Source organism: Azospirillum sp. TSO22-1, assembly GCF_003116015.1.
GTDB lineage: Bacteria > Pseudomonadota > Alphaproteobacteria > Azospirillales > Azospirillaceae > Azospirillum.
Genome location: NZ_LGQZ01000027.1, coordinates 57,672 through 113,824, shown reverse-complemented (window position 1 = coordinate 113,824; position 56,153 = coordinate 57,672). Strand labels below are relative to the sequence as shown.

General features: G+C 71.1%; 52 protein-coding genes and 1 tRNA gene (2 of these 53 cut by a window edge). 26 read left to right on the top strand and 27 right to left on the bottom strand.

Annotated elements, in window-relative coordinates; genetic code table 11:
* The 12 genes from TSO221_RS07985 to TSO221_RS07930 all read right to left on the bottom strand — a co-directional run.
* Positions 1–61 carry the 5' portion of a hypothetical protein gene (locus TSO221_RS07985; RefSeq protein ID WP_109117955.1) on the bottom strand. 575 nt of this gene lie to the left of the window's left edge, so only the first 61 of its 636 coding nucleotides appear in the window; its start codon is at positions 59–61; its stop codon lies beyond the left edge, outside the window.
* Between the two features lie 136 nt (positions 62–197).
* Positions 198–407, bottom strand: coding sequence for a hypothetical protein (locus TSO221_RS07980; RefSeq protein ID WP_109117954.1), 210 nt, complete (start codon positions 405–407; stop codon positions 198–200).
* Between the two features lie 131 nt (positions 408–538).
* The gene (gene adh, locus TSO221_RS07975; protein ID WP_109117953.1) at positions 539–2,059 is read right to left on the bottom strand and encodes an aldehyde dehydrogenase; all 1,521 of its coding nucleotides are present in this window, start codon (positions 2,057–2,059) and stop codon (positions 539–541) included.
* A gap of 169 nt (positions 2,060–2,228) precedes the next feature.
* On the bottom strand, positions 2,229–2,963 hold the full coding sequence (locus tag TSO221_RS07970; RefSeq protein WP_109117952.1) for a protein phosphatase CheZ: 735 nt from the start codon (positions 2,961–2,963) through the stop codon (positions 2,229–2,231).
* A gap of 145 nt (positions 2,964–3,108) precedes the next feature.
* Positions 3,109–4,305 (bottom strand): protein phosphatase CheZ, encoded by a 1,197-nt coding sequence (locus TSO221_RS36800; RefSeq protein WP_109117951.1) that lies wholly within the window; start codon positions 4,303–4,305, stop codon positions 3,109–3,111.
* Positions 4,306–4,332: 27 nt separating this feature from the next.
* A complete protein-coding gene (locus tag TSO221_RS07960; protein ID WP_109117950.1) occupies positions 4,333–4,698 on the bottom strand; it encodes a chemotaxis response regulator CheY in 366 nt (121 codons plus the stop codon).
* A gap of 186 nt (positions 4,699–4,884) precedes the next feature.
* Positions 4,885–6,912 (bottom strand): aminopeptidase P family protein, encoded by a 2,028-nt coding sequence (locus tag TSO221_RS07955; RefSeq protein ID WP_109117949.1) that lies wholly within the window; start codon positions 6,910–6,912, stop codon positions 4,885–4,887.
* 98 nt (positions 6,913–7,010) lie between these two features.
* Positions 7,011–7,277 carry a Txe/YoeB family addiction module toxin gene (locus TSO221_RS07950; protein ID WP_109117948.1) on the bottom strand — a complete coding sequence of 89 codons (267 nt, stop codon included), beginning with the start codon at positions 7,275–7,277 and terminating at the stop codon, positions 7,011–7,013.
* Entirely contained in the window at positions 7,274–7,543 is a 270-nt protein-coding gene (locus tag TSO221_RS07945) for a type II toxin-antitoxin system prevent-host-death family antitoxin (RefSeq protein ID WP_109117947.1), read from the bottom strand. The genes TSO221_RS07950 and TSO221_RS07945 overlap by 4 nt, the downstream gene beginning before the upstream one ends.
* Before the next feature lie 69 nt (positions 7,544–7,612).
* The gene (locus tag TSO221_RS07940; protein WP_109117946.1) at positions 7,613–8,500 is read right to left on the bottom strand and encodes a 50S ribosomal protein L11 methyltransferase; all 888 of its coding nucleotides are present in this window, start codon (positions 8,498–8,500) and stop codon (positions 7,613–7,615) included.
* 94 nt (positions 8,501–8,594) lie between these two features.
* Positions 8,595–13,253: a heme utilization protein gene (locus tag TSO221_RS07935; protein ID WP_109117945.1), complete on the bottom strand. Its 4,659-nt coding sequence runs from the start codon at positions 13,251–13,253 to the stop codon at positions 8,595–8,597.
* 318 nt (positions 13,254–13,571) lie between these two features.
* Positions 13,572–13,646 (bottom strand) — tRNA-Val (locus TSO221_RS07930).
* 207 nt (positions 13,647–13,853) lie between these two features.
* On the opposite strand from TSO221_RS07930, the gene TSO221_RS07925 reads away from it, so the two are divergent.
* The 3 genes from TSO221_RS07925 (at position 13,854) to TSO221_RS07915 (ending at position 17,499) form a co-directional block, all read left to right on the top strand.
* Positions 13,854–14,741, top strand: a complete 888-nt coding sequence (locus TSO221_RS07925; protein WP_109117944.1) for an N-formylglutamate amidohydrolase — start codon at positions 13,854–13,856, stop codon at positions 14,739–14,741.
* Between the two features lie 392 nt (positions 14,742–15,133).
* Positions 15,134–16,543 (top strand): alpha,alpha-trehalose-phosphate synthase (UDP-forming), encoded by a 1,410-nt coding sequence (gene otsA, locus TSO221_RS07920; protein WP_109117943.1) that lies wholly within the window; start codon positions 15,134–15,136, stop codon positions 16,541–16,543.
* Positions 16,540–17,499 (top strand): glucokinase, encoded by a 960-nt coding sequence (locus tag TSO221_RS07915; RefSeq protein ID WP_109117942.1) that lies wholly within the window; start codon positions 16,540–16,542, stop codon positions 17,497–17,499. The genes otsA and TSO221_RS07915 overlap by 4 nt, the downstream gene beginning before the upstream one ends.
* Positions 17,500–17,848: 349 nt before the next feature.
* Here TSO221_RS07915 and TSO221_RS07905 read toward each other — a convergent pair whose 3' ends face one another.
* The gene (locus TSO221_RS07905; protein WP_109117940.1) at positions 17,849–18,445 is read right to left on the bottom strand and encodes a uracil-DNA glycosylase; all 597 of its coding nucleotides are present in this window, start codon (positions 18,443–18,445) and stop codon (positions 17,849–17,851) included.
* Between the two features lie 160 nt (positions 18,446–18,605).
* On the opposite strand from TSO221_RS07905, the gene TSO221_RS07900 reads away from it, so the two are divergent.
* The 4 genes from TSO221_RS07900 (at position 18,606) to TSO221_RS07885 (ending at position 20,931) form a co-directional block, all read left to right on the top strand.
* The gene (locus tag TSO221_RS07900) at positions 18,606–19,061 is read left to right on the top strand and encodes a 4a-hydroxytetrahydrobiopterin dehydratase (protein WP_109117939.1); all 456 of its coding nucleotides are present in this window, start codon (positions 18,606–18,608) and stop codon (positions 19,059–19,061) included.
* Positions 19,062–19,136: 75 nt separating this feature from the next.
* Positions 19,137–19,979: a MaoC family dehydratase N-terminal domain-containing protein gene (locus TSO221_RS07895; RefSeq protein ID WP_199229410.1), complete on the top strand. Its 843-nt coding sequence runs from the start codon at positions 19,137–19,139 to the stop codon at positions 19,977–19,979.
* A gap of 58 nt (positions 19,980–20,037) precedes the next feature.
* On the top strand, positions 20,038–20,232 hold the full coding sequence (locus TSO221_RS07890) for a hypothetical protein (protein ID WP_109117937.1): 195 nt from the start codon (positions 20,038–20,040) through the stop codon (positions 20,230–20,232).
* A gap of 120 nt (positions 20,233–20,352) precedes the next feature.
* Complete coding sequence (locus tag TSO221_RS07885; RefSeq protein WP_109117936.1) at positions 20,353–20,931, top strand: YqaA family protein; 579 nt, start codon at positions 20,353–20,355, stop codon at positions 20,929–20,931.
* Positions 20,932–20,937: 6 nt separating this feature from the next.
* Here the strand turns inward: TSO221_RS07885 and TSO221_RS07880 are convergent, their stop codons facing one another.
* Together TSO221_RS07880 and TSO221_RS07875 are read right to left on the bottom strand one after the other, a co-directional pair.
* Entirely contained in the window at positions 20,938–21,360 is a 423-nt protein-coding gene (locus tag TSO221_RS07880) for a type II toxin-antitoxin system VapC family toxin (protein ID WP_109117935.1), read from the bottom strand.
* Positions 21,357–21,596 (bottom strand): plasmid stabilization protein, encoded by a 240-nt coding sequence (locus TSO221_RS07875; protein WP_146208739.1) that lies wholly within the window; start codon positions 21,594–21,596, stop codon positions 21,357–21,359. Before TSO221_RS07875 ends, TSO221_RS07880 begins: the two co-directional genes overlap by 4 nt.
* A 126-nt stretch (positions 21,597–21,722) precedes the next feature.
* Here TSO221_RS07875 and TSO221_RS07870 point away from each other — a divergent pair, with 126 nt between their 5' ends.
* The 3 genes from TSO221_RS07870 to TSO221_RS07860 all read left to right on the top strand — a co-directional run bounded on the left by TSO221_RS07870 (position 21,723) and on the right by TSO221_RS07860 (position 26,688).
* Entirely contained in the window at positions 21,723–22,694 is a 972-nt protein-coding gene (locus TSO221_RS07870; RefSeq protein WP_109117933.1) for an SDR family oxidoreductase, read from the top strand.
* Positions 22,695–22,735: 41 nt separating this feature from the next.
* A complete protein-coding gene (locus tag TSO221_RS07865) occupies positions 22,736–23,608 on the top strand; it encodes an RNA methyltransferase (RefSeq protein ID WP_109117932.1) in 873 nt (290 codons plus the stop codon).
* 131 nt (positions 23,609–23,739) lie between these two features.
* The gene (locus TSO221_RS07860; protein WP_109117931.1) at positions 23,740–26,688 is read left to right on the top strand and encodes a diguanylate cyclase; all 2,949 of its coding nucleotides are present in this window, start codon (positions 23,740–23,742) and stop codon (positions 26,686–26,688) included.
* Between the two features lie 6 nt (positions 26,689–26,694).
* On the opposite strand, the gene TSO221_RS07855 is transcribed toward TSO221_RS07860, so the two are convergent.
* Complete coding sequence (locus TSO221_RS07855) at positions 26,695–27,138, bottom strand: hypothetical protein (RefSeq protein ID WP_109117930.1); 444 nt, start codon at positions 27,136–27,138, stop codon at positions 26,695–26,697.
* Positions 27,139–27,173: 35 nt separating this feature from the next.
* Complete coding sequence (locus TSO221_RS07850; RefSeq protein WP_199229409.1) at positions 27,174–28,253, bottom strand: hypothetical protein; 1,080 nt, start codon at positions 28,251–28,253, stop codon at positions 27,174–27,176.
* Positions 28,254–28,314: 61 nt separating this feature from the next.
* Between TSO221_RS07850 and msrA the strand changes: the two genes are divergently transcribed.
* The 5 genes from msrA (at position 28,315) to TSO221_RS07825 (ending at position 34,210) form a co-directional block, all read left to right on the top strand.
* On the top strand, positions 28,315–28,956 hold the full coding sequence (gene msrA / locus TSO221_RS07845) for a peptide-methionine (S)-S-oxide reductase MsrA (RefSeq protein ID WP_109117929.1): 642 nt from the start codon (positions 28,315–28,317) through the stop codon (positions 28,954–28,956).
* A 231-nt stretch (positions 28,957–29,187) separates the two neighbouring features.
* Entirely contained in the window at positions 29,188–29,682 is a 495-nt protein-coding gene (locus tag TSO221_RS07840) for a PAS domain-containing protein (RefSeq protein WP_109117928.1), read from the top strand.
* Positions 29,679–31,661, top strand: coding sequence for a DNA translocase FtsK (locus TSO221_RS07835; RefSeq protein ID WP_109117927.1), 1,983 nt, complete (start codon positions 29,679–29,681; stop codon positions 31,659–31,661). The genes TSO221_RS07840 and TSO221_RS07835 overlap by 4 nt, the downstream gene beginning before the upstream one ends.
* A 62-nt stretch (positions 31,662–31,723) precedes the next feature.
* Complete coding sequence (locus TSO221_RS07830) at positions 31,724–32,212, top strand: DinB family protein (RefSeq protein ID WP_109117926.1); 489 nt, start codon at positions 31,724–31,726, stop codon at positions 32,210–32,212.
* A 231-nt stretch (positions 32,213–32,443) separates the two neighbouring features.
* Positions 32,444–34,210: a di-heme-cytochrome C peroxidase gene (locus TSO221_RS07825; RefSeq protein WP_199229408.1), complete on the top strand. Its 1,767-nt coding sequence runs from the start codon at positions 32,444–32,446 to the stop codon at positions 34,208–34,210.
* 67 nt (positions 34,211–34,277) lie between these two features.
* Here the strand turns inward: TSO221_RS07825 and TSO221_RS07820 are convergent, their stop codons facing one another.
* Complete coding sequence (locus TSO221_RS07820) at positions 34,278–34,640, bottom strand: hypothetical protein (RefSeq protein WP_109117925.1); 363 nt, start codon at positions 34,638–34,640, stop codon at positions 34,278–34,280.
* Positions 34,641–34,645: 5 nt separating this feature from the next.
* Positions 34,646–35,452, bottom strand: coding sequence for a hypothetical protein (locus tag TSO221_RS07815; protein ID WP_109117924.1), 807 nt, complete (start codon positions 35,450–35,452; stop codon positions 34,646–34,648).
* Between the two features lie 251 nt (positions 35,453–35,703).
* Here TSO221_RS07815 and carB point away from each other — a divergent pair, with 251 nt between their 5' ends.
* From carB to TSO221_RS07800, 3 genes are all read left to right on the top strand, one after another.
* A complete protein-coding gene (gene carB / locus TSO221_RS07810; protein ID WP_109118050.1) occupies positions 35,704–38,955 on the top strand; it encodes a carbamoyl-phosphate synthase large subunit in 3,252 nt (1,083 codons plus the stop codon).
* An 83-nt stretch (positions 38,956–39,038) separates the two neighbouring features.
* Entirely contained in the window at positions 39,039–39,512 is a 474-nt protein-coding gene (gene greA / locus TSO221_RS07805; RefSeq protein WP_109117923.1) for a transcription elongation factor GreA, read from the top strand.
* Positions 39,513–39,533: 21 nt separating this feature from the next.
* The gene (locus TSO221_RS07800) at positions 39,534–40,118 is read left to right on the top strand and encodes a hypothetical protein (protein WP_109117922.1); all 585 of its coding nucleotides are present in this window, start codon (positions 39,534–39,536) and stop codon (positions 40,116–40,118) included.
* A 147-nt stretch (positions 40,119–40,265) separates the two neighbouring features.
* Here the strand turns inward: TSO221_RS07800 and TSO221_RS07795 are convergent, their stop codons facing one another.
* From TSO221_RS07795 to TSO221_RS07785, 3 genes are all read right to left on the bottom strand, one after another.
* Positions 40,266–40,499, bottom strand: a complete 234-nt coding sequence (locus TSO221_RS07795) for a zinc ribbon domain-containing protein (RefSeq protein WP_109117921.1) — start codon at positions 40,497–40,499, stop codon at positions 40,266–40,268.
* A 2-nt stretch (positions 40,500–40,501) separates the two neighbouring features.
* Entirely contained in the window at positions 40,502–41,386 is an 885-nt protein-coding gene (locus TSO221_RS07790) for a dienelactone hydrolase family protein (RefSeq protein ID WP_109117920.1), read from the bottom strand.
* A gap of 162 nt (positions 41,387–41,548) precedes the next feature.
* Positions 41,549–42,109 (bottom strand): Lrp/AsnC family transcriptional regulator, encoded by a 561-nt coding sequence (locus tag TSO221_RS07785; protein ID WP_109117919.1) that lies wholly within the window; start codon positions 42,107–42,109, stop codon positions 41,549–41,551.
* Between the two features lie 178 nt (positions 42,110–42,287).
* Between TSO221_RS07785 and TSO221_RS07780 the strand changes: the two genes are divergently transcribed.
* The 5 genes from TSO221_RS07780 (at position 42,288) to trxB (ending at position 47,724) form a co-directional block, all read left to right on the top strand.
* On the top strand, positions 42,288–43,256 hold the full coding sequence (locus tag TSO221_RS07780) for a mitochondrial fission ELM1 family protein (RefSeq protein ID WP_109117918.1): 969 nt from the start codon (positions 42,288–42,290) through the stop codon (positions 43,254–43,256).
* A gap of 23 nt (positions 43,257–43,279) precedes the next feature.
* Positions 43,280–43,939, top strand: a complete 660-nt coding sequence (locus TSO221_RS07775; protein WP_109117917.1) for a 2OG-Fe(II) oxygenase — start codon at positions 43,280–43,282, stop codon at positions 43,937–43,939.
* Between the two features lie 31 nt (positions 43,940–43,970).
* On the top strand, positions 43,971–44,582 hold the full coding sequence (locus TSO221_RS07770) for a 2OG-Fe(II) oxygenase (protein WP_247877959.1): 612 nt from the start codon (positions 43,971–43,973) through the stop codon (positions 44,580–44,582).
* Positions 44,583–44,789: 207 nt separating this feature from the next.
* A complete protein-coding gene (locus TSO221_RS07765) occupies positions 44,790–46,697 on the top strand; it encodes a hypothetical protein (RefSeq protein ID WP_109117915.1) in 1,908 nt (635 codons plus the stop codon).
* 22 nt (positions 46,698–46,719) lie between these two features.
* Positions 46,720–47,724: a thioredoxin-disulfide reductase gene (trxB, locus tag TSO221_RS07760; RefSeq protein WP_109117914.1), complete on the top strand. Its 1,005-nt coding sequence runs from the start codon at positions 46,720–46,722 to the stop codon at positions 47,722–47,724.
* Positions 47,725–47,863: 139 nt separating this feature from the next.
* Here trxB and TSO221_RS07755 read toward each other — a convergent pair whose 3' ends face one another.
* The 3 genes from TSO221_RS07755 to TSO221_RS07745 form a co-directional block, all read right to left on the bottom strand.
* The gene (locus tag TSO221_RS07755) at positions 47,864–48,334 is read right to left on the bottom strand and encodes a Dps family protein (RefSeq protein ID WP_109117913.1); all 471 of its coding nucleotides are present in this window, start codon (positions 48,332–48,334) and stop codon (positions 47,864–47,866) included.
* Between the two features lie 102 nt (positions 48,335–48,436).
* Positions 48,437–50,149 carry a methyl-accepting chemotaxis protein gene (locus TSO221_RS07750; protein ID WP_109117912.1) on the bottom strand — a complete coding sequence of 571 codons (1,713 nt, stop codon included), beginning with the start codon at positions 50,147–50,149 and terminating at the stop codon, positions 48,437–48,439.
* Positions 50,150–50,218: 69 nt separating this feature from the next.
* Positions 50,219–50,683: a cache domain-containing protein gene (locus TSO221_RS07745; protein WP_109117911.1), complete on the bottom strand. Its 465-nt coding sequence runs from the start codon at positions 50,681–50,683 to the stop codon at positions 50,219–50,221.
* A 358-nt stretch (positions 50,684–51,041) separates the two neighbouring features.
* Here TSO221_RS07745 and TSO221_RS07740 point away from each other — a divergent pair, with 358 nt between their 5' ends.
* From TSO221_RS07740 to TSO221_RS07730, 3 genes are all read left to right on the top strand, one after another.
* A complete protein-coding gene (locus TSO221_RS07740) occupies positions 51,042–51,968 on the top strand; it encodes a 2-dehydropantoate 2-reductase (RefSeq protein ID WP_109117910.1) in 927 nt (308 codons plus the stop codon).
* 116 nt (positions 51,969–52,084) lie between these two features.
* Positions 52,085–54,124: an elongation factor G gene (locus tag TSO221_RS07735; RefSeq protein ID WP_109117909.1), complete on the top strand. Its 2,040-nt coding sequence runs from the start codon at positions 52,085–52,087 to the stop codon at positions 54,122–54,124.
* Positions 54,125–54,278: 154 nt separating this feature from the next.
* On the top strand, positions 54,279–54,872 hold the full coding sequence (locus TSO221_RS07730; protein ID WP_109117908.1) for a class I SAM-dependent methyltransferase: 594 nt from the start codon (positions 54,279–54,281) through the stop codon (positions 54,870–54,872).
* A gap of 224 nt (positions 54,873–55,096) precedes the next feature.
* On the opposite strand, the gene aqpZ is transcribed toward TSO221_RS07730, so the two are convergent.
* Positions 55,097–55,837, bottom strand: coding sequence for an aquaporin Z (gene aqpZ / locus TSO221_RS07725; protein WP_109117907.1), 741 nt, complete (start codon positions 55,835–55,837; stop codon positions 55,097–55,099).
* Positions 55,838–55,994: 157 nt separating this feature from the next.
* Positions 55,995–56,153, bottom strand: partial view of a globin-coupled sensor protein gene (locus TSO221_RS07720; protein WP_109117906.1) — the final stretch only. Its footprint extends 1,197 nt past the window's final position; 159 of the gene's 1,356 nt are visible here — the last part of the coding sequence; the start codon falls outside the window, past its right edge — the gene reads right to left on this strand; the stop codon is at positions 55,995–55,997.

The window sequence follows — 56,153 nt, the reverse complement described above, 5'->3', positions numbered from 1 at the left end:
GCGCGAACGCCGGCATCGCCAGCGCGCCCATCACCAGAAACACCAGGAGCCGTCCCGTCATCACCCTGCCCGTCCGCCGTTGTCCGTGCATGGGACTTTAGTGCCGTTCACGCCGGGGCGGGACTGCGTTTGGCGGGAAGCCGCCCCATGGCGGATGCAGACGTGACCGTCCGGCCCCCCGCCCGGGCGCGACGGACTCAACCCCGCGCGCGATCGTACAGCGCGACGTAGCCGCCGATCATCACCGCCAGCCCGACCAGCGTCTCCAGGCCGCGCAGCGGCGGCAGGTACACGCTGAGGAACGACGCCGCGGCGCCGGCCAGCAGCATCAGCCAGGCGAGCGTGTCGCGTTGCAGCGTGGAGCGGCGGGGCGGCTTCGGACGCCGCAGCTGGTGGATGTTCGACATGGGCCCGGGATCCTGGTGGCGGATCCCATGTATGGGGCCGTCGCGCGGCCCGCGCAAGGGCGCACGAAAGCGGCCGGGAACCGCAAGGCTCCCGGCCGGAGTTGCCTGACGTCAGGAGGGGAACGTCGGTATCAGAAGAAGCCCAGCGCCTTCGGGCTGTAGCTGACCAGCAGGTTCTTGGTCTGCTGGTAGTGGTCGAGCATCATCTTGTGCGTCTCGCGCCCGATGCCCGACTGCTTGTAGCCGCCGAACGCCGCGTGCGCCGGGTAGAGGTGGTAGCAGTTGGTCCACACGCGGCCGGCGTGGATGCCGCGGCCCATGCGGAAGGCACGGTTGCCGTCGCGGCTCCACACGCCGGCGCCCAGGCCGAAGCTGGTGTCGTTGGCGATGGCCAGCGCCTCCTCCTCGGTCTTGAAGGTGGTGACCGAGACCACGGGGCCGAAGATCTCCTCCTGGAAGACGCGCATCTTGTTGTTGCCTTCCAGCACCGTCGGCGTGACGTAGTAGCCGCTCTCCAGCTCGCCGCCGAGGTGCGCCCGCCCGCCGCCGGTGAGCACCTTGGCGCCCTCCTGCCTGCCGACCTCGATGTAGCCAAGGATCTTCTCCAGCTGCTCGCCGGAGGCCTGGGCGCCGATCATGGTGCCGGCGTCCAGCGGATGGCCCTGCTTGACCGCCTGCACGCGGGCGACGGCCTTCTCGATGAAGCGGTCGTAGATCGACTCCTGCACCAGCACGCGGCTCGGGCAGGTGCACACCTCGCCCTGGTTGAGGGCGAACATGGCGAAGCCCTCCAGCGCCTTGTCGAAGAAGTCGTCCTCCTCGGCCAGCACGTCGGCGAAGAAGATGTTCGGCGACTTGCCGCCCAGCTCCAGCGTCACCGGGATCAGGTTCTCCGACGCGTACTGCATGATCAGCCGGCCGGTCGAGGTCTCGCCGGTGAAGGCCACCTTGGAGATGCGCTTGGAGGTGGCGAGCGGCTTGCCCGCCTCGAGGCCGAAGCCGTTGACCACGTTCAGCACGCCCGGCGGCAGCAGATCGGCGATCAGATCCATCAGCACCAGGATGCCCATCGGCGTCTGCTCGGCCGGCTTCAGCACCACGCAGTTGCCGGCGGCCAGCGCCGGGGCGAGCTTCCACGCCGCCATCAGGATCGGGAAGTTCCAGGGGATGATCTGGCCGACGACGCCCAGCGGCTCGTGCAGGTGGTAGGCGAAGGTCGTCTGGTCGATCTCGGCGATCGAGCCTTCTTGGGCGCGGATGCAGGCGGCGAAGTAGCGGAAATGGTCGATGGCCAGCGGGATGTCGGCGGCGCGCGTCTCGCGGATCGGCTTGCCGTTGTCCAGCGTCTCGGCCAGCGCCAGCACCTCCAGGCGCTCTTCCATACGGTCGGCGATCCGGTTGAGGATCAGCGCGCGCTCGGCCGGCGAGGTGCGGCCCCAGGCGTCCTTGGCCTTGTGCGCGGCGTCCAGCGCCAGCTCGACGTCCTCGGCGGACGAGCGGGCCACCTCGCACAGCGGCTTGCCGGTGATCGGCGTCAGGTTGGTGAAGGTCTGCCCGTTCACCGTCGGCACCCACTGGCCGCCGATGAAGTTGTCGTACTTCGGCCGGATGGCGACCGACTTGCTCAGCGTCTCGAGAGCCTGGTGCAGCATGGAGCGTTTCCCCGATTGCGTTATGCGCAGCTGGTCATAACGACCGGGCCCATGGTTCCCCGATCCGGGCCTCCGTCACAATTATACTATCGGAGAAGACGCGGGACGGCCGCGGCGGCCGTCCTCCCTTGGTCCAATGGCGGCGCGGGCGCCGCGCCCCAGCCGGACCCTATGCGAACAGGGCGTCGATGTCGGCCTGGGAGATGTTGCCGGACTGCGCCTCTTCCGAGGGACCGTGCAGTTCCAGCTCGCCGTCCATCTTGGTGACCGACGGGGGCAGCGGCATCGCCTCGAACTCGCGGCGGTTCCACAGGTTCATCATCGACTCGATGCGCTCCTCGATGAAGGAGAGCGCGCGCACCACCTTGGTGATGCGCTGGCCGGTCAGATCCTGGAAGTTGCAGGCCTCGTAGATGCGGACGACGACCTCGTGCATGTCGCCCAGGCGGTCCTTCTGGTAGCCGTCGGAGGTCGAGGCCTTCAGCTCGTTGACGATCTCCTCCAGTTCCTCGGCGCAGCCCATGATGGTGTTGGTCGCCGCCTCGGTGGAGGAGACCACCGCGCTCAACTCCTGCGAGGCCTGGATGAAGCGGTCCTCGCCGGCGAGCGGGTGGCGCAGCGCCGCCATCTCGACCTTCGTGGCCTTGATGCGGCCGGAGATGTCGGCGACCTCGGTCTGGATCTGCTCGATCTGCTGGACGTCCATGGTCAGGAAGCGGTCGAGCTTGGCGCCCACCTCCTGGATGGCCTTCAGCACTTCGGAATTATCGACGGCGACCGGCCCCGCCAGGGCGGCGGCGGGAATCGTCGCGGCGGACGCGGCGGCGGTGGCGGTGTAGGGGTTGCCGTTGCTGCGCTTGGATTTCTGCAGCTCGGCCATGAACGGCTTCTGGGTGTGCTTCATGAGGCCCCCCGCCTCTCCTGCCGACGGCCCGGTCGCTGCGCTCCGGCCGGTGGTGGTGTCGATGCGCCGGCACAGCGACGGCGCGAAAATCTATTAAATGCAACGCAATTCTGCGCAACACCTTTTTGCGGTTTCTGACGATCCGTCATCCGAACAGCGCGTCGATGGCCGATTGGTCCAGCGCCGGCGCGGCCGCCGGGGCGGGATCGGGCGCCGGAGCCGGCTTGGCCGCCGGGACGGGCTTGGCCGCGGCCGCCGGCTTGGCGGCGGGCAGCGGCTTGGCCGCCGGCTTCGGGGCCGGCTTGGGCTTCGGCGCGGCCGGAGCCGGCGAATCGAACATGCTGTCGATGTCGGACTGGCTCGCCTGGACCGGGGCGGCGGGCGGCGGGCTGTCGAACATGCTGTCGATGTCCGCCTGGCTCGCCTTGGCCGGCGCCGGCGCCGGCGCCGGGGAATCGAACATGCTGTCGATGTCGGACTGGCTCGCCTGCACGGGCGCCGCGGGCGCGGGAGGCGGCGGAGCCGGGCTGTCGAACATGCTGTCGATGTCGGATTGACTGGCCCGCGCGTCGGAGACCGGGACGGGGTCGGGCGGCGGGGCCGCCGGCGCGGGAGCCGGGGCGGCGGCGGGGCCGTCGAACATGCTGTCGACGTCGGCCTGGCTGACGCCGAGCCCCTCCATCTGCGGGCCGTTCAGCAGGTGCGAGTCCGGCCGCTTGTCGGTGGATTCGTGCTGGACGTGGATGGCCGCCAGGGCCTCTTCGCCGAAGATGTTGATCATGGCGTTGACGCGCTGCTCGATGTAGCGGAGCGCGTTGACGACCTTGCTGGTGCGCTGGCCGGTCAGGTCCTGGAACGAGCAGGCGGTGAAGATGTTGGTCACCTCCGCCTCGATCTCGTTGCACAGCCCGGCGTTGGCGCCGTCGGCGCGGAGCTTGTTGGACAGCTCCATGAGCTTCTCGGCCGCGTTCAGGATCTCGAACGAGGCGCGCTCGGTGGAGATGACGATGGCGTCCAGCTCGTTGGTGGCGGTGAGGATCTTGTCGCTCGCCCCGTCGGGCGGGCGGAGCGCCGCCACCTCGCGCCGCGCCGTCTCGATGGAGGCCGCCATCTCGATCAGCTCGCGGCGCAGGACGTCCACGTGCTTGGCGGATTCGGCGACCGCGCTCTGCTGGTTCCAGGAGTTGCGGAACTCCGCCAGCATGCCGCGGATCTCCTCCGCCGCGGCGCCCATGGCGCGGCGATGGTAGCGGCGCAGGAACGCGCGCCCCTTCGCCGTCCGGGCGACCGCCTCTTCGATCTGGTCGAACTCTTCGTCGCTGAGCTGCGGCAGGCTGTCCACCCGGTGCTCCTTGCCCGAAGGGGGCGGTTAGCCGCCGATGACCGACTGGATCTTCTGCTTCAGCGTGTCGGCGTTGAAGGGCTTGACGATGTAGTTGTTCACGCCGGCCTGCTTGGCGGCGATCACGTTCTCGGTCTTGCTCTCGGCGGTGACCATGATGAACGGGGTGCCGGCCAGCTTGGAATCGGCGCGGATCTCCTTGAGGAGCTGGAGGCCGGTCATCGGCTCCATGTTCCAGTCGGAGATGATCAGGCCGAACTTGCTCTCGCGCAGCTTGGCCAGCGCCGAGACGCCGTCGCCCGCTTCGTCGATGTCGGTGTAGCCGATCTGGGTCAGCAGGTTGCGAACGATGCGCCGCATGGTGGCGTAATCATCGACGACGAGGATCTTCATCTAGGCGTCTCCGCGATTTCCGTTAGCTCGACCCGCCCCCGCGTCCCGCGCGCGTGCCGGCCGGTCTGTATTGCCTCAAATCTCGGGAATTGTCATCCCTTTGGCGACACTGTGCAGCAGGCGGGTAAACAACGGGTTAGCTCGATGGAGAGTTTTGCCCGATCACCGAGAAATCACACGCCCGCCTTACCGCGCCAGCGGTTCCGTCGCCGCGGCCAGCCACGCCGCGGCAGGACCGTCCAGCAGGGGCGACAACGCGCCGCGGACGCGCGCGTGGTAGGCGTCCACCCAGTCCAGCTCGGCCGCGCTCATCAGCCCCGGCGCGATCAGCGCGCGGTCGATGGGCGCCAGCGTCAGCACCTCGAACCCCAGCATCGGCCGCTCCGCCTCCGGCATCTCGGCCGGCTGCACGACGATCAGGTTCTCGATGCGGATGCCGTAACCGCCGGTCTTGTAGTAGCCCGGCTCGTTGGACAGGATCATGCCCGGCAGCAGGGCCACCGTGTTCGGCACCTTGGAGATGCGCTGCGGCCCCTCGTGCACCGACAAATAGCTGCCCACCCCGTGCCCGGTGCCGTGGTCGTAGTCCAGCCCGGCCTGCCACAGCGGCAGCCGCGCCAAGGCGTCCAGCTGCGAGCCGGTGGTGCCGCGCGGGAAGCGCGCGGTGGAGAGCGCGATGTGGCCCTTCAGCACCAGGGTGAAGCGCTCGCGCATCTCGTCGGTCGGCGTGCCGATGGCGACGGTGCGGGTGACGTCGGTGGTGCCGTCCAGGTACTGCGCACCGCTGTCTATAAGATAGAGTGAGCCCGGCTCCAGCCGCCGGCTGGTCTCCGGCGAGACGCGGTAGTGCACGATGGCGCCGTTCGGCCCGGCGCCGGAGATCGTCTCGAAGCTGAGGTCGCGGAACCGCTCGCCCTCCTGGCGGAAAGCCAGCAGCCGCTCGGCCGCTTCCAGCTCGCTGACCGCGCCCGTGGGCGCGGCGCCGGACAGCCACGCCAGAAAGCGCACCATGGCCACGCCGTCGCGGCGGTGGGCGCGCCGGGTGCCGTCCAACTCGACCGCGTTCTTGCACGCCTTGGGCAGCGCGCAGGGGTCGGCGTCGCGGGCAATGCGGCCGCCGGCCGCCGTCAGCCGGTCGGTGATCCACGCCGCCGTGGTCGCCGGGTCGGCCAGCACCTTGCGCCCGCCGCGGCCCAGCTCGTCGAGCGCCGCGCCGAACTCCTCCGGCGCGCGCACCGCGACCTGGTCGCCGAGGTGCGCCTCGACGCCGGGGGCCAGCTTGCGGCGGTCGATGAAGAGGTCGACCGCGCCGTCGTCCCGGATGGTGGCGAAGGACAGCGGCAGCGGCGTGCAGGCGACGTCGCCGCCGCGCAGGTTGAGCAGCCACGCGATGGAATCCGGCTGCGTCAGCACCGCGGCGCCGACGCCGTCGCGCTCCAGCTTGGCCGCCACCTGGGCGCGCTTGTCCGCCGCGCCGGCACCGGCGAAGGCGAGGTCGTGCACGACCACCGGGGCGAGCGGCGCCGGCGGCTGGCCCCGCCACACCGCGTCCACCGGATTCGCGGACGCCGCCACCAGCTCGATCCCGGCGCGCTCCAGGCCGGCACGAGTCTTCTCCACCCAGCCGACGGTGTGCAGCCAGGGATCGTAGCCGAACGTGGCGCCGGCCGGCAGCGCCTCCGCCACCCAGTCGGCCAGCGGGTCGTCCACCAGATGCCTGTAGGCGTACAGCGTCTCCGGCACCTCGTGGCGGACCTGCAGGGTGTAGCGGCCGTCCACGAACATGGCGGCATGGTCCTTCGTCACCACCGCCAGCCCGGCCGAGCCGGTGAAGCCGGTCAGCCACGCCAGCCGCTGCGCGCGCGGCGGCACGTACTCGCCCTGGTGCTCGTCGGCGCGCGGCACGACGAAGCCGTCCAGCCCCAGCCGCGCCATCGCCCCGCGCACCGCGGCGAGGCGCCCGGCGTGGTCCGGCCCGGCGGCCGGCCGGCGGTCGGCGAGGTCCGCCTTGAGCGCCCGCAGCTGTTCCGTCAGCTCGGCCGGCAGGCGCTCGCCCACCAGCACCAGCCACGCGTCGGAATCGACCGCCGGCGGGGCCGCCAGCACGCCCGCCACCAGGGCGCGCACCTCGTCGGCCGTGCGCTTCACGCCGGCCCGCGCCAGCAGGTCCGCCAGATGCCCGTCGCCACGATAGCCGTGCGAAGTGTCCGTCACCGTTCTGTCCCCAGCCCTTTGTTCGCTGCCGGGAAGGCTAGAGCCGGCACGGTTCCGGGACAAGCCCTATCCCCGCCCCACCACCTTTGGCGAGGGGGTCAGTAATGGTAACGGCAGGCCACGATCTCCAGAGCCTGGGCGTCGCCGGTGCCGGTGACACGATAAACGAGGCGATGCTCCAGCGTGATGCGCCGGGACCACCATCCCTTCAGGCTCTCCCGCAGCGGCTCGGGCTTGCCGATGCCCTTGAACGGATCGCGGGCGGCGGCGCGGATCAGTTCGTTGACGCGCCGCAACGTCTCGCGGTCGTGCTCCTGCCAGTACAGATAGTCGCCCCATCCGTCGGGCGTGAACGTGATCTTCACGGCGCGTCGGCGTCCGGATCGATCAGGCCGTGCTCCACGACGCGGCCGGCGTCCGCGTCGGCGATCGAACGCAGCAGGCGGGCGGCGTTGGCCGGACTCCGGAGCAGATGGAAGGTCTCCATGATGCTCTCGTATTCCGCCTCCGACATCACGACGACGGAGCGCCCCTTCTGCCGCGTCACGGTGAGCGGAGCGCGCGTGTCGCACACCTCGTCCATGTAAGAGGCGAGGCCCTGCCGGAACTCGGTGTAGTTGACATGACCCATGGCACGCTCCTCCGCACTCGACGTACAGATTTACGTACGGGGCACGCCGTTGTCAATCCGAGGGCCGTGTCAGCGCCGCATCACCAGCGTCGTCCACTCGCCCATCGGGATGCGGGCGACGAGACGCAGGCCCTGGGTGCGGTGGGCCTGGATGACGTGGAGTTCCTGCCGGGCCAGCAGGCCGGCGAGCACGGCGTAACCGCCCGGCGCCAGCTCGTGCTTCAGCCGCGGCGCCATGCGGGCCAGCGGGCGGGCCAGGATGTTGGCGGTGATCAGGCGGTACGGCCCGTGACGCCCGACGACCGGCGTGTCGTAGCCGTCGCCGCCCTCGGCGCGGATCAGGCCGTGCATCCGGTTGATGCGGGCGTTCTCGCGGGTGACGCGCACCGCCTCCGGGTCGATGTCCACGGCGACCACCGGCACGCGCCACGTCTTCGCCACCGCCAGCGCCAGGATGCCGGAGCCGCAGCCCATGTCGAGCGCCGCGCCAAATCCGCGCCCGAGGTCCAGCCGCCGCGCCAGCCGGTCGAGCGCCAGCAGGCAGCCCTTGGTCGAGCCGTGCTCGCCGGTGCCGAAGGCGGTGGCGGCGTCCACCTGCAGGCCGATGGCGCCCGGCGGCACCCCGCCCTCGTGATGCGAGCCGTGCACGAAGTAGCGCCCGGCGCGGATCGGCGGGAAACCCCGGTAGCTGTGCGAGACCCAGTCGATGGCCGGCACCTCCCCGATCTCCAGCTTCGGCTCAGGCAGGCCCAGCGCCTCGGCCAGCACGGCGACGCGGGCGATCAGGCGGGGGCGGTCGGGCTCGCCGTACACCGTCGCCTCGACCAGCCAGGTGACGTTCTCCTCCAGCTCGAAGGTGGACACCGCGTCGGCGTGGTCGCCCACCGCCTCGGCGAAGGCCGGGGCGTGGATCTCGGGAACGGCGAGCGCGATGCGCCAGAGCGTGGGGGCGGGCATGGACTTTCCGGTCGGATGCGGGGACGATGGCGGCTTTTACCACCAAGACACCGCCCGGCGAAGAAAATCACGCCGCCCGCCGGTCCCCGCGCGCTCACCCCGCCATGACGGCGACCCACGCGCTCTTCTGGTCGTTGCTCATCACCTGCAGCCCGGAGGAGGAGAACGCCGCCGCCTGCGTCCGGGACATCGCCCGGATGTTGGCCGGCGTCAGCGCCGTGACCTGGGCGTTGGTCAGGCTGCCGATCTGCGTCGGCGACAGCACAGAGATCTGCAGGCTGCCCATCGCGGCGACGGCCTCGATGCTCAGCGCCGCGATCTGGGTGGTGCCCAGTGTGGCGAGCTGTGCGTACGGCAGCGCGCCCACCTGCGCGGCGGACAACGCCGACACCTGGCTTGCGCCCAGCGCGGCGAGCTGCGCCTGCGACAGAGCGGCGACGGCGGCCGTACTCAGCCCACGCATCGCGGCCGTGCTCAGGACCGCGATCTGGGCGGTGCTCAACGTGCCGACCTGCGTAGCGTCGAGCCCGGCCGCCTGCGTCGCCGTCAGCCCGGCGAGCTGCCCGACGGACAACGACGCCGGGCCGAGAATCGAGAGCTGCGCCGTGGTCAGCCCGCCGACCTGCGTCGCGCTGAGGGTGCCGACCTGCGTCGCGCTCAGCGCCGTCACCGCTGCGGTGGACAGCCCGGACAGTGCCCCGGCGCTCAGCACCGCGATCTGGCCGGTGGTCAGCGCGCCGATCTGTCCGGTGCTCAGCGCCCCGGTCTGCGCCGAGGTCAGGCCGCCCAGCTGCGTCGTGCTCAGCCGGCCGGGGCCGATCACCGCGACCTGCGCCGCCGTCATGCCGCCCATCTGCGCCGCCGTCAGCGCGCCGGTCTGCGCCGTGCCCAGCGCTGCCACCGCGGCGGTGCTCAGCCCGGACAGCGCCGTCGACGCGAGCGCGCCGATCTGCGTCGCCGTCAGCTCGCCCATGTCGGCGGTGGTCAGCCCGGTCAGCTGCGCCGAGGTCAGGCCGCCCATCTGCGCGGTGGACAACGCCGCCACCTGCGCCGACGACAGCGCCGACAGGCCGGCCGCGTTCAGCGCGCCGAGCTGCCCGGCGCTCAACGCGGCGATCTGACCGGTGGACAGCTCGCCGACGTCGGCGGTGGTCAGCGCCGACAGCTGCGTCGTGCTGACGCCCCGGATCTGCGTCGCCGACAGCGCCGCCATCTGGCCGGCCGACAGCCGCGACAGGTTGTTCGCCCCCAACCCCGCCACCTGCGCCGCGCTCAACGCGCCGATCTGCGACGTGGTCAGCGCGCCGATCTGCGACGTGGACAGCGCCGACAGCTGCGTCGCCGTCAGCCCCTTCACCTGCGCCGTCGACAGCGCCGCCACCTCGCCGGCGTCGAACAGCGCGAGGTGCGCCGTGGTCAGGCCGCCGACCTGCGTGGCGCTGAGCGCGCCAACCTGTGTCGCGGTCAGGGCGCCGACCTGGCTGCTGCTCAAGGTCGCGATCTGGGTGGCGGTCAGCCCGGCCAGCTGCGCCGTGCTCAGCCGGCTGATCGCGGGGGCGTCCAGCACCACCAGCTGGCCGGTGGACAGCCCGCCGATCTGCGTGGCGGTCAGCACCGCCGCCTGGGCGTCGGACAGCGCGGCGAGGCTCCCGGTGGACAGCGCACCGACCTGCGTCGGGGTCAGCGCGGCGACCTGGGCGGTGGACAGCTCCGCCATGTCGGCGGTGGTCAGCGCCGCCATCTGTCCCGTGCCCAGCCCCTTGAGCTGCGTCGCCGACAGCGCCGCCATCTGGCCGGCGCTCAGGCCCGACAGGGCGGCGCCGCTCAGCCCCGCGAGCTGCGCCGAGGTCAGCGCGGCGAGCTGGCCGGTGCTGAGGCCCGCCGCCTGGGCGGTGCTCAAGGCCGCGAGCTGGGTCGTGGTCAGGCCCTTCACCTGGGTTGTCGACAGCACGGCGACACCGTCGTCGAGCGCGGCGACCTGCGCCGTGGTCAACCGGCCGAGCTGCGTGGCGCTCAGCGCGGCGACCTGCATCGACGACAGGGCGGCGACCTGGCCGGTGCTCAGCGCCGCCACCTGCGCCGTGGTCAGCCCGGCCAGCTGCGCGGTGCTCATCCGCACGATGCCGGTGGTGTCCAGCGCCGCCAGCTGCGTGGTGGACAGCCCGCCGATCTGCGTGGCGCTCAGCGCCGCCGCCTGGGCGTTGCTCAGCGCCGTCAAGTCCTCGGTGGACAGCGCGCGCAGCTGCGTCGGCGTCAGCGCCGCGATCTGGCCCGTGGACAGCTCGCCGACGTCCGCGGTGGTCAGCGCCGACAGCTGCGTCGCGCTCAGCCCCTTGATCTGCGTCGCGGAGAGCGCCGCCATCTGGCCGGCGCCCAGGGCCGAAAAATTGTCCGCCCCCAGCCCCGCCACCTGCGCCGTGCTCAGCGCGCCGATCTGCGTGCCGGTCAGCGCGGCGAGCTGGCCGGTGGACAGCGCCGACAGCTGCGTCGCCGTCAGCCCCTTCACCTGCGCTGTCGACAGCGCCGCCACATCGCCCGCGTCGAAGAGGGCGAGCTGCGCCGTGCTCAACCGGCCGAGCTGCGTGGCGCTCAATGCCGCAATCTGCACCGACGACAGCGCCGCAATCTGGCTGGTGCTCAGCGCCGCCACCTGCGCGGTGGTCAGCCCGGCCAGCTGCGCGGTGCTCATCCGCGCGACGCCGGTGGCGTCCAGCGCCATCAGCTGCGTGACGGACAGGCCGCCGACCTGCGTGGCGCTCAGCGCCGCCGCCTGGGCGCCGGACAGCACGGACAGGTTCCCGGTGGACAGCGCGCGCAGCTGCGTCGGCGTCAGCGCCGCGATCTGGGTGGGGGACAGCTCGCCGATGTCGGCGGTGGTCAGCGCGGCGAGCTGCGCCGTGCTCAGCCCTTTGATCTGCGTTGCGGAGAGCGCCGCCATCTGGCTGGCGCTCAGGCCCGAGAGGTTGGTGGTGCTCAGCCCGGCCAGCTGCGCGGCGGTCAGCGCGGCGAGCTGGCCGGTGCCGAGGCCGGCGGCCTGGGCGGTGCTCAGCGTCGCGAGCTGCGCCGTGGTCAGGCTGCCGATCTGGGAGGCCGACAGGGCGGCGACGCCGTCGCCGAGCGCGGCGAGCTGCCCGCTGGTCAGGCCCTTGACCTGGGCGGCGGTCAGGCCGCGGATCTGCTCGCCGGACAGCGCCGCCAGCCCGTCGGTGCCCAGCGCCGCCAGCTGTCCGGTGCTCAGCGCACCGATCTGCGTGGCGGACAGGGCGGCCATCTGGGCGGAGCCGAGTTCGGCGAGTTGCGCCGTCGTCAGGCCCTTCACCTGCGCCGCCGTCAGCCCGCCGAACGCGCCGGGGGCGAGCGCCGTCAGCTGCGCGGTGCTCAGCGCGCCGAGCTGCGCCGCCGTCAGCCCCTTCGCCTGCGCCGCCGACAGCGCGGCGATGTCGTCCGCGCCCAGCTGGGCAAGCTGCGCGGTGCCGAGCGCGCCGATCTGGGTGGCCGACAGCTCGCCGACGTCGGCGGCGCTGAGGCCGGCGATCTGGGAGGTGGACAACCCCTTCACCTGCGCGGCGCTGAGGCCGGCGACCTGCGCGGCGCTCAACGCCGACAGCGCGGCGGTGCTCAACGCCGCCACCTGCGCCGTGCCCAGCCCGGCGAGCTGCGCCGAGCTCAGGCCGGCGACCTGCGCGGTGCTCAGCCCGGCAAGCTGCCCGGTGGTCAGCGCCCGCGCCTGGACGACGCTCAGCGCGCCGAGGTCGCCCGCGCTCAACGCCGCCACCTGCGCCGTGGTCAGCGCCCCGACCTGGGCGGCGGTCAGGCCGCGCAGCTGCGCCGTCGACAGCGCGCCGACGCCGGCCGGATCGAGCGCCCGCAGCTGCGCGGTGGTCAGCGCGGCGAGCTGGGTCGACGTCAGCGCCGCGATCTGCGCGGTGTCCAGTTCGGCGATCGGCGTCGTGCCCAGCCCGGCGAGCTGCGCCGCCGGCAGCGCGGCGACCTGCCCCGCCGACAGCGAGTCGATGCGGCCGGACGCGAGCGCGCGGATCTGCGTGGCGCCCAGCGCACCGATCTGGGCCGTCGACAGTTCGCCGAGGTCCGCCGTCGTCAGGCCGGCGAGCTGGCCGGTGGTCAGTCCCTTGATCTGCACCGCCGAGACGGCCGCGACCTGTTCCGGCGACAGCGCCGACAGGCTCGCCGGGGCCAGCGCGCCGAGCTGCTGCGCGGTCAGCGCCCGGATCTGGGGGAGGTTCAGCGCCCTCGTCTGGGCGGTGGTCAGCGCCGCGACCTGGGTGGTGGTCAGCCCCTTCACCTGCGCCGACGTCAGCGCCGCGACCTGGCCGGTGGACAGCCCCGACAGGGCGGTGCCGGACAGCCCGGCCATCTGCGCGATGCTCAGCGCCGTGAGGCTGGCGTCCGTGAGCGCGGCGGCCTGCGTCGCGCTCAGCGCGCCGAGCTGCCCCGCGGTCAGCGCCCGCGCCTGCGGCGTGATCATGGCGGCAATGCCGGTGGCGCTCAGCGCCGCGACCTGCGCGGTCGACAGGGCGGTGATCTGGGTGGGCTTCAGGTCGCGGACCTGGGCGGTGCTCAGCGCCGCGATGGTGGCGGTTGAGAGCGCGCGGATCTGTGCCGTGTTCATGCCGGCGATGCCGCCGACGAGGTTCTGGAACGCACCGGAGGTGTCGGTGGCGGACGTGCTGGAGGAGGTCGTGAAGCCGTCCGTCGAACCGGCCCCCACGGCGGTCGTGGAAGTGATCGTCATCCCGCAGGCCCTCCTCCGTCTATCGGCAGGCGAACGATGCGGCGGTATAGTTTAGGTTGTGTTAATTTGTGCGTTCGGGGCTGTTTCCGCAGCCATCCATCAGCTTCCAAATGATTAGGTTGCAAGGGTTTTTCCCGACATGCGGCACGGGGGCACGACCGGGGTGGACGGTAGGGTCGCAACCTTCCATCGCAGCCGCAGGCGGGCGTCCGGTTCCGGAGGGTGCACTGTGCACGGTGATCGGATGCCGGCGGTCGGGCAGCCCTGGCCCAGACATGGCGAAGGCCGCTAACCCGTTGAGGTTAGCGGCCTTCAGGATGGTGGGCGCGACAGGGATTGAACCTGTGACCCCTACGATGTCAACGTAGTGCTCTCCCGCTGAGCTACGCGCCCATCCGACTGTCCGACCGTCACCGGCCGTGCGGTGGCGCGGTGTTTAGCACCATGCGGCGGGGGAGGCAACACCTACGTTCACATTTTTTTGCGGCGCGATTTTCCCGCCCCGCGACGGACCGCGACGCCGCCGCCGCTGTTGTCCCCGGGCAGGCCACACAGGCGCGGCGTGACAGCGGCGCGCCGGTCGATTACATCACTGACGTCATGGATGCGCCCTCCGACGCCGAAACCGCCATCGACCGCGTGTACGACATCCAGGCCCCACAGGAGCAGACGCTGCCCCTCGTGGTCGCCTCGCCACACAGCGGCCGGTTCTACCCGCCCGAATTCCTGGCCGCCGCGCGGCTGGACGGACGGACCCTGCGCAAATCCGAAGACGCCTTCGTGGACGAGATCTTCGCCGCCGCGCCCCGCCTCGGCGCGCCGCTGTTGCGGGCGCTGTTCCCGCGGGCCTTCCTCGACGCCAACCGCGAGGCCTTTGAGCTGGACCCGGAGATGTTCGCCGACAGCCTGCCGGCCTACGTCAACACCCGCTCGCCGCGCGTTGCCGCCGGTCTCGGCACCATCGCCCGCGTCGTCGCCAACGGCGAGGAGATCTACCGCGGCAAGCTGCGCTTCGCCGAGGCGGTGCAGCGGATCGCCCGCTTCTATCAACCCTACCACGCCGCCCTGAAGGACCTGATCGACGCCAGCACCGGGCGCTTCGGCCACTGCGTCCTGATCGACAGCCACTCCATGCCGTCGGCCGGCTCGGCCGAGCGGGAGCGCGACGGGCGGCGGGTCGACCTCGTGCTCGGCGACTGCTTCGGCAGCGCCTGCGCGCCCGTCGTCATCGACACCGCCGAGCGGCTGCTGCGCTCCAAGGGCTACACGGTCAACCGCAACGCCCCCTACGCCGGCGGCTTCACCACCCGCCACTACGGCCGGCCGCGCACCGGCGTGCACGCCCTGCAGATCGAGATCAACCGCGATCTCTACATGGACGAGGCGACGCTCGACCGCCTGCCCTTCCTGCCCACGCTGGCCGAACACATGGCGGAACTGGTCACCACTCTCGGCGCCATCGACGGCGGCCTGCTGCGCCGCCGCTGAGCGTTTCCCAATCCCCTGATCCGCAAAGAAAAAAGGCCGCGGGGAAAGCCCCGCGGCCCGAGTCTAGGGAGGAAACGCCCAAGAAGTGCGTTACGCCACCGACCGCGTCGAAACACGACCGATGTCGCACTGCACAATATGATCCCCATCCTGGAATTGATCAAGAGGGAAAAAACTTTCACAGCGCTAGCAAGTGGTTAGCCCGCCCATCGGCATACAGACGCTCCCCGCCCGACATAAGACGTGCTGCACCGCACAACATACCGTCGGGTTAGTTTCACCTCGAAACGGATAGGATGCGGCGGCGGGCCGCAACGGGAACCAAGCGCTCCGGGGGGCCGTTTTGCCTGGGCACGAGATGGCAGGGTCCACCACCACCGGGAGTGTCAGGCGTGAGCAGACTGGTCGTCGTGTCCAACCGCGTCGCCCCCATCGACGAGGGCAAGCAGACGGCGGGCGGGCTGGCGGTCGCCGTGCTGGCCGCGCTGAAGAAGAGCGGCGGCATCTGGTTCGGCTGGAGCGGCACCGTCGTCGAGGACGAGTCGCAGAGCGAACCCACCCGCACGGACGCCGGCCGCCTCACCTACGCCACGCTCGACCTCGGCCGCCGCGACTTCGAGGAATACTACAACGGCTTCGCCAACCAGACGCTGTGGCCGCTGTTCCACTACCGCCTCGGCCTGGTCTCGGTGGACCGGCGGACGCGCGAGGGCTACCAGCGGGTCAACGGCATCTTCGCCGACCGGCTGGCGCCGCTGCTGCACCCGGACGACATGGTGTGGGTGCACGACTACCACCTGATCCCGCTGGGCGAGGAATTGCGCACCCGCGGCTGCGGCCAGCGCCTCGGCTTCTTCCTGCACACGCCGTTCCCGGCGCCGGAGGTGCTGAAGGTCCTGCCCAACCACGCCGATCTCGTGCGCCAGCTGTGCGCCTACGACCTCCTGGGCTTCCACACGGAGGTCGATCTCAGGTGCTTCGCCAACTACATCCGCTACGAGGCGCGCGGCGAGGTGGACGAGCGCGGCCATGACGGCGGTCAGGGGGGCGGGATCCGCATCCGCGCCTTCGGCCGCACGCTGCTGGCGTGCGCCTTCCCGATCAGCATCGACACCGCGAACCTGGAGAGCCTGGCGCAGACCGCCGCCCGCTCCCGCCACGCCGAGCGGCTGCGCGAAAGCCTGGCCGGGCGGCGCCTCATCATCGGCGTCGACCGCCTCGACTACTCCAAGGGCCTGCCGAAGCGGTTCGAGGCGTTCCAGCAACTGATGGAGACCTACCCCGAGCACTGCAACCGCGTCTCCTTCCTGCAGATCGCCCCGCCGTCCCGCGAGGATGTGCCGGAGTACATCGCCATCCGCCGCGAACTGTCGGAGCTGTCGGGCCGCATCAACGGCCACTTCGCCGAGTTCGACTGGGTGCCGATCCGCTACCTCAACAAGAGCTTCGGGCGCCGCATCCTCGCCGGCTTCTACCGGCAGGCGCACATCGGGCTGGTCACGCCGTTGCGCGACGGCATGAACCTTGTGGCGAAGGAATACGTGGCATGCCAGGATCCGGGGAATCCGGGCGTGCTGGTGCTCTCGGAGTTCGCCGGGGCAGCGCTGGAGCTGGCGCAAGCGTTGATCGTCAACCCCTACGACACCGAGGGGGTGGCCGACGCCTTGCAGCGCGGGCTGACCATGCCCCTGGAGGAACGCAAGGAGCGCCACGCCGCCCTGATGGGGACCTTGCGCCGCAACGACATCACCGCGTGGCGCGAGTCCTACGTCAACGCCCTGACACGAGCCCCCTATTCATGAGCGACCCTTCCAGTCTGGCACTCGTCGCCGACATCGGCGGCACCAACGCCCGCTTCGGCCTGATCGACGACACCGGCGTCCACGAGTCGCGGATCTTCCGCTGCGCCGACTTCCCCTCGCTGGCGGCGGTGGCGGCGGCCTACCTGACCACGGTGCCGGCCAACGCCCGGCCGCGGCAGGCGGCGTTCTGCGTCGCCGGGCCGGTCACCGGCGACCTCATCGAGATCACCAACCTGCGCTGGACCTTCTCGGTCGATCAGGTGCGCGCCGCGCTGGGACTGGAGCGGCTGAAGGTCATCAACGACTTCACCGCGGTGGCGCTGTGCATCCCGCGCCTGCGCGAGGGCGACCGCGTCCAGGTCGGCGACGGCAGCCCGGAGCCGGGCGCGGTGGTCGGCATCCTGGGGCCGGGCAGCGGGCTGGGCGCGTCGGGGCTGGTGCCGGGACCCCGGGGCTGGACCGCGCTGTCCGGCGAGGGCGGCCACACCACCATGGCGCCGATCAGCGACCGCGAGAGCGCCGTGCTGGCGCAGCTGCGCAAGACCTACGACCACGTCTCGGCGGAGCGCGTGCTGTCCGGTCCCGGGCTGGTCAACCTGTACGCGGCGCTGTCGATCATCGACGGCCACGAACCAGCCAGGCTGACCCCGGCCGAGGTGGCGGAGAAGGGTGCCTCCGGTGCGGAGCCGCACTGCGCGGAGGCGGTGGAGATGTTCTGCGCCATGCTCGGCACCGTGGCCGGCAACCTGGCGCTGACGCTGGGCGCGCGCGGCGGCGTCTACATCGCCGGCGGCATCGTGCCGAAGCTGGGGCCGGTGTTCACCCACTCGCGCTTCCGCAAGCGCTTCACCGAGAAGGGCCGGATGCGCGACTTCCTGGCGCCGATCCCGACCTACGTGATCACCCACGAGCTGCCGGCGTTCCTGGGGCTGGCGGAGGCGCTGGCACAATCCTGACGCTTCCCGTTTTCGTCATGGCCGGGCTTGTCCCGGCCATCCACGACCACGCCTCTTCCGAAGATCCAGGTGCGTGGATGCCCGGGACAAGCCCCATGGGCGCTCAGTTTAGCTTCTGGATGCCACTTCAAACCCTTTTTTTGGCCGTCATCCCCGCGCAGGCGGGGATCCAGAAAGAGCCCCGGCAGGGGCGACATGACTCATGTGGCTCGCGGACGCGAGCACTGGATCCCCGCCTGCGCGGGGATGACGGGTTGAGAAGGTGAATGGTCGCTAGAAAACGCCCACGAACCGCTAACTTAGCTCCCATGGGGCAAGCCCGGGCATGATGATTGAAGAAAGACATCGCCTACCGCCCCAGCCGCTCCACCGCCAGCCGCAGGTCGGCGTGGAAGGCCGGCAGTTCCACCAGCTGCCCGCGCAGCAGGTAGCTGGGGTGGAAGGTCGGCACCACCTCGCCCCCCTCCACCATGCGGCAGGGCAGCACCGTGCCGCGCAGCTGCAGGATGCCGTTCTGTCCGGTCAGCGCCCAGGTCGGCGTGCGGCCCAGCGCGACGACGACCGAGGGGCCGTACTCCCGCAGCGTCGCCTGCAGATGCCCGATGTCGCCGGCGAACTCGGCCAGCGGCCAGTCGGAGGTGCCGAACGCCCCCCAGCGCTCCTCGATGCCGCGCCCCTCCTTCCTCGCCCGGGTGCGCGAGGCGAAGAAGTGGCCGACCTTGTTGCCCGGCGGCTGGCGGCGGAACACGTTGGCGACGAGGCAGCGCGCCCGCTCGATCCCGACCTGCTTCAGGCTCTCGTTGAGCAGCTGGCCGCTGCGCCCGGCGAAGGGGATGCCCTGGCGCACCTCCTCGGCCCCCGGCGCCTCGCCGACGATGGCGAGCCGCGGCCCCTCGGGGGGAAGCGAGGGGAACTGGTAGTCGACGAAGGGCCATTCCATGGTCATGTCGGGTCGTCCGGTCGGGTGGTTCCGCCGGAGAACAGGCGGAACGCGGCAAGGGTTCACCGCAGCCTATAGCCCAGCTGGCGCTCCCCCTCAACGCAGGCTTGCCGAAGCGGCCGCCGGACCCCAGGTCAGCACTGTGACGACACAAGGGAGAGAGACGATGGCGACGGCCGAAGCCCCCCGCCCCGAACCGGGCCGCCCCGAACAGCTTCGTGACGAGGACGGCCTGGTCTGCGACCTCGCATCCGGCAAGTGCGAGCCCTGCCGCGGCGGCATCCCGCCGATGGACCGCACGATGATCCAGCGCTACCTCGTCCGGGTGCCGGGCTGGAGCGTGGCGGAGACCCCGGACCGGCTGGTCCGCACCTTCAGGTTCGACGACTTCCGCACCGCCCAGGCCTTCGCCGTGGGCGTCGGCGACCTGTGCGAGGAGGAGGGCCACCACGCCGACATCCACCACGGCTGGGGCTATTGCACGGTCGAGTTCTGGACGCACAAGATCAACGGCCTGCACGAGAACGACTTCATCATGGCGGCCAAGGTGGACGGGCTGTACTCCGGCCCCTATGTACCCGCCTCCGCCTCCATGGGCGAGGCGGTGCCGACCGCGCGCTGAGCGGGGCGGGCTTGGCGGAAGACCCTGTCTCGGGTAGGGTCTCGCCATCCCCTCTCCCAGCGACAGGCCTCTCCCGTGACCGACGCCGACGCGCTGCGCTCCTGGATCGGCCGCACCGAGCGGCGGCGCGACACGCTCTCCCCCTGGCCGCTGGTCGGACTGGCGGCGACGCTCGACCGCGAGGATCAGCCTCCCCGGCCCGGCGACCCGCTGCCGCCCGGCGCGCACTGGCTGTACTTCCTGGAGGCGGCGCCGATGAGCCGGCTCGGCCCCGACGGGCATCCGCAGCGCGGCGGCTTCCTGCCGCCGGTGGCGCTGCCGCGGCGGATGTGGGCCGGTGGGCGCTTGACCTTCCACGCCCCGCTGCGCGTCGGCGACGACGCCGAGCGCGTGTCGGAGGTGGCCGACATCAAGGTGCGCACCGGCCGCACCGGCGAACTGGTCTTCGTCATGGTGCGCCATACGATCAGCGGTCCGCGCGGCGTCGCGCTGGTGGAGGAGCACGACATCGTCTACCGCGACCACCTGCCGCCCGGCGCCGCCCCGCCGCCGCCGCCGCCCGCCCCGGCCGATGCGGCGTGGAGCGAGACGGCGCACCCCAGCCCGACGCTGCTGTTCCGCTACTCGGCGCTGACCTTCAACGGCCACCGCATCCACTACGACCGCCGCTACGCCATGGAGGAGGAGGGCTACCCCGGCCTCGTGGTGCACGGGCCGCTGATGGCGACGCTGCTGCTCGACGCCGCCGGGCGGCTGCGGCCGGGGCGGACGCCGGCACGCTTCGCCTACCGGGTGCTGGCGCCGGTGTTCGACACCGCGCCCTTCACGCTGAACGCCCGCCCGGACGGCGACGGCCTCGCGCTGTGGGTGGCCGGCCCGGCGGGCGAGCTGGCCCTGCGGGCGGACGCGGCGTTCTGACGGCGGAACCGGCCGCCCCGCCCCCCTGTTGGCCCCGGTACCGGAACCGGAGGCCCGCATGACCCAGGACATCCCCGAGCGCAAGCCCGATACCGCCAAGGACAAGGCGCCCAAGGACAAGGCGGACATCACCATGCCGCCGCGCTGCGACGAGTACAGCGGCGGCGGCGGCTCCTTCCCCGACACCCGCAACCGCGCCGAGCCCGGCCATAGGAACGGCGACTGCGACCGCATCGGCAACGCGCCCGACTGACGAGGCGGGGTAGCCCCGCCGCCGCGCGGGCGCGTCCGCCCCCTCCCCCAAATTGGCCGTAGCCAGCGGCGGCGCGCCAGGATAGAACCGCGGCATCGCAGCCACGGACCGCGACGGGACATGCTGAAGCGCCTCTACGACTGGACGATGGAGAAGGCCGCCTCGAAGAACAGCCGCACCTGGCTGGCGGCGGTGTCCTTCGCCGAAAGCTCGTTCTTCCCGATCCCGCCGGACCTGCTGATGGTCCCCATGGTCCTGGCGGACCGCCGCAACGCGTGGCGGATCGCGGCGCTGGCGACCCTCGCCTCGGTGGTCGGCGGCATCGCCGGCTACATGATCGGCTACTTCCTGTACGAGACCATCGGGCGGTGGGTGATCGACGTCTACCACCTGACCGACCGGTTCGAGGCGCTGCGCCAGACCTTCCGCGACTACGGCGCCGAGATCCTGATCATCAAGGGGATGACGCCGATCCCCTACAAGCTGCTGACCATCACCGCCGGTGTCGCCGAGCTGAACATCTGGGTGTTCATCGGCGCGTCGATCATCTCGCGCTCCATGCGCTTCTTCCTGGTGGCCGGCCTGCTGTACTTCTTCGGCAACCCGATCCGCGACTTCATCGAGAAGCGCCTGACCCTGGTCACCAGCGTCTTTGCCGTGGCGCTGGTCGGCGGCTTCCTGGTGGTGAAGCTGCTGTAACGCCGGTCAGGCGGGGAACGCCTCCAAGTGGACGATCCGGTCCTGCCAGGGGCTCCCCGCGACGCGCTCGATGAACCGGAGGTCCGCAGTGGCGACACGGCACATCTCCCGTTCGGCGAGCGCAAGGTAGAAGCAGTCGTAGATGGGGTGCCCCAGCTCGCGCGCCATACTGACGGCAAGCGGCGCCAAGCCGTCTAGGGGCCATAGCCTCGAAAAGGCTAGCCCGATCCGGTTTGCGATCCGGACCTCCTCGCCCTCGGGAAGCACGTTGACCCGGACGAGCCGCCATGCGGCGTTGCAGACCTCCGCCACCACCAAGTCGGGCGCGATCAGGTCCATCCCGCTTGCCACCAGAGATCGCGCCCGAAGCGAGCCTTCTTCATCGACGAACCACTTCAGGGCGACGCTGGCATCGATCACGCAGGTCATCGGGAGTCGCGATCCTGCCGGATCAGGTCCTCCGCCAGCGGATGGGGGCCCGGCCGCGTCTTCATCCGGACCTCGTCGAACAGGGCCAGTTTCTCTTCGGCGGTCAGACGTTTCGGCACGACTTGCGCCAGAACGTCACGCGCCTCGTCCTCGACCGATCGGCCGTGAAGCTCCGCCCGGCTCCTGAGCGTTTCAAAGACCGATTCGTCCAGGTCGCGAATGGTGATGTGGCCCACGTCCGCCTCCTCCGGCATCCGTCTATAAGGTAATCCACGGCGCCCCGGCGCTCAACACGGCGCCCGAGACACCCCCGCCCCTTCCCCTGTTGCCACCGGTGACGGAGCGATGGGAGGAACGGCATCATGAACACGTTGCAGGGCGCCTCGGTCGTGCTGACGGGCGCGTCGAGCGGCATCGGGCGAGCCGCGGCGCAGGCGTTCGCGCGCCACGGCGCGCAGCTGGTGCTGGCGGCGCGGCGCGGCGGCTTGCTGGAGGAGGTGGCGGAGGAGTGCCGCGCGCTCGGCGGCGAGGCCATCGCCGTGCCCACCGACGTCACCGACGCCGACGCGGTGCACGGGCTGGCGCGGCGCGCGCTGGAGACCTATGGCAGCATCGACGTCTGGGTGAACAACGCCGGCACCGGCGCCGTCGGCCGCTTCGAGGAGACGCCCGTCGAGGCGCACCGCCGCGTCATCGAGACCAACCTGCTGGGCCCCCTCTACGGCAGCCACGCGGTGATGCCGGTGTTCCGCCGCCTGGGGCGCGGCGTGCTGATCACCACCATCTCGGTCGGCGCCTACACCCCGGCCCCCTACGCCGCCGCCTACGCCGCCAGCAAGTTCGGCCTGGAGGGCCTGCTGGAGAGCCTGCGCGCCGAGGTCGGCGACCAGCCGGGCATCCAGGTCTGCGGCATCTACCCGTCCTTCACCGACACGCCGGGCATCCGGCACGGCGCCAACTACACCGGCCACGCGCTGGAGCCGGAGAGCCCGTTCTACGACGACCCGGAGGACGTGGCGGAGACCATCGTCGCCGTGGCGCTGCGCCCGCGCCCGCGCACCACCGTCGGCGCGCTGGCCAAGCTGGCGCTGCTCGGCCACGTGGTGGCGCCGCGGCTGATGGAGCGCATCGGCGGCTATGGCGCCCGCCGCCACTTCGGCCGCACCCCGCCGGCCCCGGTCACCGACGGCAACCTGTTCGAACCGATGGAGGAAGGCCGCGGCGTGCACGGCGGCTTCTATCGTCCAGCGCCGCCCTGGGCCGCGCCGGCGGTCATGGCCGGGGTGGCGGTGGTCGCGGCGGCGACCTACGCCGGGCTGCGGCGGCGGCACTAAGCGGTTGGCGCGGGGGCGGCGCTTGCGCCACACTGCGCGCCATGCCGAAGCCCCCCGCCCCCCGCAAGCCCGCGCCGGCCCGCACCCGCCGGCCGGCCGCCGCCCCACCGTCCCAGCGCCCGCACGCCCCCCATCACGCCGAGGAGCACCGCAAGCTGTTCCGCGTCGCCGGACTGGCCGCCGTGTCGGCGCTGTTCGAGCGCGAGCCGGAGCGGGTCGAGCGGCTGTTCTTCGACGAGCGCCTGAAGGACGCGGTCGGCGCCTTCTGCCAGCGCCTCGCCCGCGCGCGGCGGCCCTACCGCATGGTGGAGGGCGACGAGCTGGCGCGCGTCGCCGGCACCCCGATGCACGGCGGCGTGGTGGCGTTGATCGAGCCGCGGCCGGTGCCGGCCTTCGACCCGGAAGCCGCCAGGCGCTGGGTCGCCGACAAGCGGCCGCTGCTGATCCTCGACGGCGTCGGCAACCCGCACAACCTCGGCGCCATCGTGCGCACCGCGGCGTTCTTCGGGTTTCCGCGGCTGATCCTCTCCGACCACCCGGCCCAGGCCCTGCCGTCGGAGGCCGGCTACCGCGTCGCCGAGGGCGGCTTCGAGTGGCTGGAGGTCTACCGCGCCGAGCGCTTCGCCACCGCGCTGAAGCGGCTGAAGGGCGTCTACCGGGTGGTCGGCACCGCGCTCAGCCCGCACGCCCGGCCGCCCGCCGCGCTGGCCCCGGGCAAGGACGGCCGCCCGGTCGCCCTGGTGCTCGGCAACGAGGAGGAGGGGCTGCCGCCCGCCACGCTGGCCGCCTGCGACGAGGTGGTGATGATCCCCGGGGCCGGGCGCGTGCAGTCGCTCAACGTCGCGGCCACCGCGGCGATCCTCATCCACGCGCTGGCATCGCCGGAATCTCTGCGACTTTCCGCAGATACATGATATAGGTCACATACAACGATAGAGTGCCCGTCGTACGACCGACGAGTCGCCGGCCGCGAGGCGGCCACGGCCGATGCCACCCCGTCCGATCCGTTAGCCGACGCCGCACCCGCATGGCACCCGATACCCACATGGCCTTTCAGGTCGACGCCGTGCAGAGGCCGAAGGCCGCCGCGCCCCCGACCCGGCTGAACCCGCGGGTGCTGCTGCTGGCCCTCGCGGTGCTGACCGCCGCCATCCTCGGCGCCGCGTGGTGGATGGCCGGGGAGTTCGCCGCCTCGGCGCGCAGCGTCGCCGCCCGCCACCTCGCCACCATCGTCGACCTGCGCATGGAGCAGGTGATCGACTGGCAGGGCGACCGTGCCGGCGCCGCCAGGGTGATCCACGGCGACACCGTGCTGGGCGAATGGATCGGCGAGCTGTTCGGCGGCATCGCGTCGGAGGACCGCATCGCCGCGCTGTCCGGCCGCCTCGCCTCGGTGCGCGAGGGCTACGGCTACCACGCGGTGACGCTGTACGACCGCGAGGGCCGGGCGTGGCTGGGCGCCGACGACGGGCAGCCCGCGCCGCCCGTCGGCGCCGCCGACGCGATTCTGGTCCGCCAGGCGCTGACGGGCAAGCGGATCGTCAACTCCGACCTGATGGTCTTCGCCCGCCCGACCGAGGAGGCGGCACCGCGCGTCGCCGCGCACCTGCACAGCGCGGTGCCGCTGCACCGCCACGGCAGCGACGAGCCGGTCGGCGTCCTGGTGCTGAGCCACGACGCCACCGGCGCGCTGGCCGCCTACCTGCAGGGGGTCGAGACGTCGGGGCCGCGCGTCGACCTGCGGCTGGTGCCCGACCAGCCGGGCGACACCCCGGTGGTCGGTGCCGGCGCCCACCTCGGCACGCTGGAGCGCCTGGGCCCGGCCACGCCCGCCGCCTACGCCGAGACCCGGCGGGCCGGCGAAGCCGCGGTGGCCACCCGCGGCGAGTCCGGCCGGCCGCTGCTCGCCATCGCCCGCGCCATTCCCGAGACGTCCTGGCAACTCGTCGCCCGCATCGAGATGCGCGCGATCGAGGACGCCAACCTGCGCGAACGCAACCAGCTGCTGGCGCTGGCGCTGGCCGGCGTCGTCCTGGTGGCCTCGGTGCTGGTGGCGCTGCGCCGCGACCACGAGCTGAACGTCGCCCGCACCCGGCTGGCCGCGCAGGCCTCGCTCGACGAGAGCGAGGCGCGCTTCCACATGTTCATGGACAACTCCCCCGCCATCGCCTTCCTGAAGGACGAGTCCGGCCGGCTGCTCTACACCAACGTCGCCTTCCGCCGCGCGTTCGGCTTCGACGACCGGGAGTGGCTCGGCCGCGCGACGGAGGAGCTGTGGCCGGCGGCCACCGCCGGCGCGCTGATGCGCAACGACCGCATGGTGCTGGAGACCGACGCCCCCGGCCTGTTCGAGCAGGACTTCACCGACGCGCGCGGCACCACGGTGTGGCTGGTCTCCAAGTTCCCGTTCCGCGATTCGTCCGGGCGCCGCTTCCTCGGCGGCACCGCGGTGGACATCACCGAGCGCCGCCGGCAGGAGGAGGCGCTGCGCCGCCGCACCATGGCGCTGGCGGCGTCCAGCCGCTGCGGCGACATCCTCGCCCGCGACCTGCCGGAGGAGTCGCTGCTGGCCGAGATCTGCCGCGCCATCGTCGAGGAGACCGGCTGCCGCCTCGCCTGGGTCGGCTACGCGCTCGACGACGCGGCGCAGTCCGTGCGCGCCATGGCGCGGGCCGGCGTGGACGCCGGCTACGTGGACGGGGTGGCGATGTGCTGGGCCGACACCGAGCGGGGCCGCGGCCCGATGGGCACGGCGATCCGCACCGGCCGGCCGGTGGTGGTGCGCGACATCCGCACGGATCCCGCCTTCCGGCCCTGGCGCGAGGAGGCGACGCGGCGCGGCTTCGGCTCGGTCCTCGGCCTGCCGATCGCGCTGGGCGAGCCGGGGGCGGCGACGGCGGAGGCCGGCGGGCACGTCATCGGCGCGCTGAACGTCTACGCCGCGTCCACCGACGCCTTCGGCGCCGAGGACGTCGCGCTGTTCGGCGAACTGGCGGCCAAGCTGGCGCTGGGCATCGCCCGCGAGCGCGAGCGCGCCGAGCGCCGGCGCGTCGAGGCGGCCCTGCGCGAGAGCGAGCAGCGCTACCGCCGCCTGTTCACCGGCGCCAAGGCGGTGGAGATGCTGATCGACCCGGCCGACGGCCGCATCGTCGACGCCAATCAGGCGGCCGAACGGTTCTACGGCTGGCCGTGCGCCACGCTGACGGCGATGCGCATCGCCGACATCAACTGCCTGACGGCGGAGGAGATCGCCAGGGAGATGGCGACCGCCCGCGCCCAGGAGCGCTCGCATTTCGAGTTCCGCCACCGGCTGGCCTCCGGCGAGGTGCGCGACGTGGAGGTGCACTCCGGCCCGATCATGGTCGGCGACCGCGAGCTGCTGTACTCCATCGTGCACGACGTCACCGACCGCCGCCGCGCCGAGCGCGCGCTGGTCGAGACCACGGCGGCGCTGGAGCGCTCGAACGCCGAGCTGCAGCGCCTCGCCATGCAGGACGCGCTGACCGGCGTCTCCAACCGCCGCCACTTCACCGCGGTGGCCGAGCGCGACATCGCGCTGGCGCGCCGGCACCACCGGCCGCTCAGCGTGCTGATGATCGACATCGACCACTTCAAGACGGTGAACGACACGCACGGCCACGCGGTGGGCGACGAGGTGCTGCGCGCGCTGGTCGGCGTGATGCAGACGGTGCTGCGCGCCACCGACCATCTCGGCCGCCACGGCGGCGAGGAGTTCGTGGTGCTGCTGCCCGACACCACACTCGACGGCGCCACCGCCTCGGCCGAGCGGCTGCGCGCCGCCGTCGCCGGCACGGCGCTGGCCGGCCGCGAGGGCGCGCCGCTCGCCTGCACCATCAGCGTCGGCGCGACCGAGTGGAGCCCCGCCGACGCCACCATCGAGGCGGCACTCAAGCGCGCCGACGCCGCGCTCTACGAGGCCAAGGCCGCCGGCCGCAACGCCGTGCGCAGCGCGATGCCGGAGGCGGTGGCTTAACCGCTGCTACCCCAGCGCCACGATCAGTACCACCGCCACGATGGCGATGCACAGCATCGGCAGCAGCTCGACGCCGCCGCGGTTCCAGGTCGGTGCCCGGCGGTGGCCGTGACCGTGGTGGCCGTGCGGGTGCGGGTCGCCCATGGCGACGATGTCGGCGCGCGTGCTCGGATGCACGGTGGGGGCGGAGATCGCCGGGGCCGCCGGGCTCGCCAGATCGACGACGCCGTCGCTGTTGCCGCTGGTGGCGTCGGGGTGCGGGCGGGTCAGCATCGGGTCCACGTCCACGTCGATGCCGGCGCGCTCCAGCCGCTCCACCACCTCGGCGACCTCGGTGGCCGACATCGTGTCGATGGGCAGGGCACGACCGAGGTCCTCGATGCTCAGGCGACCGCCCTGGCGGCCGGCCTCCTCTTCCAGGCGGCGGTAGACGGTGTCGTCGATGGGCATGGGGCGGCCTCCCGTTGCTGTGTCTCGCGCACTCCTTAACGGTCGGGAGCGCCCCGGGGTCCGACAAGTCCCTCCCGGAACGCCGTCTCCGCCTCGGCCGCCAGTTCCGCCTCCCGCCCTGCGTAGCGCGGCGAGAAGTGGAAGGGCACGATCCGCCCCACCCCGGCCGCCGCGGCCAGCCGCCCGGCCTGCCCGGCGGTGAGGTGGTTGCGCTGCGCCGCCAGTTCCGCGTCGGCGTCGAGGAACGGCGCCTCGATGAACAGCGCCTCGGCGCCGCGCGCCAGATCGACGATGCGCCCCCCGTTGCGCGACGGCGGCCCGGCGTCCACCACGTAGGCGATGGCCTGCCCCGGCGTGGTGGACAAGGCACCCGCGCGCAGCCGGCCGAGCGGCAGCACCGCCTCTCCATCGCCCGGACGGGCGGCACGGATCGGGGTGTCGTCCGGCTCGCCGCGCAGCACCGCGCGCTTGAGGTCGCGCAGCCACGGCCCGGTGGTCAACCCCAGTGCCTCCAGACCGCTCTTCCAGACGTTGACGTGCGCCGGCTCCTCGACGCGCAGCGCCAGGCACGGCGTGCCGTGGTCGAGCACCGCCGCCCGCACCGTCAGCGCGTCCTCCCTCAGCAGCACGCCGTTCTCGACGCGGGCTTCCCGCTCCGCCTCGCGGGCGAAGGCACGGCGGCTGTGGAACTCGGCGCTCATCGCCGAACCGTCCGCGTGCAGCGCGGTGGCGGCGATCACGAAATCGTTCGCGTAGCCCGGCGCGAGGTTCCACGTGTAGCCGGCCAGCCGCCCGGCGACGCGGTCGACGAACCCTTCCGGCCCGAAGAGGTGCAGCGCCTTCTCCCGCCCCAGGCAGACGCGCAGCAGCCGGTCGAACCCGGCGAAATGGTCCATATGGGCGTGCGTGACGAAGGCGTGCGTCACCCGCAGCAGCGTGCGCGGCGGCACCGGCGCCAGATCGCCGAGGTCGAACAGCAGCGCGCGCCGCTCGAACAGGAACTCGACCAGCAGGCCGGGATCCTCGTCGGGCGTGTTGATCAGCCGGGGGTGCAGCAGCGGTTTCAGGGTCGGTTGTCCCGGGATGAGGGTTGCCGGCGCGGCCGGGCGGTCCAAACTTGCCACTGGGCGACCATATAAGAGCAAATCCGATGACCGGACGGGAGGCCGGACCGCCATGCTTGAACACTTCCTGCGCAAGCCCCTCACGCTGCCCACCGCCGCCGAAGCCCTGCCCGGCCGCGACCGCGCCATGCCGGTGCCCGAGCGCCACCACGTCAGCGGCCGGCCGCTCGCGCCGCCCTACCCCGAGGGGCTGGAGGTCGCCGACTTCGGCCTCGGCTGCTTCTGGGGGGCGGAGCGCAAGTTCTGGCAGGTGCCGGGCGTCTGGGTCACCGCCGTCGGCTACCAGGGCGGCGAGACGCCGAACGCCACCTACGAGGAGGTGTGCGGCGGCCGCACCGGCCACGCCGAAGTGGTGCGCGTCGTCTACGACCCGGCCAAGGTGCGCTACGAGGACCTGCTGACCGTGTTCTGGGAGAGCCACGACCCCACCCAGGGCATGCGCCAGGGCAACGACGTCGGCACCCAGTACCGCTCGGCCATCTACGTCCATTCCGAGTCGCAGCGGGCGACGGCCGAGGCCTCGCGCGCCGCCTACGGGCGGGCGCTGAAGAACGCCAGCTACGGCGCGATCACCACCGAGATCCGCGACGCCCCGCCCTTCTACTTCGCCGAGGACTACCACCAGCAGTACCTGTCGAAGAACCCCGGCGGCTACTGCGGCCTCGGCGGCACGGGGGTGAGCTGCCCGGGGTGAGGGGCGTTTACCCCCACCCCGCCCCTCCCCCGCTGGGCGGGGGAGGGCGTGAGGCGCCGCATGTCCCCTCCCCCGCCCAGCGGGGGAGGGTTGGGGTGGGGGCAAGTGATGCCGGGGAGTGACATCGCACCGCCATTCACCAAGGCTTGGTTGCAGCCGGCAGTAGGTTCCGGGTATGGTTCCGGCGGCCCTTGAAGCCGTCCCGGCACCCGACGCGAAACCGCACATTTCATGACCAAGGAAAGAACTGAGCTGTCCACGCCCGCGCTGAGCGGCCTCCTGGACTTCTGGCTCAGCAAATGCTCCGGCGGGAATCCGCCGGCGTCCAGCACGATCACGCCGGCTGAGCTGCGGCCGTGGAAGGACAACATTGTCATCTTCGAGGTCATCGGAGAGGACAACTACGTCTATTCCTACTACGGCAAGGCGCTGGAGAAGGCCTGGGGGCACTCGCGCCTCGGCCACACGCTGGACACCCTGCCCGACGACCAGCGCCGCACGCTGCACGAGGAGTACGAGACCGTGCTGCGCGAGCGCCTGCCCGTGTCGCGCGTCTACACCGGCAGCTTCGACGGCGTCGCCCGCACTTGGGAACGCCTCGTGGTGCCGCTGTCCAGCGACGCCGGCATCGTCGACAAGCTGCTGGTCGCCGCCTACGAGATGCCGACCTCCTTCCCCGTCCGCCCCTTCACCCTCGATTCCAAGCCAGCGGGAGCCACGGCATGAAGCCGCGCACGCCCCACCTGACGGCGCCCGCCACCCAGTCGGGCATCGTCTCCGCGGACGAGTTCAATCTGTGGTGCGCGCTGAACAGCCGCCCCTTCAACATCGTGCCGAACGCGCGCAGCGACGGCCACACGCTGTGGGACGTCGAGGTGCTGCCCGGCACGCCGGGCTCGGGCCGCGTGTACTCGACCAACCTGGGCGACGAGGCGCTGGCGGTGGTCGCCGGCTTCGCCTTCCTGGCCGGCGTCGAATGGGCCTACGAAGCCCGCACCGCCATGGCCGAGGAGCACCAGCAGGCCGCCGCGCCGGAGCCGGAACCCGTCCCGGCCGCCGCCACGGCGGAATCGGCCCCGGCCGAGCCGGCGGCGCCCGCCGCCACGGAGCCCCCCACTCCCATCGCCGCCCCGCTGCACGTGACCGTCCCGGCGCCCGCCGTCGAGGAGACGAAGCCGCGCGCCGCGGGCGAGCCGTACCAGCTGCCGGCCTCCACGCTGCTGCAGTCGCCGCCGCCGCGCCCGCCGCAGCAGCACGACGAGTCGCTGCTGGCGCGCAACGCCCGCATGCTGGAGACGGTGCTGAAAAACTTCCGCGTCCGCGGCGAGATCATGGACGTGCGCCCCGGCCCCGTCGTCACCCTCTACGAGTACGAGCCGGCGCCCGGCACCAAGTCGGCCACGGTCATCAACCTGACCGACGACATCGCCCGCTCGATGAGCGTGGTCACCGCCCGCATCGCCATCGTGCCCGGCCGCAGCGTCATCGGCGTCGAGCTGCCGAACCCGGTGCGCGAGATGGTCTACCTGCGCGAGATGTTCGATTCGGAGGGCTTCCGCTCGACCCACGCGCAGCTCGCCATCGCGCTGGGCAAGGACATCAGCGGCGAGCCGGTGGTCGCCGACCTCGCCCGCATGCCGCACCTGCTGGTCGCCGGCACCACCGGCTCGGGCAAGTCGGTGGCGATCAACACGATGATCCTGTCGCTGCTCTACCGACTGCCGCCGGAGCGCTGCCGCTTCATCATGATCGACCCGAAGATGCTGGAGCTGTCGGTCTACGACGGCATCCCGCACCTGCTGACCCCCGTCGTCACCGACCCGAAGAAGGCCGTGGTCGCCCTGCGCTGGGCGGTGCGCGAGATGGAGAGCCGCTACGAGGCGATGTCGCGCCTCGGCGTGCGCAACATCGAGGGCTACAACGCCCGGATCTCCGAGATGCAGGCCAAGGGCGAGAAGCTGCCGCGCCGCGTCCCCGCCGGCGAGGCCGAGACCCTGTTCGACCTGACGCCGGACGAGCCGGTGCCGCTGCCCTACATCGTGGTCATCGTCGATGAGATGGCCGACCTGATGCTGGTCGCCGGCAAGGACATCGAGGCGGCGATCCAGCGCTTGGCGCAGATGGCCCGCGCCGCCGGCATCCACCTGATCATGGCGACGCAGCGCCCGTCGGTGGACGTCATCACCGGCACCATCAAGGCGAACTTCCCGACCCGCATCAGCTTCCAGGTCACCTCGAAGATCGACAGCCGCACCATCCTCGGCGAGGCCGGGGCGGAGCAGCTGCTCGGCCAGGGCGACATGCTCTACATGCAGGGCGGCGGCCGCATCACCCGCGTGCACGGCCCCTTCGTGTCGGATTCGGAGGTCGAGGAGATCGTCCAGTTCGTCAAGGCGCAGGGCCAGCCGAACTACGTCACCGCGATCACCGAGGAAGAGGAGGAGCTGGTCGCCGACGAGGACGACGACGCGGCCGGCGGCGTCTCGGGCGACGACCTGTACATGCAGGCGGTCAACCTGGTGGTGCGCGACGGCAAGGTGTCGGTCAGCTTCATCCAGCGCCAGCTGCAGATCGGCTACAACCGCGCCGCCCGCCTGGTCGAGCGCATGGAGCAGGAACGCGTCGTCTCCGCCGCCAACCACCAGGGCAAGCGCGAGGTGCTGCTGTCGGTGGCCGGCCTGTCGGCCAAGCGCGCGGGGGTGTAGGTTCAACGGAGCCCTCCCCCGCCTCCGGCGGGGCTGGGGGAGGGCCAGACCTCGGAGGTTTCATGAAGCCCCACTTCGTCACCTTCGCGCACTACAACCGCTGGGCCAACCGCCGGCTCTACGCCGTCGCCGCGGAGCTGACCGACGCGCAGTACCGCGAGGACCGCGGCGCCTTCTTCGGGTCGCTGCGCGGCACGCTGAACCATCTGCTGGTCGGCGACCGGGTGTGGTTCAACCGCTTCACCGGCGAGGGCGTCAACCCGCCGAGCCTCGACGCCATCCTGCACGACCGCTTCGACGCGCTGCGCACCGCCCGCGAGGCGGAAGACGAGCGCATCCTCGCCTTCGCCAATTGTCTGGACGAATCGCTCCTCGACCAGCCCTTCTCCTACCGCAGCATGGACGGTTCGCCCGTCGAGCGGCCGCTCGGCCAGCTGCTGGCGCACGTCTTCAACCACCAGACGCACCACCGCGGGCAGGCGCACACGCTGCTGACGCAGTTCGGCCTCGCCGTGCCGGCGCTGGACCTCATCTACTTCCTGCGCGAATAGCCGGAACGTACCCTGAAACGGCCAAGCATCACCCGCGCCGGACCTCGACGAACATCCAGTGCGTGCATATCTTTATATGCAAGACAATTTTCTCGCCGCGGTATTATTATCTTCCTATCATCGGAGGAGATCCGATCAGGAGAACGATACATTAACCGGACGAAGCATTCCCGTGTCTTCGCCGGAAAGAACTCTCCACGGATCAGTTATACAGACACCGGGAGAGGAACCATGGTATTTCGCACCATCATGGGGGTCGGCGTCGCCGTCGGCCTGCTGGCCGCCGCGACGGCGGTGCAGGCGCAGGACGCCGCAGCCACGTCAAACGCGCAGGGGCTGAACGCGCAGGGCTGGACCCCGGCGCAGCAGGCCCAGTACTACACGGAGGACCAGGGCTCGCGGATGATTCCGCTGCGCTGGCTGCAGGCGCTCAAGCAGCGCGACCGCAAGACGCCGTTCCTCGCCGACAGCCTGGCTCGCTACGGCTATCTGCCGAACATGAATTCGGCCGCCGCCGGCCTGCCGGTCGGCTTCAACGCCACCAACGGCAACCGCAACGACAGCGTCGTCGGCATGACCTGCGCCGCCTGCCACACGCGCGACCTGCGCATCAACGGCCAGACGGTGCGCATCGACGGCGGCCCGGCGATCACCGACTTCTTCGCCTTCATGGTCGATCTGGACGACGCCGTCACCTACGCGCTGGGCAAGGGCTGGGTCGAGTTCGCGCAGAGCGTGCCCGAGCCGCGCAACAAGGCGCAGCTGCGCAAGCAGGTGCTGGAATGGGCCATCCCCTTCCACACGCTGATGAGCAAGGCGCTGACCGGCACGCCGTGGGGCCTCGCCCGCCTCGACGCGGTGTCGATGATCTACAACCGGCTGACCGGCCTCGACCTCGGGCCGCAGAAGGCCAACTACCTGATTCCCGAGAACATCCAGCCGGCCATCGCCCCGGTCCGCTACCCGTTCCTGTGGAACGCCGGCCGGCAGAACAAGACGCAGTGGCCGGGCTTCACCGACCAGACCAGCGTGCTCGCCCCGCTCGGCCGCAACATCGGCGAGGTGTTCGGCGTCTTCGGCCGCTTCAACCCGGTGAAGAGCGAGTGGCACCCGATCCTGGGCGTCAACTACTGGAACAACAACTCGGTCCAGATGACGGGCCTGAAGATCCTCGAGGATCTGATCACCACGCTGAAGCCGCCGCCCTTCCCCGGCGCCATCAACCAGACCAAGGCGAACCGCGGCCTGCAGCTCTACAACGCGGAGTGCCTGGGCTGCCACACGCTGCCCACCGGCACCGCGCGGGCGAGCTGGAACACGCCGATCCAGAACGTCGGCACCGACGGCACGGAGTGGCTGGTGCTGCCCCGCACCGCCAACCCGGGCGTGCTGACCGGCGCCTCGCTGCCGAAGGAGCTCGACCCGACCAGCGCGCCGCTGGCCAACCCGTCGCCGTCCATCGCCATCCTGCAGACCTCGGTGATGGGCAGCATCCTGCAGCACCTGCTGCCGGCGCTGCAGCCCACCGACGTCTCGCTGAAGAACATCGACGCCGACGCGCTCAACACCATGCAGTTCTTCAAGAACCGCGGCATCGACGCGCAGACCGCGACGGCGGCGGCGGCCACGGTGAACGCCGCGGACAAGCCGAAGTCGTCGGGCACCTTCTGCGACGTCGGCTACAGCCCGCCGTGCTACGAGTCGCGCGTGCTCTACGGCATCTGGTCGGCGGCGCCGTATCTGCACAACGGCTCGGTGGCGACGCTGTGGGACCTGCTGACCCCGGCCGCCCAGCGCCCGGCGACCTTCGAGATCGGCGCCGACTACGACGCGGTCAACGTCGGCCTGGCGAAGACGCAGACCGGCCTGAAGACGGTGATGAAGACCACCGGCTGCGAGGACCTGAAGTCCGGCAACAGCCGCTGCGGGCACGAGTTCGGCACCACCCTGTCCGACGAGGACAAGTGGGCGCTGGTCGAGTTCCTGAAGGGCCTGTAAGCACTCTGGAGCGAAACGCGGCGGCGGAGCGATCCGCCGCCGCGTTCTTTTTCAATGCGAACGCGCCTCAACCCAGCAGTTGCAGCGTGCCGCTGGCGGCGAACAGCACCAGCATCGCCTCGATGAGGGCGAGCAGGCCGCGCAGCATCAGCAGCACGGCGTCGGTCAGGCGGTCGCGCTGGGGGAAGACGTCGGTGACCATCTCCACCACGGCGCGGCGCAGGCGCGCGGTCGCCGTGCCGGTGACCAGCAGCATGACCGGGGAACCGACCAGGAAGTACGCCACGCCCTTCCACCAGGTGAACAGCGCCGGAGCGCCGGTGAAGGCGTAAAGGCCCGCGGCGATCCACAGGACCGCCGGCCACAGGTCCACCGGCCCCAGACTGCCGGTGGGCGCCCCCCAGTGGCGGTCATCTTGCGGGCCGCCCATCGCCCTCAGCCGCCGGGCAGGTGGCGGTAGGCCAGCACGCTGGCCGGCCGGCCGGACTCGTCGGCGAGCGGCAGCAGCACCTCGACGAAGCGGGAGCCCGGCAGGATCGGGTCGCCCTTGACCAGCAGGCTGACCGGCTCGCCGCCGTCCAGGCAGGCCTTGAGGTCGACCAGCCAGCGCTCCGCCGCCGCCTCGGGGTGCAGCGCCGATACCGTCTTCATCACCGGCCGCGTGCCCAGCCGGCGCTGGATCGCCCGGCCGCAGGCGCGGTACAGGAAGTCCCTGCCGCCGTCCACCGGCACCAGCAGCGCCAGCCGCGGCACCGCCTCGCGGATCTGCGCGGTGTCCAGGTCCCAGGAGGCCGGCAGCGCCTTGAGCTGCGCCTTCAGCCGCTGCCAGTGCGCGACCAGCACGCGGGCCGCCGGCGGCACCTTGTCGATGTCCAGCGGCTCGGTCCGGCGGCCGTCCGGCTCGGGTTCGGTCTGCGGCTTGGGGGACGGTGGTGCGGCGACCGCGGCGGGCACGCTGGCGCCGCTGGCGATCAGCGCCGAGATGGCGGCCGAGGGCCCCGGCGTGCGCTCCGACCGGCCGCCGTGCGAGCGCAGCAGGGGCAGCGACTGCCACGCCGTGCAGGTGTGGTAGGCCTTGGTGACCTTGCGGTAGTCCTGGCTGATCGCGGTCAGGCAGGCGCCCTCGACGCTGTAGCGGGTGACGTGCACCAGGGTGTTGTCGGGCGCCATCGCGCGCTCGCCGCCCCAGGAGACGCAGGCGGCGCAGGCGCGGCTGTCTTTGGCGAAGGCGTGCACGGACATGAAGGCGCTCCGAAAGGGGTACGGCAACCCCGGTCCACCGATTGATGACGCCGTTCGCGCGGCGGTTCAAGCGGCGTTTCGCCGCCCGCTTGCATTGTCCCAGCGGCATGGCCGGATCGCCCAACCGGGCTCTTCCCCCCGGCGGGGTTAGTCCGTATAAGGGGGCCTTGCCACGTCATATTCCCGCCCCCTCTCCCCGCGCACCCGGCGGGAGGGGGCTTTTGCTGACTGAACGCCAGAAGCGAGCCGCCATGCCCAAGCGTACCGATATCAAGTCCATCTGCATCGTCGGCGCGGGGCCGATCGTCATCGGCCAGGCTTGCGAGTTCGACTATTCCGGCGTCCAGGCCTGCAAGGCGCTGAAGCAGGAGGGGTACCGGGTCATCCTGGTGAACTCCAACCCGGCGACCATCATGACCGACCCGGGCCTCGCCGACGCCACCTACATCGAGCCGATCACCCCCGCCGTCGTCGCCAAGATCCTGGAGAAGGAGCGCCCCGACGCGCTGCTGCCCACCATGGGCGGCCAGACGGCGCTGAACACCGCCATGGCGCTGTCCGACGACGGCACGCTGGAGCGCCTGGGCGTGGAGATGATCGGCGCCAAGCGCGACGTCATCGCCAAGGCCGAGGACCGCATCCTGTTCCGCGACGCCATGGACAAGCTGGGGCTGGAGAGCCCGCGCTCGCGCATGGTGAAGTCCTTCCGCGAGGCGCTGGAGGCGCTGGAACTCGTCGGCCTGCCGGCCATCATCCGCCCCAGCTTCACGCTGGCCGGCACCGGCGGCGGCATCGCCTACAACCGCGAGGAGTTCGAGGACATCGTGCGCGGCGGCCTGCGCGCCAGCCCGGTCGGCGAGGTGCTGATCGAGGAGTCGGTGCTGGGCTGGAAGGAGTACGAGATGGAGGTCGTCCGCGACAAGGCGGACAACTGCATCATCATCTGCTCCATCGAGAACATCGACCCGATGGGCGTGCACACCGGCGATTCGATCACCGTCGCCCCGGCGCTGACGCTGACCGACAAGGAATACCAGATCATGCGCAACGCCTCGATCGCGGTGCTGCGCGAGATCGGGGTGGAGACCGGCGGCTCCAACGTGCAGTTCGCGGTCAGCCCGACCACCGGCCGCCTGGTGGTCATCGAGATGAACCCGCGCGTGTCGCGCTCCTCGGCGCTGGCGTCGAAGGCCACCGGCTTCCCGATCGCCAAGATCGCCGCCAAGCTGGCGGTCGGCTACACGCTGGACGAACTGACCAACGACATCACCGGCTGCACCCCCGCGAGCTTCGAGCCGACGATCGACTACGTCGTCACCAAGATGCCGCGCTTCACCTTCGAGAAGTTCCCGGGCGCCGAGCCGCTGCTGACCACCTCCATGAAGTCGGTCGGCGAGGCGATGTCCATCGGCCGCACCTTCGCCGAGTCCGTGCAGAAGGCGCTGCGCTCCATGGAGACCGGCCTGACCGGCTTCAACGAGGTGCATATCGGCACCGCCGGAGTCGAGCCGGACGCCGCCACCATCCGCGGCGCGCTGGCCAAGCCGACGCACGACCGCCTGCTGGTGATCGCCCAGGCGTTCCGCCACGGCTTCTCGATCGCCGACATCCAGCACGCCTCCAAATACGACCCGTGGTTCCTGGAGCAGATCAAGGCCATCGTCGACACCGAGGCCGGCGTGAAGGCCGACGGCCTGCCCACCGGCCAGGACGGCTGGCTGAAGCTGAAGCAGATGGGCTTCTCCGACGCCCGCCTCGCCGAGCTGTCGGGCAAGACCGAGGCCGACGTCGCGGCAAGCCGCCGCGCCGCCGGGATCACGCCGGTGTTCAAGCGCATCGACACCTGCGCCGCCGAGTTCCCGTCGCGCACGCCCTACATGTACTCGACCTACGAGGCCGACGGCACCGGCGTGGCCGAATGCGAATCCGAGCCGACCGACCGCAAGAAGGTGGTCATCCTCGGCGGCGGCCCGAACCGCATCGGCCAGGGCATCGAGTTCGACTACTGCTGCGTCCACGCCGTCTACGCGCTGCGCGAGGCCGGCTATGAGACCATCATGGTCAACTGCAACCCGGAGACGGTCTCCACCGACTACGACACCTCCGACCGCCTGTATTTCGAGCCGCTGACCGCCGAGGACGTGATCGAGCTGGTCCGCGTCGAACAGCGCAACGGCACGGTGCTCGGCTGCATCGTGCAGTTCGGCGGCCAGACGCCGCTGAAGCTGGCCGAGGCGCTGGAGAAGGCCGGCATCCCGATCCTCGGCACCTCGCCGGACGCCATCGACCTCGCCGAGGACCGCGAGCGCTTCCAGAAGCTGCTGCACGAGCTGGGCCTGAAGCAGCCGGCCAACGGCCTCGCCCGTTCGCTGAAGGAGGCCGAGACGGTCGCCGAGCGCATCGGCTTCCCGGTCGTCATCCGCCCATCCTACGTGCTGGGCGGCCGGGCGATGGAGATCGTCCACGACATGGCCGGCCTGCAGCGCTACATGGGCACCGCCGTGAAGGTCTCCGGCAAGAACCCGGTGCTGATCGACAGCTACCTGCAGGACGCCATCGAGGTGGATGTCGACGTCGTCTGCGACGGCGAACAGGTCTACGTCGCCGGCGTGATGGAGCACATCGAGGAGGCCGGCATCCACTCCGGCGACTCCGCCTGCGCGCTGCCGCCCTACTCGCTGCCCAAGGACGTCATCGCCGAGATCGAGCGGCAGTCGGATTCGCTGGCCCGCGCCCTCAAGGTCGTCGGCCTGATGAACGTGCAGTTCGCGGTGAAGGACGGCACGGTCTACATCCTGGAGGTCAACCCGCGCGCCAGCCGCACGGTGCCCTTCGTCGCCAAGGCCACCGGCACCGCCATCGCCAAGATCGCCGCCCGCATCATGGCCGGCGAGCGCCTGAAGGACTTCAAGCTGAACGGCCCGAACCCGCCGCACACCGCGGTGAAGGAGGCGGTCTTCCCGTTCGCCCGCTTCCCCGGCGTGGACGTGGTGCTGGGCCCGGAGATGAAGTCCACCGGCGAGGTCATGGGCCTCGACCACAACTTCGCGCTGGCCTTCGCCAAGGCGCAGCTCGGCGCCGGCGTCTCGCTGCCGACGCAGGGCACCGCCTTCATCTCGGTCAAGGACCGCGACAAGGCGTCGCTGGCCCCCATCGCCAAGAAGCTCCAGGACATGGGCTTCCGCCTGGTCGCCACCGTGGGTACCGCCGCCTTCCTGAAGGATTCCGGCGTCACCGCCGAGATCGTGAACAAGGTGGTGGAGGGCAAGCCGCACATCGTCGATCACATGATCAACGGCGAGGTAGCGCTGGTTCTGAACACCACGGAGGGCGCGCAGGCGCTGTCCGACAGCTTCAGCCTGCGGCGCACCGCGCTGACCTACAACATCCCCTACTACACCACGGTGGCGGGGGCGCGGGCGGCGGTCGAGGCCATCGCGGCGCTTCGGAACGGCAGTCTTGAAGTTGCCCCGCTGCAGTCGTACCTTAGCGGATCGTACTAGGGATGGTTGACGGCGCGGCGGCCTCCGTCGCGCCGAAATCTTTCCCTGGAGGTCGTGTTCGCAGGGTTGATGGACCGCAAGACATGGAAAAAGTGCCGATGACCGCGGCGGGTTACGACCGCCTGCAGGAAGAGTTGAAGCACCTGAAGGTCGTGGAGCGACCCGCCGTCATCAAGGCGATCGCCGAGGCGCGCGAGCACGGGGACCTGTCGGAGAACGCCGAGTACCACGCCGCGCGCGAGCGCCAGAGCTTCATCGAAGGCCGTGTCGGCGAGTTGGAGGACAAGATCAGCCGCGCCGAGGTCATCGACCCGGCCAAGCTGTCCGGCGACACCGTCAAGTTCGGCGCCACCGTGACCCTGGCCGACGAGGATACGGACCAGGAGATCACCTACCAGATCGTCGGCTCGGAAGAGAGCGACATCAAGAACGGCTTCCTGTCGATCACCTCGCCGCTGGCCCGCGCGCTGATCGGCAAGTCGGTCGGCGACAACGTCGAGGTGCCGACCCCCGGCGGCTCGAAGATGTACGAGATCGTCACCCTCGCCTTCAAGTAAGCCCGTCCGGGCTGCTTCCCGATGCGCAACGCCACCCTCGCCCTGGCCACCGCCTGCGCGCTGCTGTCCGGCTGCCTGCTGCCGGACCGTTTCGACGCGACGCTGGAGGTCGGGGCGGAGCGGGCGACGCTCGACTACCGCGGCGAGCTGGTGGCGATGTCCGCCCACGCCGACGCCGCCAAGCTGACGCCCGCCGAGGACGAGAAGGCGGTGCGCGAGGCGCTGGAGGCCGTCGCCGCGGACGTCCGCAGGGACGGCGGCACGGTGGATTACGCGCCGCTCGGTAAGGGCCGCGCCAAGGCCGCGGTGGCCTGGACGCAGACGCTGCCGCCGGTGGGCGGGAAGACCACGTTCGCCGACCTCGTCGCGATCCGCCGGCAGACCGATGGTTCGCTGGAGATCGTCACCCCGGCGCTGAAGGACCGCGACCGCGCGCAGCTTGCGAAGATGGGCCTGGGCGACGCGGCCGGACGGCTGTGCGTGAAGACCGCGGGAACGGTGGTGGAGAGCAACGCGCAGACCAAGCCGAACGCAGCCGGGGGCTGCTGGGGCTGGAGCATCGCCGTGCTGAAGGACGCGCCGGTGCGGATGGTGGTGCGGTTCTGAATTCCTGACACCGTTCCATTTTATCGTCATGCCCGGGCTTGTCCCGGGCATCCACGCACTCGAACGTCAACAAAGGTTCAGGTCGTGGATGGCCGGGACAAGCCCGGCCATGACGTTAACGTTATTGGAAGTGGAGCGCCAAGCCCCTCACTTCACCTTCGCCCGCTCCGCCTTGCTGTAGTTGCTGAAGTGCCCCGCGCCCGCCGCCGCGGTCCGGGCGTTGCTCAGGACGCCGGCCGACTTGCCCGGCGGCGCCGGCCGCGACACCAGCTTCTCCAGCGCCCCGCCACCACAGGACGGGCACGCCGGCACGTCCGACGCCCGCACCAGCAGTTCGAACTCGTTCCCGCAGCCGGTGCAGCGGTAGGAAAACAGCGGCATCCTCAGCCCTCCTTCAGAAGCTTCGCCAGGAACGCGGTGACCCGCGCCACCGCGTCGTCGCGCGCCGCCTCGTTGGTGCCGACGTGCGCCTGCCCGCCGGGCGCGTTGGCGAGGTCCTTGCGGGTGCGCACCGGGCTGGCCGGCAGGTCGAAGCCGTGATGGGCGCCGGGATACACCACCAGCTCCAGCCGGTCCTTCACCGAGTCGCGCCCGGCCAGCTCCTGGCAGGGTTCGGCCGGCGTCCAGTCGTCGTCCTCGCCGATCAGGATCAGCAGCGGCCCGCCCGGTTCCCACTCGGGATCGCGCAGCGCCACCCGGCAGCCGGGGTAGAAGGCCACCCCGCCGCGGAATCCGACGCCGTCGGTCTCCGCCTCGTAGGCGGTCAGCACCGTGCCGCCGCCGTGCGACCAGCCGACCACGGCGATCCGCTCGCCCTGCACGTCGGGGCGGTGTTGCAGGAACTCCAGCGCCGCCCAGGCGTCGCGCTTGCGCTCCACCGTGGCGCGGACGCGCCGCTCGGTCTGCGTGCACTGCTCGCCGATGCCGCGCGGGCCGAAGCTGTCCACCATCAGCACCAGGTAGCCCTGGTCGCGCAGCGTGCGCGCCCACCAGAGATGGCGCGCCGCCAGCACCCCGGCCTTGGTGAACAGGCCGCTGCAGCCGTGCAGCATGACCACCGCCGGGAACGGCCCGGTGCCGGCCGGGCGCATGATGCGCCCCTGCAGCGCCGTCGCCCCCTCGGCGCGGATGTCGGCGTCCTTGGAGGGGAAGGTGACCAGCTCGACGGCGTTGGTGCGGGAGATCGTCGCGGCTCCCGCGGGGCTGGCGAGCAGCGCCGCCGCGATGGCGGCGCCGGCGATGGTGCGCAAGGCGAAGGCGAACGGCATGGACGGCAATCTCCGCAAACGTGCGGAGGAATCATAGCACCGGATCGGCCCCCGGAAAGCACGGACGACGCGCGGACGTTGCGGCGCAGCATTGCACGACGCAAAACGGCGCCATCCCGGCCGGGACGGCGCCGCGTACGCGTGATCCGGGAGGGCCGGGCTTCAGCGCCGCGCGCTGCGCGCGGTCGACTCGGCCTCGTCCACGTCCGTAAGTTCGTCGTCCTCGCTGCCTTCCGGGATGTCCGGCGAGTCCACGTCGATCGGCACGCCCGGCAGGTACTTCGACCCGCGGATCGACAGCGCCGACTTCACGTGCGCCACGTTGGGCGCGCTGGTCAGCTTGGTGGTCAGGAAGCGCTGGTAGTCGTCCCAGTCCTCCGCCACGATCTTGAGGAGGAAGTCGTACTCGCCGGCGAGCATGTTGCACTCGCGCACCAGCGGCCAACTGTTGACCAGCTCCTCGAATTTCTTTAGGTCAGCTTCCGCTTGGCTGGAAAGGCCGACCTGGGCGAACACGGTGACGCCGAACCCCAACGCGTCGGGGTTGATGTCGGCGTGGTAGCCGCGGATGAACCCCGCCTCTTCCAGCGCGCGCACGCGCCGAAGGCAGGGAGGGGCGGAGATGCCGGCGCGCCGCGCAAGCTCCACGTTCGTCATCCGGCCGTCATTCTGCAGATCGCGCAGAATGCGCCGGTCAATTCGGTCGAGTTTGACCCGCCGCATGGTGTACTCAGCTAGCTCCGGGGGATGGTCTGAGCAAGGATATTACACGGCACGGTCCGCCCCGCCAAGACGGATCCCATAGCGGCGTGAAGCAAAATTTCGCCGTACACCGCGCTCCGCGGCCCGGCGCGACGACCGGCCGCACCCCTTGTTTCCGAATCTGGACCGGGCACCGCCTATGAACGCTCTCACCTGCTGGGTCATCACCGACGGCAAGCCGGGCATGGAGAACCAGTGCCGCGGCCTCGCCGAAGCCCTGGGCGTCGAGCCCGTGATCAAGCGCGTGCACCTGCGCAGCCCGTGGCGCCAGCTCAGCCCCTTCCTGCGCATCGGCAACCGCTTCGCCGACAGCCCGCAGGGCGACCCGGTTCGCCCACCCTGGCCCGACCTGGTGATCGCCAGCGGGCGGCAGAGCATCGCGCCGTCGCTGCGCATCCGGAAGGCGTCGCGCGGGCGCACCTTCACCGTGCAGATCCAGGACCCGCAGATCAACCCGCGCCACTTCGACCTCGTGGTGGTGCCGCAGCACGACCGGCTGCGCGGTCCGAACGTGCTGGTGACGCGCGGCGCGCTGCACCGCGTCAGCCGCGCCATGCTGGCCGACGCCGCCCGGACGCTCGCCCCCCGGCTGGAACACCTGCCGCACCCGCGCATCGCGGTGCTGGTCGGCGGCACCAACGCGGTCTACCAGCTCACCCCCACCATCATGGGCGACGTGGCGGAAAAGCTGGCCGGCTTCGCCCGCGACCGCGGCGTCGGGCTGATGGTCACGCCGTCGCGCCGCACCGGCGCCGACAACGAGGCGATCCTGCGCGCCCGCCTGACCGGCCCGCATGCCGAGGTGTGGGACGGCGAGGGCGAAAACCCCTACTTCGCCTACCTGGCGCTGGCCGACGTGATCGTCTGCACCTGCGACAGCGTGTCCATGGTTTCGGAGGCCTGCTCCACCGGCAAACCGGTGTATGTAATCGAGCTCGACGGCGGATCGCCGAAGTTCCGGGCGTTCCTCGACGGGCTGTACCGCGACGGCATCGCGCGCCCCTTCACCGGGGAGCTGGAGAGCTGGAGCTACCCGCCGCTGGATGAAACGCGCGAGATCGCCGAGACCGTACGCCACCGCCTGCTGGCCCGCCGGGGCCACAGCTGAACCGAGACACCAGGGAACCAGCCATGACCGCACCGGCCGCCGCCATCGAGAAGAGCTTCCTCAGCAGCCTCCAGGCCGCCCGCCTGGACGCCCAGCCCTACCGCCACTGGCTGCTGGAGGACGCGCTGCCCGCGGAAGCCGGCGAGGCCATCGCGGTCCTGCCCTGGGAGGCGCCGAACCGCGCCGAGACGTACGGCAAGCGCGAGACCAACAACGCGTCCCGCAGCTACTTCAGCGCCGAGCACCGCGCCCAGTACCCGGTGTGCGAGCAGGTGGCCCAGGCCTTCCAGAGCAACGCGGTGACCGGTGCGCTGGAGCAGACCTGCGGCATCGACCTGTCCGGCACCAACCTGCGCATCGAGTACTGCCAGGACAAGGACGGCTTCTGGCTCGAGTCGCACACCGACATCGGCGTCAAGAAGTTCACCATGCTGATCTACCTCTCCTCCGAGCCGGGGTCCGAGGAGTGGGGCACCGACATCATGGACGAGGCCGGCGCCGTGCTGGGCCGCGCCCCCTACGCCTTCAACAAGGGGCTGATCTTCATCCCCGGCACCGACACCTGGCACGGCTTCGCCAAGCGCCCGATCAACGGCGTCCGCAAGTCGATCATCGTCAACTACGTCGGTCCGGAGTGGCGCGCGCGCCACGAATTGTGCTTCCCTGACGCTCCGATCGTTTGAGTACCCACTTCGGAGCCCGCCCCCCTTGTCCATGCTCGACCTGGAGACGTTCCGCGCCACGCCCCTGAACCGGGAGCCGTACGAGTACCTGTGCGTGCCGGGCTTCATCCGGGCCGAGCATCTGGAGGCGATCAACCGCGACTACCCCAAGGTGGACAAGCCGGGTTCCATCCCGCTCGACGTCTACCCCTACGGCCCGGCCTTCGCAGCCTTCATCGAGGAGCTGCGCGGGCCGGAGATGCGCCGGGCGTTCGAGGACAAGTTCACCCTCAACCTGGCGCCCTACCCCACCATGTTCACGGTGCGCGGCCAGTGCCGCGCCACCGACGGCAAGATCCACACGGATTCGGTCAGCAAGATCATCACCGTGCTGATCTACATGAACCCGCCCTGGGAATCCTCGGGCGGGCGGCTGCGCGTGCTGCGCTCGCCGGAGCTGGAGGACTACGCCGCCGAGGTGCCGCCGGACGCCGGCACGCTGCTGTGCTTCCGCCGCTCCGAACGCTCCTGGCACGGCCACCATTCCTTCGAGGGGCCGCGCCGGGCGCTCCAGATGAACTGGGTGAAGGGCGGCGGCTACGTCTGGCACGAGCAGTGGCGGCACCGGATCGGGGTGTGGGCGAAGAAGCTGGTGGGGGCGTAACCCCCACCCTAACCCTCCCCCGCTGGGCGGGGGAGGGAACTCCGCCGCTTCGTGAAGGATGCAAGAATGCCCCCTCCCCCGCCCAGCGGGGGAGGGTCGGGGTGGGGGTTATGGTGAAGCGAGTCCCACCCCCTCGCTCGGAATCCCCTGTCGCGACCTCGACCGAGGGGTTATAACCGTCGGCCCGGTTCCTGCTACGCGCGCGCCATGACCCTTCGCATCGCCACCTTCTCCAACGCCACCGGCGGCAGCAGCTTCTTCAAGGCGCTGGGGCACCCGCTCGCCGCGTCCAAGGCGGTGACGCTGGTCGGCAAGCTCGCCGAGGCCGGCCCGGTCGCGATCTACGATCCGCTCGGCCTCGTCGAGGGCTTCGCCGAGTTCCACGACCTCTCCCGCGTCGCCGTCCAGGGCGTCTACGTGCAGGACGTCGAGGCGGTCGGCCGCACCATCCTCGGCCACGCCGCCAAGCCGGTCACCGACCTGGCCGCGGGCGGCGCCGCGCTGGTCTTCGTCGTCGCCTTCGATTCGCAGAAGCTGGAGAACCACATCGCCCACCTCGTCCCGCGCGGGGTGCCGATGGTGTCGCTCGACGCCATGCGCATCCCCGAGGACATGCTGACCGATCGCGTCAACTACCTCGCCAAGTTCAACTGGGCGACCAACTTCGGCTGGTTGCGGGATGAGCCGGGGCGGCACACCCGCATCGTCTCGGCCAACTACTGGACCGGATACGGCGCCAAGGCCCCCCGCCTGTGGGCGCGGTTGATGGGCGCCGACGGCGCCGCGCTGGCCGAGTGGACCGACGCCATGCCGCCGGCCAACGGCACCGTCACCATCGACAGCCGGCAGGTGCGCGCCCGCTTCGGCCTGGGCGACTTCTGCGGCTCGCTGTTCCTGCACGTGATCGGCGCCGCCGGGCACGACGTGGTGAAGTACGCGCTCGACACCTTCGGCGAGTCGGACGCGGAGCTGTCCTGCACGCACGACGCCAACGCCTGGCCGTCCGACCTCTACGCCGGCCTGCCGGCGCCGAAGGACGGCGAAAGGATCCTGCTGTGGATCCAGAACAGCCACCCGCTGCCGATCCCACCGGGCGCCGTGGGCTTGAGCCTGATGGGCCACAACGAGATCCGCACGCTGGAGCGCCCCGTCGCCCCCTTCGCCACCACCGCGCTGGACGTGGCCGAGCTGTTCCCCGAGGCGCGCTGGCCCGCCCAGTTCGAGGTGCACGCCGGCAAGCACTTCGTCCGCCCGCGCTACGAGGTGATCGCCCGGGACGGCCGCCGCCGCGTCGCCCACGCCAACGTCGAGCGCGCCGACCTCAAGCCCGACCCCAGGCTGGCCACCCTCGGCCCGCTGCTCGGCAAGGGCCACATCCTGCCGGCCCCGGTGCTGCCGCCGGAGCGCTGGCGCACCATCCTGCTGCCCACGCCGATGAGCACCGCGCAGGCCGAGCTTCCGGTGAAGGCCGTCGTCCACGACGCCGCCGGCCGCCCGGTGGCCGAGCACCGCTTCGGCGCCCTGAAGCGCTCCGACAGCGTGGCGCTCGACGTGACGGACCTGCTGAACGGCGCCGACCTGCCCGGCGGCTGGGGCCACGTCGAGCTGCTGTACGACTTCGACGCCGGCACCTGCGCCGACGGCTGGCTGCACGCGCTGGTCCGCTACGAGAACCGCGCCAGCGGCCACGTCGCCGAGACCAGCTTCGGCAGCCACATCTTCAACACCGCGCTGACCTACCGCGACGAGCCGCAGAGCTACCATGGCCGTCCGCCGGGGCTGTCGACCCGCCTGTTCCTGCGCCTCGGGCCCGAGCCGCTGGACACCTTCTGCCACCTGATCTACCCGGCTTCGACGCCGTGGCACGAGTCCTCCGACACCGCGCTGATCCTGACCCGCAGGAACGGCACCGAGGTGGCGCGCCGGAAGATTGCCATCCCCTGCTCCGGCTCGCGGCTGTTCAGCCATCACGAGACCTTTACCGAGGCCGAGCGTGCGGCGGCGGGCGAGAATGCCTACATCCTGATCCGCGACACGACGTGCCGGCTGTTCGGCTATCACGGCTGCCTGGACGGCGACCGCGCCTTCAGCCTCGACCACATGTTCGGATTCTAGAATTCAACGGACGCTGAGACCCATGCCCGCTTCGCACCACACCAAGGTCCTGATCATCGGCGCCGGCCCGGCCGGCTACACCGCGGCGATCTACGCCGCGCGCGCGAACCTGGCGCCCGTGCTGGTGCAGGGCATGCAGCCCGGCGGCCAGCTGACCATCACCACCGACGTCGAGAACTACCCGGGCTTCGCCGAGCCGATCCAGGGTCCCTGGCTGATGGAGCAGATGGCCAAACAGGCCGAGCACGTCGGGACGAAGATGATGTTCGACATCATCGTCGACGTGGATTTCTCCAAGCGCCCCTTCGTCTGCACGGGCGATTCCGGCGACACCTACACCGCCGACGCGGTGGTCATCGCCACCGGCGCGCAGGCGCGCTGGCTGGGCATCCCCAGCGAGGAGGCGTTCCGCGGCTACGGCGTGTCGGCCTGCGCCACCTGCGACGGCTTCTTCTTCCGCGGCAAGGAGGTGGCGGTGATCGGCGGCGGCAACTCCGCGGTCGAGGAGGCGCTGTACCTCACCAACCACGCCTCCAAGGTGACGGTGGTGCACCGCCGCGACAGCTTCCGCTCCGAGAAGATCCTGCAGGACCGCCTGTTCGCCAACCCGAAGATCCAGGTGGTGTGGGACAGCGTGGTCGAGGAGATCGAGGGCACCGGCGACGGCAGCCTCGGCAACCCGCGCGCGGTGACGGGGCTGAAGGTCAGGAACGTCAAGACGGATGCCCAGTCGACCATCCCGGTGGAGGGCGTGTTCGTCGCCATCGGCCACTCGCCGGCGACCGAGGTGTTCAAGGGCAAGGTGGCGATGGACGAGGCCGGCTACATCGTCACCGCGCCGGACTCGACCGCCACCGACATCCCCGGCGTGTTCGCGGCGGGCGACGTGAAGGACAAGGTCTTCCGCCAGGCGGTGACGGCGGCCGGCATGGGCTGCATGGCCGCGCTGGAGGTCGAGCGCTGGCTCGCCGCCAACGAACCCGCGGCCGGCGCGCACCATGTGCCGAGCCCGGCCGGGACGTGGTGATCTTCCCCTCTCCCGTCCCGGGAGAGGGAGGGGCCCGCCCGTAGGGCGGGAGGGTGAGGGTAAAATCAAGGATCCTTGGCCTTACCCTCACCCGGCCGCTGCGCGGCCACCCTCTCCCGGGACGGGAGAGGGACTATCCTCACTGCTCCAGCAGGCTGCGCAGCATCCACGCGGTCTTCTCGTGGATCTGCAGGCGCTGGGTCAACAGGTCGGCGGTCGGCTGGTCGTTGGCCTGCTCGGCGGTCGGGAACGCGGCGCGCGCCGTCCGGGCGACCGCCTCGTGGCCTTCCACCAGCTGGCGGATCATGTCGGTGGCGCGCGGCACCGTCGTCTCTTCCGCGATCGACGCCAGCTTGGCGAACTGCGTGAAGCTGCCCGGCGCCGGGTAGCCCAGGGCGCGGATGCGCTCGGCCAGCTCGTCCAGCGCGGTCCACAGCTCGGTGTACTGCTCCATGAACATGACGTGGAGCGTGTTGAACATCGGCCCCGTGACGTTCCAGTGGAAGCTGTGCGTCTTCAGGTACAGCGCAAAGGTGTCGGCGAGCACGCGGCTCAGCCCCTCGGCGATGGCCTTGCGGTCGGCTTCGGCGATGCCGATGTCGATCTGCATGGGTGTCCTCCTTGGTTTGGTCCGTCTGCCTACCTTGGTTGCGGCGCAGCGGTTTCAACCCCACCCGGCCGCGCCAGGATGCCGCACCCCTGGGTTTCCGGGTCAGCCCTGCCGCAACCGGCCGATGAACCGACGCACCTCGCTGCTCAGCGTCACCGCCTGACCGTCCAGCAGTTCCGCCGCGCGCAGCACCTCGCCGGCCGCCGCACCGGTCTCGCCGGCGCTGGCCGAGACGTCGCCGATGGTGCTGGAGACGTCCGCCGTGCCCGCCGCCGCCTCGTGCACGTTGCGGCTGATCTCCCGGGTGGCGGTCGCCTGCTGCTCCATGGAGCGGGCGATGGTGCCGATGATCCGGTCGATGGCGACCACCGTCTCCCCCACCCCCCTGATGGCGCCGACGGCGGCGCCGGTCACCGCCTGCATGCCGCCGACCTGGTTCTGGATGTCCTCGGTCGCCTTGGCGGTCTGGGTGGCGAGGTTCTTCACCTCGCTGGCCACCACGGCGAAGCCCTTGCCCGCCTCCCCCGCCCGCGCCGCCTCGATGGTGGCGTTCAGCGCCAGCAGGTTGGTCTGGCTGGCGATGGAGTTGATGAGCCCGACGATCTCGCCGATCTTGCCGGCGGCGGACGAGAGGCCGACGACGTGGCCGTTGGTCTCCTCGACCGCGAGCACGGCGGCGCGCACCATTTCGAACGAACGGTGCACCTGCCCACCGATCTCGGCGATGGAGGCCGACATCTCCTCGGTCGCGGCGGCCGCGGTCTGCACGCTCATGCCCGCCTGCTGGCTGGCCGAGGCGACCGAGGCGGCCTGCCGGTTGGCGGCCTCGGCACGCTCCAGCATCCCCTTGGCGTTGGCGCGGACCTGGCTGGCGCCGGCCCCCACCTGCTGCACCACCTCGCTGACGCGCGCCTCGAACAGGTCGGCCAGCTCGTGGATGGCGCGGTGCTTTTCGGCCTCGGCTTCCCGCTTCTGGTGCTCCTGCTCGACCTTCAGACGGTCGACCTCGCGGGCGTTGTCCTGGAAGACCTGCAGCGCGCGCGCCATGGCGCCGATCTCGTTCTTCATCCAGGCGCCGTCCACCGCGACGTCCAGCCGGCCGGCGGCCAGCGCGGTGGTGGTGTCGGACAGGTGCGTCAGCGGCGCCGTGATGCTGCGCGCCAGCAGCAGCCCGCCCACCGCCATCGCCGCCAGCAGGGCCGCCATGACCAGCGCGAACTCGGTGCGCGCCGCCGCGGCGGCGTCGCGGGTGTCCTGCGCGGCCTTGGCGGTGGAGCGGCCGATGGCCTCCTGCGCCGCCAGCGCCTTGTCGGTCAGGCCCTTGAACTGGTCGTCCACGTTGGCCATGAACGGGATGGCGATCAGGCGGTCGATGGTCGCCATCTCGTTCATCTGGTCCACCGCCTTGGCGTAGGCGGCCAGCCGCGTGCCGATGTCGGCCAGCAGCGCCCGCTCGCCCTCGGTCAGCGGCAGGGCGGCCAGCGCGGCCAGCGCCGTGCGCTCCTTGGCGAGGTTGGCGTCGACAGCGTCGCGCATGACCTTGAGCTTGGCGTCCTCCAGCCCCGAGCCGGCGAGCGCCAGATGCCGCGACACGTCGGAATGGATCTGGTAGGCGGTGGCGACCAGCCGGTCGATCTGGGCGCGGCGCTCGCCGGCCGACAGGTGGATGGCGTCGATGGCCGCCGTGGCCTGCTCCGCCTGCCGGTCGGCCAGCAGCAACGCGCCGACCGTCAGCAGGATGCCCAGCAGCGGCGCGGCGAACACCCGCACCGCCACCGAGGTGCCGCTCACCCGGGCGAAAATCCCACGGTTCATGTGGCTTCCCGATCTCTGGCCCAATCTCTGGCTGGGGGGCGGGCGCCGGTCGCCCGGCGCCCGCCGGGATTACTTGTAGATGCCGACGTAGGCGACGAGGTCCTTGCCCGCGACCTTCTTCACGTAGGTGACCTTCGGCTCGATCTTCTCCGACGCCGGGTTCTTCCAGCGGTACTCGACCCAGCCCTCGCCCTTGTCCTTGGCGACCTTGAGGATCTCCTGGATGATGAAGACGCCGTCGGCGTCCTTCACCTGGCTCATGTTCTGGCCGACGCCGGCCGGCTTCGGCGGATAGACGCGCCAGACGCCGTCCAGGTCGATGACGTTGACGTAGATCTCGCCGCGCTTGAACTCGCCGTCGGCGTTGAAGGCCTTCGCGGCGTCGTCCAGGCCTTGGGCGGCCAGCAGGTCGGCCGCCTTCAGCGTGATCGCCTTGGCGTCGTCCATGGTCGGCTTGCCGTCCTGGGCGGCGGCGGCCCCGGACAGGCCGAGCACCAGCAGGCCGGCGGCGACGAGACGGAACAGTGCGCGCATTCGTTTTCCCCCTAATGATTATTGATGCGTCCGATCGGTTGCCGGCGCGCATCCGCAAGATTTTCGCAACGCTCCGTTCCCCTGTCCGGATGGCGCGCAGATCAGAGTCTACTATCGTAAGGTTTCACGAATTTGTCCGTCGGATTTTTCCTTTGTCATACTTAGGTTGCTGCGATGCAACAATCATGGCCATACCTATGAGCGGGGGCGGGAGCGGCGCTCTATCCCTGCGCATGAGCGGCCTGTCGGCGCCCTCCCCGGGGGTTTCCGGACGGCCCTGCAGCTTCGCGGCCTATTGCCGCACAACGTCGCCGGGTCCACTATTCTCGGAACAGGCAACGGAACGGGGGGATTCGGCATGCGCATCGCGGTCTTGGGCGCCGGCGCGGTCGGCGGCTATTTCGGCGCCAGACTTCTGGCCGCCGGGGCGGACGTGGCGTTCCTGGCGCGCGGCCGGCATCTGGCGGCCATCCGGCAGGACGGCCTGCGCATCGAGAGCGCGGCCGGCAACCTGCACCTCAAGAACGTCACGGCCAGCGACGACGCGGCGGCCATCGGCCCGGTCGACATCGTGCTGTTCGCCGTCAAGCTGTGGGACACCGAGGCGGCGGCGGCGACGCTCGCCCCGCTGATCGGCCCGGAGACGGCGGTCATCACCCTGCAGAACGGCGTCACCAGCGCCGAGACGCTGGCCGCCGCGGTCGGTGCCGCGCACGTGGCCGGCGGCGTCGCGCACATCGCCGCGCAGGTCTTCGCCCCCGGCGTCATCCGCCACACCGGCACCATGGCGCGCATGAGCTTCGGCGAGCTGAACGGCAAGCGCTCGGAGCGGATGACGCGCTTCCACGCGCTGGCCGCCGACGCCGGCTTCGACGCCATCTACAGCCCGGACATCCTGTCGATGATCTGGGAGAAGTTCACCTTCCTGGCCCCCTTCAGCGGCGTCACCGCGCTGACCCGGCAGCCGGTCGGCGTGATCCGCGCGGTGCCGGAGACGCGCGCGCTGTTCCTCGACGCGGTGGCCGAGGTGGCGGAGCTGGCGCGGCGCAAGGCGGTCAACCTCGGCCCCGACATCCTGGACCGCATCGGCACGCTGATCGACAGCCTGGTGCCGGAGATGAAGTCCTCCATGCTCAACGACCTGGAGCGCGGCGGCCGGCTGGAGCTGCCCTGGCTGTCCGGCGCCGTGGTGCGGCTGGGCCGCGAGCTGGAGGTGCCCACGCCGGTGCACCGGGTGATCGCGGCGGCGCTGGCGCCCTACGCGGACGGTCAGCCGGCCAAATAGTCCGCGGCACAGGGGTGGCGTGACGCGATGCCGCCCCTTTTTTCCGTCGACAGGTCCCCGCCCGCGGGTGGACCATTCCGCCAGCGTATCGAAGAAACGACCACCGGGAGGTGTGCATGCCCCATTCACAAGTATCGACGGCGCGCTGCGCTGCGCTGGTCGGTCCGTACCTGAGCGGCAAGACGACCCTGCTGGAGAGCCTGTTGTTCGCCACCGGCGCCGTCACCCGCAAGGGCAGCGTACGGGACGGCAACGCGGTCGGCGACAGCGCGCCGGAAGCCAAGGCCCGCCAGATGAGCGTCGAGGTGAACCTCGCCCACGCCGAGTACCTGGGCGAGCGCTGGCACTTCCTCGACTGTCCCGGCTCCGTCGAGCTGGGCTACGAGACGCAGTGCGCGCTGATGGCCTGCGACGTGGCGGTGATCGTGGCCGAGCCCTCGGCCGAGCGCGCCGTGCTGCTGGCGCCGCTGTTCAAGTTCCTCGACGACAACCAGATCCCGCACATCCTGTTCGTCAACAAGGTGGACACGCTGGGCGACCTGCGCATCCGCGACGTGGTGCAGGCCTATCAGGCGGTCTCCTCGCGCCCGCTGGTGCTGCGCGAGGTGCCGTTCCGCGAGGGCGACCGCATCGCCGGCTACGTCGATCTGGTCAGCGAGCGCGCCTACCACTTCAACCCGCACAAGCCCTCCGACCTCGTGCAGATGCCCGACTCCGTCAAGGAGCGCGAGTCCGAGGCCCGGCAGGAGATGCTGGAGGCGCTGGCCGACTTCGACGACGGCCTGCTCGAACAGCTCCTCGAGGACGTCAGGCCCGAGCCCGGCAAGGTCTACGAGGACTTCGCCAAGGACCTCGCCGAGGATCTGATCGTGCCGGTCTTCCTCGGCTCGGCCGAGAACGACGGCGGCATCCGGCGCCTGCTGAAGGCGCTGCGCCACGAGGGCCCGGAGGTGACCAGCACCGCCGAGCACCGCCTGATCCCCGACGGCGCGGTGGTGGCGCAGGTGTTCAAGAACCTCAACGCCGCGCACGCCGGCAAGCTGAGCTTCGCCCGCGTCTGGCGCGGCACGGTGACCGACGGCATGACGCTGGGCGGCGAGCGCGTGTCCGGCGTCTACCACATGATGGGCCACGACCAGCAGAAGCTGACGCAGGCCGCGGCCGGCGAGGTGGTGGCGCTGGGCCGGCTGGAGAAGGCGAAGGCCGGCGACATCCTGACCGACAGGGGCAACGACGGCGCGCCCGCCAACTGGCCGGAGGTGCCGTCGCCGGTGTACGGCCTCGCCGTGAACGCCGAGAACCGCAACGACGAGGTGAAGCTGACCGGCGCCATCCAGAAGCTGATCGAGGAGGACCCGTCGCTGAAGTTCGAGCAGTCCCCCGACACCGGCGAGATGGTGATCTGGGGCCACGGCGACATCCACCTGCAGATCACCATGGACCGGCTGCGCAGCAAGTACAACGTGCCGGTCAAGGGCAAGCCGCCGCAGGTCCCCTACAAGGAGACGATCCGCAAGGGGGTGCCGGAGCACCACGCCCGCTTCAAGCGGCAGACCGGCGGCCACGGCCAGTTCGCCGACATCGTCATCCAGGTCAGCCCGCAGCCCCGCGGCTCCGGCTTCGCGTTCAAGGACGCCATCGTCGGCGGCGTGGTGCCGCGCAACTTCATCCCGGCGGTGGAGGCCGGCATCCGCGAGTACACCGTGCAGGGTCCGCTGGGCTTCCCGGTGGTGGACTTCGCGGTCAGCCTCACGGGGGGCCAGTACCACGCGGTGGACAGCTCGGAAATGGCGTTCAAGACGGTGGCCCGGCAGGCCATGCAGGAGGCGCTGCCGTCCTGCGAGCCGGTGCTGCTGGAGCCGATCCTCCAGGTCTGCGTCGCCGTGCCCAGCGAGTTCACGCCGAAGGTGCAGCGCTTGGTCAGCGGCCGGCGCGGCCAGATCCTCGGCTTCGACGCCCGGCCCGGCTGGCAGGGCTGGGACGAGGTGAAGGCCTACATGCCGCAGGCGGAGATCCACGACCTGATCGTCGAGCTGCGCTCGCTGTCCTTGGGCGTCGGCACCTTCACCTGGACCTTCGAACGCCTGCAGGAGCTGACCGGCAAGATGGCCGACAAGGCCGTCGAGCAGCGGAAGGCCGCGCTGGCGCACGCGTAAGTCGGATCAGTCCCTCCCCCGCCTCCGGCGGGGGAGGTTAGGAGGGGGCAACGGCCACCCCGAGGATCCGTACCCCCCACCCTCCCCACTTCGTGGGTCCCCTCCCTCCCCCGCCGGGGGCGAGGGAGGGACTCACTCCCCACAGGACTCCGGAATGCTCCTCCCGCCCCAGGTCGACGCCGTGCTGCGCGACCTCGAAGACCTCGGCCACGCCAACGACGCCCGCGAGGCCGACCGCTCCCGCAAGATGCTGAACCTGGAGCGCGACACCGCCGAACTGCTGCACGTGCTGGTCCGCACCGGCCGGCGCCGGCGCGTGCTGGAGATCGGCACCTCGAACGGCATCAGTACCATCTGGCTGGCCGCCGCCCTGCAAGCCACCGGCGCGCCGGAACCGCTGGTCAGCATCGAGCGCGATGCCGGCAAGCTCGCCCAGGCCCGCGCCAACCTGGAACGCGCCGGGCTGGCCGACCGCGTGCGCCTGTTGCACGGTGACGCCACGGAGACGGTGGCCGCCCTGCCCGGCCCCTTCGACTGCGTGTTCTTCGACGCCGACCGCTGGAGCGCCCCGGACCAGCTCCGCCTGCTGCTGCCGCGGCTGGAGCCGGACTGCCTGCTGCTCGCCGACAACGCGCTGTCGCACCCGGCGGAGATCGCCGGCTACATCGCCGCCGTCGAGGCGCTGCCCGGCTTCGCGACGACGGTGTTCGCGCTGGGCAAGGGGCTGCACGTGGCGAGCCGGGCGTAGGGCGGCTCTACGGGAGGGCGGAAACGAGAAGCAGGCCCAGATAGATGCCGATGAACAGGCCGAGGACGATGCCGTAGTCCTCCTCGGTCATCGGGTTGGTGTCGGGATCGAACTGCCGCATTCGGTACGCCTTCTGGGTCGTTGCCTCGCCAGAATAACGTTTGACGGCAGGGGGTGTTGCGACAACGGCGCGGCAGCACCCCCGTAACCATGACCCGATCCGGTCAGGTGGACGGTCGCGCTTCGCCGGTGATGGCGGGCTTCTCCGGCATCTCCTCGGCCAGCGCCCTGTAGGCCATCCCGCCCGCCAGACCGCCGACCAGCGGCGCGACCCAGAACATCCAGAGCTGTTGCAGGGCCCAACCGCCCATCACCAGCGCCGGGCCGGTGCTGCGCGCCGGGTTCACGGAGGTGTTGGTGACCGGGATGCTGATCAGGTGGATCAAGGTCAGGGCCAGCCCGATGGCGAGGGGAGCGAATCCCGCCGGGGCGCGCCGGTCGGTCGAGCCGAGGATGACGAGGACGAAGAAGAAGGTCAGCACCACCTCGATCAGGAAGCCGGAGGAGACCGCGTACTGGCCCGGCGAATGCGCCCCGTAGCCGTTCGCGGCGAGTCCGTTCGTCGCCAGGCTGTAGTCCGCCTTGCCGACGGCGACGACGTAGAGCACCAGTGCGGCGGCGAAGGCGCCCACGACCTGGGCGACGACGTAGGGCAGGATGTCCTTGGCCGGGAACCGTCCGCCGGCCCAGAGGCCGACGGTCACCGCCGGGTTGAGGTGGCACCCGGAGATGTGCCCGATGGAATAGGCCATGGTCACGACGGTGAGGCCGAACGCCAGGGAGACGCCGAGCAGTCCGATGCCGACTTGCGGAAAGGTCGCCGCGAGCACCGCGCTGCCACACCCGCCGAAGACCAGCCAGAACGTCCCGAGGAACTCGGCCGACGTCCGTCGGACCATGGTCATGCCTGCCTCCTGTCCCTGGCGCCGGTGAACCGGCGCGTGCCGCTGCACCACAGGGTAGACCCGATCGGGCCGGGACGGGACGCACGCCTTGGAGGGAGGCCGCGGAGCAGAGGAACAGGCTTCGAGGTCTCCCGGGCGCAGAGGGGCCAGTCCGCCGTCAGGCGCTGCGGATCCGCTGCAGGAAGCTGTCCACGCCCTGGCTGAGCGAGTCGGCCTGCTTGTGCAGGTCGCGGGCCGCGCCGAGGACGTGGCCGGCGATGCCACCGGTCTCCGTGGAGCCCTTGGTGACCTCGCCGATGGTCTGGGTCACGCTCTG

Bases quoted from the DNA above. Each gene is read 5' to 3' on its own strand.
- trxB (WP_109117914.1), top strand. From the start codon at position 46,720: ATGCCCGCTTCGCACCACACCAAGGTCCTGATCATCGGCGCCGGCCCG.
- TSO221_RS07940 (WP_109117946.1), bottom strand. From the start codon at position 8,500: ATGCCCGCCCCCACGCTCTGGCGCATCGCGCTCGCCGTTCCCGAGATC.
- TSO221_RS07960 (WP_109117950.1), bottom strand. From the start codon at position 4,698: ATGAAGATCCTCGTCGTCGATGATTACGCCACCATGCGGCGCATCGTT.
- TSO221_RS07925 (WP_109117944.1), top strand. From the start codon at position 13,854: ATGGATGCGCCCTCCGACGCCGAAACCGCCATCGACCGCGTGTACGAC.
- TSO221_RS07795 (WP_109117921.1), bottom strand. From the start codon at position 40,499: ATGCCGCTGTTTTCCTACCGCTGCACCGGCTGCGGGAACGAGTTCGAA.
- TSO221_RS07770 (WP_247877959.1), top strand. From the start codon at position 43,971: ATGCTCGACCTGGAGACGTTCCGCGCCACGCCCCTGAACCGGGAGCCG.
- TSO221_RS07915 (WP_109117942.1), top strand. From the start codon at position 16,540: ATGAGCGACCCTTCCAGTCTGGCACTCGTCGCCGACATCGGCGGCACC.
- TSO221_RS07840 (WP_109117928.1), top strand. From the start codon at position 29,188: ATGACCAAGGAAAGAACTGAGCTGTCCACGCCCGCGCTGAGCGGCCTC.
- TSO221_RS07820 (WP_109117925.1), bottom strand. From the start codon at position 34,640: ATGGGCGGCCCGCAAGATGACCGCCACTGGGGGGCGCCCACCGGCAGT.
- aqpZ (WP_109117907.1), bottom strand. From the start codon at position 55,837: ATGACCATGGTCCGACGGACGTCGGCCGAGTTCCTCGGGACGTTCTGG.
- TSO221_RS07800 (WP_109117922.1), top strand. From the start codon at position 39,534: ATGCGCAACGCCACCCTCGCCCTGGCCACCGCCTGCGCGCTGCTGTCC.
- TSO221_RS07830 (WP_109117926.1), top strand. From the start codon at position 31,724: ATGAAGCCCCACTTCGTCACCTTCGCGCACTACAACCGCTGGGCCAAC.
- TSO221_RS07855 (WP_109117930.1), bottom strand. From the start codon at position 27,138: ATGCCCATCGACGACACCGTCTACCGCCGCCTGGAAGAGGAGGCCGGC.
- TSO221_RS07755 (WP_109117913.1), bottom strand. From the start codon at position 48,334: ATGCAGATCGACATCGGCATCGCCGAAGCCGACCGCAAGGCCATCGCC.
- TSO221_RS07815 (WP_109117924.1), bottom strand. From the start codon at position 35,452: ATGTCCGTGCACGCCTTCGCCAAAGACAGCCGCGCCTGCGCCGCCTGC.
- TSO221_RS07765 (WP_109117915.1), top strand. From the start codon at position 44,790: ATGACCCTTCGCATCGCCACCTTCTCCAACGCCACCGGCGGCAGCAGC.
- TSO221_RS07945 (WP_109117947.1), bottom strand. From the start codon at position 7,543: ATGGGTCATGTCAACTACACCGAGTTCCGGCAGGGCCTCGCCTCTTAC.
- TSO221_RS07880 (WP_109117935.1), bottom strand. From the start codon at position 21,360: ATGACCTGCGTGATCGATGCCAGCGTCGCCCTGAAGTGGTTCGTCGAT.
- TSO221_RS07735 (WP_109117909.1), top strand. From the start codon at position 52,085: ATGCCCCATTCACAAGTATCGACGGCGCGCTGCGCTGCGCTGGTCGGT.
- TSO221_RS07900 (WP_109117939.1), top strand. From the start codon at position 18,606: ATGGCGACGGCCGAAGCCCCCCGCCCCGAACCGGGCCGCCCCGAACAG.
- TSO221_RS07750 (WP_109117912.1), bottom strand. From the start codon at position 50,149: ATGAACCGTGGGATTTTCGCCCGGGTGAGCGGCACCTCGGTGGCGGTG.
- msrA (WP_109117929.1), top strand. From the start codon at position 28,315: ATGCTTGAACACTTCCTGCGCAAGCCCCTCACGCTGCCCACCGCCGCC.
- TSO221_RS07970 (WP_109117952.1), bottom strand. From the start codon at position 2,963: ATGAAGCACACCCAGAAGCCGTTCATGGCCGAGCTGCAGAAATCCAAG.
- greA (WP_109117923.1), top strand. From the start codon at position 39,039: ATGGAAAAAGTGCCGATGACCGCGGCGGGTTACGACCGCCTGCAGGAA.
- TSO221_RS07870 (WP_109117933.1), top strand. From the start codon at position 21,723: ATGAACACGTTGCAGGGCGCCTCGGTCGTGCTGACGGGCGCGTCGAGC.
- TSO221_RS07905 (WP_109117940.1), bottom strand. From the start codon at position 18,445: ATGACCATGGAATGGCCCTTCGTCGACTACCAGTTCCCCTCGCTTCCC.
- TSO221_RS07780 (WP_109117918.1), top strand. From the start codon at position 42,288: ATGAACGCTCTCACCTGCTGGGTCATCACCGACGGCAAGCCGGGCATG.
- adh (WP_109117953.1), bottom strand. From the start codon at position 2,059: ATGCTGCACCAGGCTCTCGAGACGCTGAGCAAGTCGGTCGCCATCCGG.
- TSO221_RS07860 (WP_109117931.1), top strand. From the start codon at position 23,740: ATGGCCTTTCAGGTCGACGCCGTGCAGAGGCCGAAGGCCGCCGCGCCC.
- TSO221_RS07825 (WP_199229408.1), top strand. From the start codon at position 32,444: ATGGTATTTCGCACCATCATGGGGGTCGGCGTCGCCGTCGGCCTGCTG.
- TSO221_RS07865 (WP_109117932.1), top strand. From the start codon at position 22,736: ATGCCGAAGCCCCCCGCCCCCCGCAAGCCCGCGCCGGCCCGCACCCGC.
- TSO221_RS07935 (WP_109117945.1), bottom strand. From the start codon at position 13,253: ATGACGATCACTTCCACGACCGCCGTGGGGGCCGGTTCGACGGACGGC.
- TSO221_RS07885 (WP_109117936.1), top strand. From the start codon at position 20,353: ATGCTGAAGCGCCTCTACGACTGGACGATGGAGAAGGCCGCCTCGAAG.
- carB (WP_109118050.1), top strand. From the start codon at position 35,704: ATGCCCAAGCGTACCGATATCAAGTCCATCTGCATCGTCGGCGCGGGG.
- TSO221_RS07740 (WP_109117910.1), top strand. From the start codon at position 51,042: ATGCGCATCGCGGTCTTGGGCGCCGGCGCGGTCGGCGGCTATTTCGGC.
- TSO221_RS07785 (WP_109117919.1), bottom strand. From the start codon at position 42,109: ATGCGGCGGGTCAAACTCGACCGAATTGACCGGCGCATTCTGCGCGAT.
- TSO221_RS07790 (WP_109117920.1), bottom strand. From the start codon at position 41,386: ATGCCGTTCGCCTTCGCCTTGCGCACCATCGCCGGCGCCGCCATCGCG.
- TSO221_RS07980 (WP_109117954.1), bottom strand. From the start codon at position 407: ATGTCGAACATCCACCAGCTGCGGCGTCCGAAGCCGCCCCGCCGCTCC.
- TSO221_RS07890 (WP_109117937.1), top strand. From the start codon at position 20,038: ATGACCCAGGACATCCCCGAGCGCAAGCCCGATACCGCCAAGGACAAG.
- TSO221_RS07775 (WP_109117917.1), top strand. From the start codon at position 43,280: ATGACCGCACCGGCCGCCGCCATCGAGAAGAGCTTCCTCAGCAGCCTC.
- TSO221_RS07745 (WP_109117911.1), bottom strand. From the start codon at position 50,683: ATGCGCGCACTGTTCCGTCTCGTCGCCGCCGGCCTGCTGGTGCTCGGC.
- TSO221_RS07730 (WP_109117908.1), top strand. From the start codon at position 54,279: ATGCTCCTCCCGCCCCAGGTCGACGCCGTGCTGCGCGACCTCGAAGAC.
- TSO221_RS07835 (WP_109117927.1), top strand. From the start codon at position 29,679: ATGAAGCCGCGCACGCCCCACCTGACGGCGCCCGCCACCCAGTCGGGC.